The sequence below is a fragment of the Microcoleus sp. FACHB-SPT15 genome, assembly GCF_014849525.1.
GTDB classification, from domain to species: domain Bacteria; phylum Cyanobacteriota; class Cyanobacteriia; order Cyanobacteriales; family Coleofasciculaceae; genus Symplocastrum; species Symplocastrum torsivum.
On the sequence record NZ_JACJNU010000068.1, the window covers coordinates 1 to 57,671 of the forward strand.

Genomic DNA, 57,671 nt, shown 5'->3' on the forward strand with positions numbered 1-57,671 from the left:
TATCAAAAGCTATAGTTCTATTCATGAAGGAAAACAAAAGCTTATTGAGTTGTCGGCTTGAATAACTCATCAATCCTTCTGTGGGTCTTCCATTAATTATTCAGCAAACCCTAAATAAACTCAATACCAATTAAGCTTATAAATTCGTCGAATGTTTAGTCAACAAGGATTGTAACTTCATAACCATTGTCAGTTTATTTACAGCACCTACTTAATGCACAATGCCTTATACGCTCTGGTAAGCAGCCGCTACTTTACACGGTAAGCCATGGTTAGAATTTACCTAAGGATAGTTTTACTTGTATCCACTTCTTAAAAAACCATCTCATGAGGCTCTGAGCATAATCGTCTAATAAAATTGGTGGATGTAGACGAATTGCTTTCCACAGCTTCTGACCTGCTTGATTGATTCCGTGAAGGTCAGTACTGTATTGTAAATATTGTTGTGTGCAATATTCATAAAGCCAAGCTAAGCTCTGATTTTTCAGATACTGGTATTCGGATGGAGCTGTTTGAAAAGCCTTTTCAAACATCGCTAGCATTTGTCGTTCTATCCCCTCAACTTTAGAGGTCATTGAGCTAGAAGACTGACGATAATAAATTTGATGCTTGCGAACTACAACAAAAGGCCAGCAGAGAGCTAATCGACGATAAAAGTCCCAATCTGCACAGTGGGGAAAAGTAGAATCAAACTCTCCTACAGACTCAATTGCCTTTCTCCGAATTAAGGGATTCGAGCCATGTGCCAGAAAATTTTCGACCAGTAACTTAGGATAAACGTTTCCTTCAAAGGATACTGGTTTACCAGGAACTACAGAGCCTTCTTGCTCATACATAAAGTAAGTCCAGCTATAAGCAACTCCTGCCTCTGGATGCTCTCTCAATGCTGCTAATTGAAGTTCTAATTTGTCGGGTGTCCACAAATCATCGGCATCAATAAAAGCGATGAACTCGCCAGTTGCATGAGGGAGTCCGCGATTGCGTGCTACACACACACCGCCATTTTCATAGGAAAAAACTTTTAAACGCTCATCTTTAATACTCTGAACTAACTCTACAGTTCGGTCTTTTGAACCATCATCGATAATAATAAGTTCAAAATCTGAGTAGGTTTGCTTTTGCACTGATTCAATAGTTTCTAGAATCGTGCGTTCGGCGTTGTAGGCAGGAGTTATAATAGATACTGTTGGCATACTGAATAAAAAACTCAAAACTACATTTGCGAAATTGCATGACTGTTAAAGGGCAGGATAATCCAGCTTTTAACAAGTCTTCTAATCAGCCCTTGAGTGTATTCCTCTAAAAGAATTTTTGGCTGTATTAAAATAGCTTTTGCTAACTTTACAGTAGCTAATATCAAATTCTTATATTGATATCCACCGTACTTTAAGTATTGTTGTGCTGCGTACTTATAAACCCAAGACAAGCTCTGTTTTTTAAGGAACTGTAGCTCAGTTGGTGCTACTTGAAAAGCTCTTCCTATGACAATAAGAAGATATTTCTCCATTACCTCAACCTTGGAAGTCATTGAACTTAAAGATTGACGGTAAATAATTTGTGATTTGGGGATTAAAACGAAATTCCATTTTGCGGCTAACCTTAGATAAAAGTCCCAATCTTCACAAGATTTAAGGTTAGCATCGAAAAGCCCTATAGATTCAATTGCTTGCTTGCGGATTAAAGGATTCGAGCCGTTGTGCAGAAAGTTTCTGACCAACAAATTAGCATAAACATTCCCTTCAAAAAAGCTGGATTCATCGGCGTATGAATATTCTTTCTCTTCATACTTGAAATACGTCCAGCTATAAGCAACTCCAGCTTCTGGATGCTGCTGTAAGGCAGCTAGTTGTAGTTCTAACTTATCAGGAGTCCATAAATCATCTGCATCGATAAAGGCAATAAATTCTCCATTCGCCTGAGAGATGCCTCGATTGCGAGCTACAGGTAGTCCACCATTTTCATAAGAGAAGATTTTCAGGCGTTCGTCTTGAACATTGTAAAGTAACTCTAGAGTTCGGTCTGTTGAGCCGTCATTAATTACAATTAGCTCAAAATCCGAGAAAGTTTGTTGTTGAACTGATGCAATTGTCTCTAAAATGGTGCGTTCCGCATTGTAGGCGGGGATGACAACGGATATAGTTGGCATAAAACTAACTTCGATGTAATATTACAGTTTTTTCTGTAAGGTCTGGCTCAAGAGAACATCACGCAGTTGTTTACCAATTGCTTCAAGCGAGAAGCACTCCTCTGCGCGAGTGCGGGCACACTTGCCTAACTCACGTCCCCAAGTTTCATCATCTAGAACGCGACCAAGTGCTTGCGCCAGTGCTACAGCATCCTCTCGTGGCACAACCAACCCACCGGAAGCCTTGCCGCCTTCAAAAATGTCTGGCACACCGGGAGCATCAGCAGCTACCACAGGCAGACTACAAGCCATTGCCTCAATCGGCGCAACAGGAAAGCCTTCTTGTCGAGAGGCGAGGGTGTAAACGTCTGCTGCCGATAGATATTGGCGAATCCTAGTGCGATCGCGTACATATTCATCCACCCACATCACACCCCGCAGTTGCATATCTGCAATGCGCTGGCGTAGTTCGTCAGCATCAGTACCAGTTCCCACCAGCAGTAGCCGCAGATCTTTGCCAGGACGCTCGTCACAAACCTGCTTCCAAGCATCTACCAGAACGTCCAGCCCCTTGCGTTCTATTTCAATGCGCCCGTGATACACCGCCACTCTCGCCTCCAGTGGGATGCCAAGGGCTGCCCGTGACTCACTCCGATCAAAAGCACGCCATGTCACTACGTCCATTGGGTTGAAAATACGGGCTATTTTGGTAAGCGGCATCCCATAGCAGGCAAGTACTCGCTCAATCTCAGTTTGGGGGGCGATGATTATGCCTGCGGCTGCCTTTAACGCCAAAGGGCGCAAAGGTTGCTCAATGCGACTTAGCGGTTTATCGCCTCCCTGAAACGTAGCGAACACTGGCATCCCGATTAACTTTCCTAAGAGTACGCAAGCGTCGAAGCGTGGATATTCATACTCCTGACACAAAATGGCATTGCAGCCTTCGCGCTGTAGTTCACGGGCGAACAAACTTAGTGGCGTAGCTAGGTAAGCTCCTAAAGAAGACTTAATACCTGGGAACAGGGCAGAGCGAGTGCTGTAGTGGCGAAAAGCACGGTGAATTCTTGATGCAGGCATTACGCATACTGTAGCGCCAGTGGCTGTGTGCGTAAAGCGTAATGTCGCATCAACACGGGCTGAAACGAAGAATAACACTGTTCGCACGCCAGCGAGCCGCAAAGCATCTATGTAATTGAATAACCAACCGCCCGTCAGTTCATCACGAAAACTTTCCAGCGAGACACCAATTGTGTCGTGAAAGTCCTCGAATAATTCACCCCAACCCAACAAAGCAATGGTTGGTTGAATAGAAGTACTCGTTGAGGCTAGTTTTCCAGGCATGTCATATTCAATTTGCATTTTGATACCTTTACTTAACTTGGAAACGAATTCAAGAGTTCTTGTACAGCAGAGGAGACTTGTGAAGGATTTTTGACAAATCGACAAAATGGAACAGAGTAAGTCCAAGCCTTATAAAATTCTTCATTCTTGTAATAAGAATTAGGCAAGAATACATGAGGAATCTTCATAAGAGTGCAGAGGATATGCCCATGCAAGCGGTTCGTGATAATTAGACGATATTGCTGAAATTGATAAACTCCGTTGTGCATATACCTAAGTGATTGGTAATGCAGTGAAGGATTATGCATAGTATTAAAGGCACGGCTATGTGAAGAGTAATAAATCCATTTCTGCCGAAACATCCACTCCTTGGGAATTACTGTACCTTGCCTCAAGCCTTCCAACGTTCTAGATAAACGCCATGGTTTTGGTATCTTTTTGTAGTACTGATTTTGATAGATGTAAGAAGTCCAATCTTCTACAATCAAATCAGACAAATTCATAGACTCAGGAGAGAATAACTGATTAGACTCTGGGTCTTGCCTACAGTGGTACAAAATAGATTTGTTTGGAACTCTACTGAAGGACACTAGAGGAAGATTCACCATATGAAAAGCCATGTCTGGGGCTTTAATGATCTGACAATTGTCAAAATATTGTTGTGCAATTTCATAACTGTAATTATCGCGAACAAATAGAGTGAGGTTAGGATGCGAGTTGAAGCTCCTTGCTGCCTCTACTAAATTAACCTGATCAGCAAAATAAATGCTTTGTGGCAGAATAATAATTGGACGGTCTTTATGCTGCTCAATAATCCGTTCACGAAATTTTTGAGAGCCTCCATACAGATCACCTAAGTTCCCTCCCCCATGAAATACAATAGGACTTTTGCCAAGACGTTTTTGCATTTCTAAATCAGAGAAATCTTTAGTACTTGCAGCATAGCTAATTTTAGTTTTTAGAACATTGGTTAAGTAAAAGATTTCACCTAGCCAGATAAGATGATCGCCAATATTTGGATGAGCGGGATAATCAAGAAGCACACAATTTTCAAAGGCTTCTAGTATTTCTAAAGACTTATGCAAACTTGCTTTTATTTTTTCTGTCTCTGAGTGACTCGTCATTGTGTTTTTACTCGTCATTTTGTTTTTACTGGTTTAGCTACCCTCAAAATTGGAGAGCGACTCCTGATTATGTAGATGCCAATCAAAACATTACCCTTTGTTTATCAGAAATCCTGTATACCTATCTCTTACAGAAATTCCTTGGTAAAAACCATTTCATTTTCTGTACACTATAAATGAAAAATTAATCATTTATTATTGAATACATACTTAATAGCCCAGATATAATAAATAGATGTCAAAGCTTGATGAATGAGTACTGCTGCTGCCACCCAAAAAATACCCCCTTTCACAGCAACTAGCACAAAACCTGCAAACGTTAAAGTTTGGAAGAAAGCCCAATAGAGATTTAACCAAGTTTTACCAACAGCATTAAGTAGGTGTTTAACAGCAAAACTAATAGGGTATGGCAAAGCTGAAAGGCAGATCATACTTAAAATAGGGATAGCTGGTATCCATTTTTCTCCAAAAACCAATGGCACATAAAGGGGGGCTAAACCTGCCTGTAAAATAATAAGTGGAACCACAACTGTAGAAGTTCTTTTTATGCTACTAAAAAAGCGTTTTTTCACTTCTCTGAAGTCATCACGAGCTTCACAAAGGTAAGGAAATATAGCAGAGCTAAATGAGTTCATAACATTAAAGCTAATTCCTAGTCCGGCATTAAAAGCAAAATAGTATATACCTAATGCCTCGACTCCTAAAAATCTGCCTACTAATAAGTAATCTATGTTCCCTTTAATCCTGTTCAATAAATCTACCCCAAGCAAGCTGCCACCAAAGCTAATAACTTCTCGCCAACGTTCAATATTGAAAGTTTTAGGAGGTCGCCAGGAATGATTTTTCCAGGTAATCAAAATCCATACAGGATTTCCGAGAAGCATCGCCCAAACTATAGCCCATACGCCTACTCCTAGCAGAGCAAGAATAATTGTTATGCTATTAATAACTAATGAACTAATAGCATTACACATCGCTGTAACCTTTAACCGATTTTCTCGCTCAATCAGAGCAGTACTAACCAGAAATAACGGTAGCATTAAATAGGTTAATGCTGCCATACAAAGAGGTAAAGCTAGCTGCTTTTTATCATAAAATTGTGCAATAGGAAAAGCGGCAATACACTGAACAATAAAAATGGCTCCGCATAAAATCCAATTCAGCCAGTAGGAGGTTTCAGCAATAGTTTTGACATCTTTTTCGTCAGCTTGAATGATCTTTGCCCCAATCCCCCCCCGAAGAGTGAAAACACTAGCAAACTCAAAGGTGGTATAAATGATTGACATTAACCCATAATCTTCTGGGCTGAACATCCGAGCTAGAGTGACCGTAGTTCCTAGGCGAAAGACACGATTAACTAACTCTGCTCCGCCTAACCAGCCAACGTTCCGAATAAATTGACCAGACGTTAACTGCTTTAACTTAGTAAGTAACATTTAACTGTACCAAAAGTAGGCAAAAATCGAAGTAGAGGTATTCATACTCCTGACTCAAAATGATGCTGTAACCCTTACGGTATAGTTTGCGAACCAGCAAACTTAGTGGAGTAACCAGGTAAGTGCTTAACGCTCTTCCATCACTCTTGGATAAATTAACGAGTTTGCGAGGATACAGCTAACGGAAAATTAAGGTTTTACCCCAGGCTGACGGAAGAGCATAAGTAGGAATCATGACAGACCACAGTGGACGTGGCGTGTCATCTGAAATCGGTGGAACAGTAGCGCGGTAAGGATGTTGTTCACTCATCTTGGATTGCCTGCTTGATAGTGATTCAAGTCGTAATACGTATGGATTTGTTGAAGGCATCAAGCGATTTTTCTTTAAGCACTATGGCTTAAGAGAACATCACGCAGTTGTTTGCCAATGACCTGCGGTAAAAAGCAACTTTCAGCCCGGCGACGAGCATTTTGGCCCAACTGGTAACTCAATGCTTCATCGTCTAACACTCGACCCAGTGCTAATGCCAATGCCTTTGCATCACCACGAGGGACGACTAGTCCGCCGGAGACTTCACCCTCTTCAAGAATGTCAGGAACACCTGGAGCATCTGCGGCAACTACAGGTAAGCCACACGACATCGCTTCAATTGGCGCGACTGGAAAACCTTCTAAGCGAGATGGGAATGCGTAAATATTAGCTGCTGAGAGATAGCGCTGAATTACCGTGCGATCGCTAACAAATTCATTGAGCCAGAACACACCCCTTAATTGCATCGCCTCAAGGCGCTGGCGCAGTTGTTCAGCCTCGCTACCCGTTCCCACCAATAACAGCCGCAGATCTTTGTCAGGACGTTCAGCGCAGATTTGCTGCCAAGCTTGTAGTAATATATCTAGTCCTTTGCGCTTGATCTCAACTCGTCCATGCCATACGACGACCCTAGCATCCAGGGGAATGTCAAGAGCTTTTCGTGCCTCACTGCGGTCAATTGCTTGCCAGTTTGCTCCATCCAGCGGGTTGAAAATTCGGGCAATCTTGCTAGACGGTATCCTATAGCGATCGCGAACTCGCTGAATCTCGGTTTGCGTAGCAATAATCACACCTGTGCAGGCACGCATTGATAATTGTCGCGGCAGAATTTCTAACCCACTCTCAGTTTTATCACCTCCTTGGAACGTGGCAAACACTGGCAACCTCATCAACTGCCCTAAAACTACGCAGGTATCAAAGCGCGCATATTCATACTCCTGACACAAAATCGCTTGGCAGTTCTCCCGCCTTAGTTCCTGCGCTAACACACTTAGAGGAGTAGAAAGGTAGCTACCAACGCTTTTAGCTAAATCTTTTACAGGTGTAAGTAAAGAACGGCGGATGCTATTACCGTCTTGGATATCCTTAAAAGATTGCTTCTCATTTGCCCCATAAACATGAAGCGACTTGCGCCGAACAGCGCGATAAGCCTGGTAAATTCCAGAAGGAGGTAGTACACAAATCGGGGTATCAGTCGGGACATGAAGAAACCGAGATGGCTTATCTACATGAGCTGAAATACAGAAAAGAACTGTTCTCACGCCAACTTGTTTAAGAGCATTAATGTAGCCGAACGTCCAGCTACCGACAAACTCCTTACAAAACGTCTCAAAGGAAATGTTGATACTGTCTAAAAAGTCATCAATCAGGTCGTAACAGTGGAGCAAGGCGATTGTTAGTTCTGAACTGTGACTCGCCTCAGAGGTTTCCTTCTCCATATCAAGCTGCTCAGCAATCTGTAGAGTTGAGACTTTTTTCATGCTTGTAGCCTCGGATCTTGCATAGCGATTGGTTTTCTCATCAACTGAGTAAAATAACTGGCAACTTGGGGTGGGAAGAATCGTTTCAGTAGAAACTTGATGACTATTTTTTGATTGGTTTTATCCAGTAAAGTTTGAGGATGCAGGCAAATTGCTGACCACAGATGTTGCTGAGCTTGATTCACAGCACTGCGATCGGTACGATGTTGCAAATACAAAGATGCACAATAGGTGTGAAAGTTAGTCAAGGTATGTTTTTTTAGATATTGCAATTCTGGTGGAGCTGCTTCATATGCTCTTTTCATTGCAATAAGGGATGCTTCCTTCATCACCTCAACTTTAGATGACATGGCTCCAGGAGTGCGGCGATAGAGTATTTGGTATTTAGGTACTACAACAAAATGCCAACGAGCCGCCAACCGCAACCAATAGTCCCAATCTTCGCAGGATTTAAGTGTTGGTTCAAACTCTCCGGCTGAATCAATTGCCTCTCGACGAATCATTACATTAGAACCACTCAGAATGAAATCACCCATTAGCAACTGCTTATAAACATTGCCAGAGAAAGAATATTGAGGCGACGGAAGGAATGATATAGGCTGACCTCGTTCATCAACATTCATAAAAGAAGTCCAGCTATAGGCTACACCTGCTTCAGGATTTTTTTTGAGAGCCGCTAGTTGTAGCTCTAGCTTATCTGATGTCCACAAGTCATCAGCATCTATGAATGTAATAAATTCTGCACTAGCTCTAGTTATCCCACGATTGCGAGCACTCGGAAGTCCGCGATTTTCATAGGAGAAAATTTTTATGCGATCATCGTTGATACTTTTAACCACTTCTACAGTTCTATCTGTTGAGCCATCATCAATGACAATTAACTCAAAATCCTGAAAGGTTTGATGCTGAACTGATTGAATCGTTTCTTTGATTGTTCGTTCGCCATTGTAGGCAGGGATAACAACAGTAACTTCGGGCATAGTCTAACCTGTTAAGCTGGTAGTTGTTTTGACACAATAAAACCTCATCTTCCAATCGCTACTGTGTATCGACGTAGAGTGTAAAATAGTGCCAGAAATTTCTTGTAACCCTCAGTCCCAAACCAACGCATTATGGTGATCGCAACGCTCAAGCGGATATATTCTTTAGAGAAGAATATCCAAGGATAATGCACAAAGGCTTGCCGACGAAAATGTATGGCTTTTTTGTAATTTTTTGTGGTACTTTGCAGAGGTTTCCAAGCTAAACAAATATTGGCAAAAGCATAGCATCGTTGCTTTACAGTGAGTAGCTCTGGTGAAGCCCCAGCGAAGGCTTTTTCGATAACCATCTGAAAACTTTGCTCCATTGCTTCCCAATTTTTAGAAGCACTACTTGAATGTTGTCGGTAGTACACTAGAGGTTCCTTTATTACCTTGAACGGGTAACGAGAGGCAATCCGGAGCCACATATCCCAATCTTCAGCAAACGAGCGTAAATTCCGGTCAAAATCTCCACAGGTTTCAAAGCAAGATCGACGCACCATCGCCACACTGCCGCACTCAACCATGTTATGTTCGGTGAGTTTTTCCCATACATCACCCTCTGCCTGATTTTTGAAGACTCTTCCTGTAGGTTGACTTTTTTCATCAATGTAGGCGACCCAAGTGTATACCAGACCAACATCTGGATTCTCTTCGAGAACTTGCACTTGTTTTTCTAGCTTGGTTGGTTCCCAAAGGTCATCGGCATCTAGGAAGGCTAAATATTCACTTTGAGCATGGGCAATGCCAGTATTACGCGCCCCAGCTAAACCTTGATTTTCCTGAGAAACCAATCGAATTCGCGGGTCTGTTAGCTGAGAAGCCCACTGTTCAATCTCATCTGAACTGCCATCATTAACAATGATTACCTCAAAATCATCAAGCGTTTGCTTCAAAACACTTTCGACGGTTTCCGGAAGGTAAACCATTGCATTATAAGCGGGAATAATAATCGAAGTTTTTGGCATGGTTCAAAATTGATTCAGGTTTATCTGTAACTTTATTGGTGATTAATTCCGGATAGCTTGCTTTTGAAATTCAGTAATTGATGGGTTGATGCTAAGTTTAGTGGCTACTGGTAATCTGGCTGTATATTTGATTGAGTTTTGGGAAAGTTGTATAACGATTGTCCTTCTCTAAAGGCAATTCCTAACATTAATAATCCTGGCCAAAATACAAAAACACTGCCGTCGAAATGCTCACTAAATGAAAAAATACCCAAAACCATAATAATTTGTAATCCAAGCTTTGCAGTTTTATAAGTTTGAGATTTAATAAGTAAATCAATAAAACTCCAAATCATGGCTACAGCCAAAGCAACACAACCAACTAATCCATGAGTAAATAAAAGACCCAACCAAGTATGGTGAGTGCCAATCGGCTTGCGTCCCACAGAGAGTGGCCCCGGTTCACTAATTCCATGCCCCCAAATTGGGGCTTCAGTCTGCCAACGATATAAAGCAATGCGCTCCAAACCATCTCGCGCCTCTGAAGAGCCAGCACGAGCTTTCTTAAGGTTGTCTTTGAGGGTTGTTAGAAACTCGATCAGTGATTGTAAGTAGATACTCGCCAGGAAACTAATGCCCCCTGCTATGAACAGTACCCAGGGGCGTAGAAAATTTGTTAAAACCCAACTGGACAGCAGTACAACCGGTAAACAGACCATACCGGCTCTAGATACCGAACCCACAATTGAGGCAATCGTACTAACTATGCCAATCCATCGCAATCTTTTGTTTTGTTCTTGAAGAATTACGAAGAAGTAAATATTACTGGTAAGACCTAGAGCAGGAGCCCATGGTGTAAATAATCGCATACGACTGTTAATTAGAGTGTGAAAAATATCTACTTCATACTGTGGTTGTCCACCATTTAAAGGTAAAGATCTTAGGGGAGAAATATAAGTAATATTGGGGATATTCACAAGACCAGCTAGAGTACCAATAATGATTATAATTAAGCTTTGTAAGCAGAGAATACTAATAGCTCTATAAACTAATTGAGGGCGGATATTGAGATGCCCAGCTAGAGGAAATAAGCCAAAAAGAGCCCACGTTCTAGACCAAGCTGCTAAGGATTCAATAAATCGTTTAAGTCCAAGATCAAGATTGTAGTGGTTGACAACTGTAGCTCCTAATAACACCAATGCTGCCAGAATCCACACCCAAGCGGAAAGGGAAATAGTAATTTTTTCTTCGGGAGGAGTTTCTTCTGTTTGATTCCACCACTGTTGGATTAGATAACAGACTAAGAAAAATCCCAAAAGTTGTGCTAAAAGATACTGTGCGCCTAGATAATAAATTAAATAAGTTCCGACAATGTAATACCAAACCAGAGTTTCTGGAAGGTTTTGTGGCTTGATTTTTGTGGTACTCACGTTTTACCTGAAATAAAAAAGACTGTCAAATCAGCCGATGCTTTCGGTCAATCTGTTTAGCTTGTTGCCTTTTGCGATCGCGTAACCATAACGCTACCGTTCCTGTTGTCATGAAAAAAGAAGCCATAGCAGCTCCCGCTAGCACAAGTTTACGCTTAGGCTTTGTGGGTTCTTCTGGCAAGCTAGGCTTTGTGTAAAGCACGATTGAGGGATAAGAAGCAGAGACTTCTGACTGGCTCAGGTCTAACTTAGTTAAAGTTGATGAAAAAATAGTTTCCGCGATTTGAAGATTCCGTCTTAGAGCCTGTAGCTCAGAATCTTTTTGAGTATAGTTCGCGAGCTTAGATTCTAATATGACAATCTGCCGCTCTAACTCTTGAGCTTGGGATCGAAGTCCTTGCTGTTCTGTCTGATGTGAGATTAATTCTTGAAAGAGATTTGCTCGCTGTGGAGAAGAATTACTCTCATTAAGATTCAGTTGTTTCAGGGTGTCCAGCGTAATGGCTCGTCCTAGTAGTGACTGACCTTGTTGAAGGAGAGCTGCTTGAATTGCCTCCTGATCGCCCTGCTTATAAACCACTGTAGGATTATTTGAGGTATATCTAGACCTTAACTGAGTTAATTCTGCACTAACTCTGCTGTAATAGCTCAAGTACTCTTGAAATAGTTTATCAGATTGCAACGTTAGAGCATCAGCCGCTTGTTGAGCCGATAAGCCTAATTTAGCAGATAGCTCCCTGAACTTTGTGTTCGATCGCTCCATTTCACCTATCACCTCAGCTCGTTGCCGCCGCAAAGACTCAACGTTAACCGATAGCTCTTCTAATTGTTCGGGTGAAGTTAAACCTGAGCGCGCTTGGTAGGCAGAGACACGTTGCTGAGCTGCTTGCAATTTTCTTTCTGAAGAGCCAAGAGTAGTTCCTAATCTCTGGTCTTGCTGAGCAAGTTCTTCCTCCCTGAGCTTATCTATACGCTCTTTTAAAGCGTTGTGAAGAGCAAGCGCCTTGTTCTGAGCCTCTTGGGGGGTACTTCCCTCAATTTCGAGCGACATCAGCGTGGAATTATCTATAATTTTTATCTTAGACCGACCAAATTTCCCCACAGTCATGTGGAGCCGATTAGCTGCTGCCTCTAGAACTTCCATAGTTCCAGCTAGGTATTTGTAGTTTTCTCTGGGATCGGCAACCGCACTCATATAAGGGGAATCACTGCTAGAACTGGCTTGTCCAAGTCCCGGTATATTGACATTTGTAGTTGACTTAACTCCAGGGACAGAGAGCGCCCATTCGGCTTTGTATACGGCAGGACTTACTGTTAGGTAAAGTAAAGCAGCGCTCCAGGGAACTACATTAGTCACTAGCCCTAGGAGTAAATAAAGTGCACAGTTTTTTTGAGACTGGCTCACATTTGAAGGAAACTTAGAAGTTGCTGCAAGCTTAGTCATCATTACATTTTCACCATTTTCACTTTTTATCAGTTAGTTGATTGAGTTCCTGTCGTCTGCTCAACAAAAAAGAGTCAACTTGGAAACCAATTTGTTCTAACATCTGCTGACGCAAGGTTTTTTCTAGGTTTTCTAAATCAGTGAGTTCCTTAATGCTCGTCTCTTCATACAGAAGAGTAGTAAGTTCTTGCAGACAGGCTTGCAGACGCTGAGTTTTCTCAAAACTCATGGTCATTACTTGAGGCTTGAGTGTCTTCTGAGATTCGGTAAGTAAAGGTCTAGTTGCCAAAGTGGGAGGTTCTCTCTCATGCTGCTCGGTTGGAATATAGGTTCGATTTCCTAACACATTAGGCAAGGAGGAAAGTTGTTCGTACAGTTTCAAGTTTTCGGAAACAATGTTGTCCCAGTTATAGTTAGTCCGCACATATATTTGTGCTCTTTTAGCCATCTTAGCCATCTCTAGAGATTGTTGCAGTGCCTGTTCCAAAACTCGAACGCAAGAGTCTAAGTTTCCTGCTTCAAAAAGCAGACCTCGTTCCTCACCAATAAGTTGCTGATGGGGCGGAATGTTGCTAGCTAATACCGGAATTCCCTCTTGCATTGCTTCTAGCATTACCATCGGTAATCCCTCAACGTCAGATGGGAGAACAAATAACCCTGCACCCCGGACAATCTCCGCTAGGCGGTTGCCATAAAGCTCTCCTACGAATAGCACATCTTGATTCTCTGCGGCTAGATTGTAGAGTTTCGCCATGTATTGAGTTGTGTCACTATTACCACCGGCAATGACGAGTTTCCAGCCTTGGGACTTAAGCAATTGGAAGGCTTGGATTAGTAAATCGGGTCGTTTTTCGGGTACTAATCTGCCGAGGAAGAGAAGATAACGCCCCTGTTGTAAACCTAAAGATTTACTGTAAGTAAAGTTGAGGTCTGATTCTCCATAGGTACCCGGAGCGTTGGGAATATACACAGGTTCAATGTCATAGGTATCTTGGAAGTAGGATTTCAGCACTTTTGAGACTACGACTAACTTGTGAGCATAGCGCACCGCAGTAGTTTCCCCTCTACGGATTAACCAGCTAGAACAGTTACCCCACTTAGCGCGTTGCCAGTCCAATCCGTGACAGGTGACCACAACTTTTGAGGAGGAGGCAATTCTGGGGAACCAGCTAAACAGAGCCGGACCTAAGGCGTGGATGTGAATGATATCGTAGCGTTTTCCACTAGCAGCGAGCGCCGCCAAGGCACTGTTGGTAAAAGCGTCTATACCTCTTAAGGGTAAGGAAGGTATGGAGACTACTCGAACACCTCGGAAGTCATGTGAAGAAAACCAGGGAGAGTCACTGTAAGAAGAGCGAGCAAACAGATCCACAGAGTGACCCTGGGCAACCATTCTGGGATAAACTTCTTGACAGTAACGCTCAATACCGCCCTGCTTGACAGGTAATCCTTTGGCACCAATTACAGCAATTTTCATCAAGTCTGTTCTCCATTAATCGAGATAGCATGCATCTGCGATTTACACCCTGAAGAATGAGCCGACTTGCCTAAAGTCAGAGGCAGTCGCTATTGGAAGGTAAATGCTCTAGCTCAAACGGCTAGGCTTGTTGCTCAATAGCGAAAGAGCGCCTCTGCCAACGTTGCATCATTTGGCTGTAGGCATCAGCAATGACAGTACGGGCACTATAGGGCTGAGCAGCGCGTACACAAGCTTCGGCTGGATAATCCTCTGGATGCTGTAGTACCTGGCGTAAGGCATCTGCGATCGCTACTGGTGTTCTTTCTTTGCAAATAACTCCGCTCTTAGCAGAGACAAATTTGGGAGTTTCACCACATAGAGTGGTAACTACTGGCGTACCGCACGAAAGCGCCTCAAGAACAACCAGAGGACCGCTTTCATAGGCACTAGTCAGTACAAAGACGCTACAGACGCGATGCAAGTCCGCAAGTTTTTCCTGGGCAACTGACCCAAGTAGTGTCACTCGCTCAGACAGTCCATGACAGTGAATTTCAGAACGTACCTCATTTGCCAGTTCCCCTTCTCCAACGATGAGCAGATGAACGTTCGGATCGTCGAGAGTCGCCCAAGAACGTATCAGTAAAATGGGATCTTTCTGGGGATGCAAGCGACCCGCGAAAAGCACAAAGCGTGTCTGTTCCGGTAAACCTAGCTGTTGTACAAGAACTCTTCGTCCTTCCTCGCGTTTACCTAAATTCAAGGGGTAAAAAACCTCGTTGTCAACTGGAAATCTGTCGTAATCGACACGCTCAGCAATCGTTGGATAACGTTGCTGGTAAAATTTAGCTGGCTCATTTTGGAACGCAATAATTTGGGTAAATTGTTTGATGAGCAAGCTTTCGAGAGCAAAGTACCCTACCGGAAAACGCTGCCAGAGAATGGCATTCTTGGCAGTTGCAGAATTCATCTGTTTTTGAATGTCATTGTGAACAAACAGCGTTTTATCTCCCTGCCACTTGAGCGCGGCTAGGCTCGGTTCCAGTCTATGAAAGTGCATGAAGTCGGAGGCAAAGGAACGCCCTAGTAGGGCGGCTGTATACTTTATTGTGGTCGGAACCAAGCTCCTGACGTTATCGTCTTGCAATGTCAATAGAGGAAGAAATTGAACGGCTCTCCCCACTAATTCTGCTTCTTGCCACTTACCTAGAGGCTGGGTTGGATCTTTTCCTGTTCCTACAAGCCGTACCTCAAACTCACTAGGAGCGTACTTGATAAAAAGGCTGATGATTGTCTGAATTCCACCTATAGTACTGTGCCAAGGATTGAACTGGTAGAAAATAGTCAGAACAGGTTTACGCATAAACAATGATTCGGGGCAATTTTGTGTAACTACCTATATAAAGTTCCCAGATGCAGCTAATAAAGAAACAATTCAGAGTAAGGCGAAGCCTATCATTTGTGTAGATAGCTTTTAGGCTCTTCCCCACGTTTTTTGCTAAGAATGCTTCACGTTTACTTTCATCAATACCTACGAATATTCTCTGGTGGTATTGACACAACAGAACCAAGCTGTCGTTCATTTAAATTGCATAAATCAAACGGGCATAATGCTTAACCCTCAAGAAATATATTTTCTTGAAGTATGCAATTAGATGATGGTCAGCTTATTAAAACTAACTTCGTAAGTAGCGCTAAGACGTTCAGCTTTATGTAGACGTTTTACCCACACAGAATGAGGCTCATGCGATCGCTAGCAGAACCGTAGCACCCAGTTAGTAGATGACGAAATATCTCAGCTAAAGTTTCAAGGTGTTTTACGACTCAAGAGCGAAGAAAAGACCTTTGAGATTTTTTCCATCTTTGAAAGTGTCAGGCTAGGACATATGAATCAAATACGTGCTGCGTCAAAAACGATACCATGCACCCTCTACCTGCACCCCTACTAGCTTGCTTCAGTAAAAAAATCCTTTACTTTCTGCAAATGTAGTTTTTCTTCATTTAACTATAACGTCCTTAGTACTGAATGATGATAAAGATTTGATAAATACCTCTAATAAAGTCTGCTCCAGAATTTATGTAACCTAGTAGATGAACCCCCATCTCTGATAAATTTTCGCTCTAGTGACTGTTGGGTTGGCTCATGGCAGATGTCAGCACGTTACCAAGTACCTTGATTAATGTTTCATTCTGCTCAGGAGTGCCAATCGTGATGCGTAGCTTATCGTCTAACCGAGGTTGGTTGAAGTATCGGACTAAGATTCCACGTTGCTTAAGGGTTTCGTAGAGGTGTTGGGCATTGCCTGAAGGTGACTGCGCTAAGAGAAAGTTAGCTTGTGAGGGTAAGACATAAAAGCCCAATTTCTCAAGCTCTCTAGCCATCTGGCTTCTGGAAGCCTTAATCTTCTCAGAATTAGCATTTTTGTGACTTTGATCTGCGATCGCAGCTGCTCCAACAGCAGAAGCAACAGCATCCACGTTATAGCTATCTTTAACCTTAATCAATCCTTCCAGCAGCACTGGGTTTGCCACACCGAAACCTAACCTTAATCCAGCCATCGAGTAGCCCTTAGACAAGGTTCTCAAAATGATCACATTGTCGTGCTGTTTTACCAATTCCAGTGCATCTGACTCGGCGAAATCTACATAGGCTTCGTCCACAACCAACACGCCAGATAACTGTCTAGCTAGCTTATCCAGCAGTTCTACTGGCACAATAGTTCCAGATGGACTATTCGGAGAAGCGATAAACGTTACGGCTCCTTGAGCGGCAATTAATTGCTCAACTGGTAAGCTGTAGTCCTCGTGATAGGGGACTTCCACAAATTCTGCTCCTTGAATTTGTGACAAGGTGCGGTATAAGACGTAAGTGGGCATCGGATAAACCACTTGTCGCAGTGGCTCAGTGCAAGCACGAACAATCATCGTCAAAAGGTCATCACTACCATTACCGACAAGAATCCAATCAGCAGGTACTCCCAAGACTTGACTCGCAGCTTGGCAAAACGCTTTCGCCATGGGATCAGGGTAGCGCCGCAGAAGCTCTCCCGGCAATTCCTGTAGTACCTTCAATGCCTCAGGAGAAGGGGGATAGGGATTCTCATTCGTGTTTAACTTGATGACTTTTGCCTCTGGTGGTGGCTGCTCACCAGGCGCGTAACCGGACATATCATTAATATTTGGGCGAAAGTAAGTCATGAGATGACAAGCTAATGGTTGAGGTTTTTACTCAGATTTTGGTTTTACCTCAGAACTTACACCATTCTCGGTAAGTTACCAATCCCGCCCGGAACTTCCCTGGCGGATGATGCGAACGGTGCAAGCTCTCAGTTTACTGACAGGTTAGCGGACTTTACTTTACCCCATCTTGATTAGCGGGACTTAAACAAAAATAAAGATTAAAGCAAGTTATAGTGTTTACGAAGCAAGCACTTCACGCTGAGGTTTCTCCCAATGAAAGAGACAACTCCTGCCGCCATGCCCCCATGCTTTGACAGACGGTGTAAACGCTTTGATGATTTGTTGACGCATCAAGCGCAAAAACGGGAGTTTAGAAACTATATTGGGGGATTATTAGGGGAAAGCGAACGAAAAAACCTATCTCAAATGGCGGATAACGCGGTGGGAGTGACGTACCACCGATTGCACCCTTGGTGCGCCTGAATTCGGAGGAAACATCCGAGACGGCGCATCCGTTTTTTGACGGAAGCGCCCTGGAAGGCTCAAGAGGTAAATGAGCGCCGTTTAGAGGTGATGAAGAGGATATCGACCTGGCATTGTGCTGATTGATGCAGGCTATGGCAATAACATAACGTTTCTGAGCGAACTAGAAAAGAGGAGACTAAAATATCTAGGGGGATTAGCCAAAAACCACAACGTGATAATTGAAATACAGGCAAATAAGCGAGAAGAGATCCGATTAGATGATTTAGCTGAATTATTACATATGGAAGCTTTCACTCCGATTCAACTCAATCTAGATAAACCCAAAACCGTTTGGGTGGCTCCTGTTGAAGTTGAACTCTCACATCTAGAAGGAACGAGAACAATTGCTATCGTCATGAATGCTTGCTCCTTCCAACAAGCCAGTGATCTTGATTATTTTATTACGAATGTTGATGGCTCAACGGCGACAGCCGAATCGATAGTAACCACCTATTCTCAAAGAAACTGGATAGAAGGTTTCTATCGGGAAGCTCTCGTGCTGGTTGGGGCTATCCGAATATCAAAATAGAGACTCTCCGCAGTCTGCTAAGACATTTTATTCTTGTATTTTGTGCTTACACTTTCATTGTATGGCACCCCTTAACAGGAGGATTAAGACGAAGGTGGGCATCCAAACCTTTAAACACTTTTGTTGATGCATGTTTAGGTGTTTCGCACAGCCATGTCTTTCCGTTTTGTTGAGTGGTTGAACCACAATCGTGACATCTTCGCCGCGAACATCGCTTCTTTAGGCTTTGTTTGGTCTTGAAATTTGTTTAAGTCCCGATAACAAACAACAAACGACAAAAAGACCCATGGCTTTACACTTAATCTCTAAACAACACCCTGATGATTTTCGCCGTCGCTTCTTCCGGCTAGCGAGTGTCAATGTCCTCTCCAATCTCATGGTTCCCATCGCGGGTTTAGTGGATGTGGCGTTTCTGGGACACTTGGCAGAAATTCGTCACTTGGCTGGAGTTGCCTTAGCCACTGTTCTGTTCAACTACATCTACTGGACGTTTGGTTTCCTACGCATGGCTACCACTGGGACGACGGCGCAAGCGGTGGGACGTTCTGATGAAGATGCAGTGTTACTGGCTCTTTTGCGTAACGGTGTACTTGCGTTGGGCTTAGGGTTCATCATCCTAGTCTTGCAGTACCCGTTACGAGAACTTGGCTTTGCCTTGTTGAGTGCAACACCAGAAGTCAAGGCTTCGGGAATTGCTTACTACAACGCCTTGGTTTGGGGCGCACCTGCAACGTTGCTCAACTTTGTCTTGATTGGTTGGTTTTTGGGGCGTGAACAAGGTGGTAGGGTTTTGCTGTTGTCGGTAGTCGGGAATGGCACAAATATTGTGCTGGACTACCTGTTTATTGTCCGGTTGGGGTGGGAAAGTGCAGGCGCAGCTATTGGTACAGCGGCGAGTCAGTACTTGATGTTGATTGTTGGGGTAATTCTTATCTATCGGGAACACTGGTTTGGCAAGGCAAGGGCAGTGGTTGGACAAATTCTCGATCCATCTGCTCTGAAAGCTGGCTTTGCTCTCAATGGTGATATCTTAGTGCGTACTTTTGTCCTTGTTTCGACCTTTGCGTTGTTCACCAATCTCAGTTCGGGTTTCGGAACTGTTGTGCTAGCCACCAACACGTTACTTTTACAGGTAGTGACTTTAGCTGCTTACTTTATTGATGGACTAGCTTTTGCGACTGAAAGTTTTGCCGGAATCTTTCGCGGCAAAGGTGCGAGTGAGCAACTAGTTCCTTTAGTACGAATCTCTGGGGGAAGTAGTTTAATCATGGGACTCCTCTTCGCCCTTGTCTTTAACCTATTTCCAATTTCTCTATTTGGGCTTTTGACGAACCATAAAGAGGTAATTGAGCCGATTCGCAATTATGTCGGGTGGTTAGTTCCTATTCTCGGCTTCGGATCGATCGCATATATGTTAGATGGGTACTTCTTGGGCTTAATGGAAGGGCCTATCCTCCGAACTTCAACAGTCATAGCAGCTTTAGTCGGGTTTGCTCCAGTCGCACTGCTGGCTTGGTGGTTCCATAGTAGTCAGTTGTTGTGGTTGGCTCTATCGTTGTTCATGGTAGGAAGAGTCGTTACCCTTGCGGTGAAAGTACCGAGGACGTTCAATAATTAGGTTCAGGAATTAGATCAGGAGGCATCAATGCAGCGAGTTACTGAACCGGAAGTTATGGATACTCAGGAAGAAGCGATCGCCTATGACGCGATGGACTTCACTGAGGTTAATACTGCCTTTGCTAAACGGGCGATTGAACTCGGTTCACTATCAGGCTTAATGCTTGATGCTGGGACTGGGACTGCACGCATTCCTATCCTTATTTGTCAAGAGCGTCCACAATGGCAAATTATCGGCATCGATCTTGCTAAATCTATGCTGCAAGTAGGTAGAAAGAATGTTGAGCAAGCTGGCTTACAAGAACAAATTACCCTAGAATCCGTTGATGCCAAGCATTTGCCTTATGCCGATGCTCACTTTGATATGGTGATTTCCAATAGCTTGATTCATCACCTACCCGATCCATTACCCTTCTTAAAAGAACTGAAGCGTGTTTTGAAACCCAATAGGGGAATCCTCATTCGTGATTTACTTCGACCAATGAATGAGGACATTATGAATGGCTTAGTGGATAGTATCGGGACTGAGTACGATGAGCATCAAAAAATGCTGTTTCGCGATTCTCTCCACGCCGCTTTTACCTTAGATGAAGTGAACCAGCTTGTTTCAGATGCGGGTTTGGAGGGTGCTAAGCTTTATCAATCTTCAGATCGCCACTGGACACTAGAGCGACAGGCAATGGGTTAGGAGATGCGATCGCTCCATCAGGAAAAAAGGTTGAAATTAATTCATGCCATGAATTAATTCGTGAAAACCGAGCAATAAATTATGATTAGGGAAAACATCTAGTTTTTTCTTGATTCCTGAGATTATTCCTAGGTGTAAATATTTAAAACATTCATAACTTCTTACTTCGGGAAATAAGTCTTTGTATCCTACACAATATTTATCGATGAAGGATACTGTTGGCTGGGCATCTCTTGCCAAATGTTTCAGGATTTGTAACTCTACATCCATTACCCTGTCTACAATGCACGAGGTTTACAGTATTTATTTCTTTATTCTAATTCTCGGAGAGTGACATAAGAGGGATACACACAAATTTCTTTGCTTAAGTTCAAGGCTTTTCAGCCCCCTAAATCCCCCAATTCTGGGGAACTTTGAAAAAAAACCTGTTCTCCCCAATTTTGGGGAGCTAGGGGTGGCAAATGCAGCATTTTGAGGTTGATTGAGAGATATGTGTACGCCTTAGCCTACAAGGAGAGGCGAGGCAAATTGCTAAGCAGTGATTTTTATCACTGCTTTTCCAGTTTCTCCTCACTATGACTTAGGATTTCTGTCAGCTTGAAAGGCAAATTAAATCACATATTTATTCAGTTTTTCTCACAAAAATGTTTGCATAATTCTTTGGCTTTAGGGTGTTAAGTCTATAGAAATGAGTGCCTAAACACTTAAGCAAAAATTGAAGGAGTTAATGATGTTGCAAGCTTTAGAAATCCTTGAAAAGTCTTCAGATTTCAATCTTGTAGGGCTAAAAGAACAGCCCCTTGTGGCAACTGAGACAGCGGCTATCAAACCGCAGCAACATCAGAAATTAACATCACAGTGGCAGCTAGTAGAAGGAAAACTAGTGTGCCAGTGGCGAAAAGGGGAAGTCTAAGAAAGCCTCAATGTTGTAGTCAACCTAACGAATCACCTTCTTTTCTTATTAATTACTGAGTCGTAATAATCATGAAAACTCTCAATCAAACCAAAGCAGAAGCGTTCGCACAACGGATGTTGGATATTCTCAATAGTGGCGCACTTGCTTTGATGACTTCTATCGGACACCGCACCGGGTTATTTGATACCTTGGCTAAGCTGCCACCTTCTACGAGTCAGCAAATTGCTGAGGCAGCAGGATTAAACGAGCGATACGTGCAGGAGTGGTTAGGAGCAATGGTAACGGGTCGTTTCGTTGAATATGCTCCTGCTACAGGTACTTACTCCCTACCTGCCGAACATGCAGCTTTTCTGACACGAGACGCCAGTCCTAATAATCTTGCTGTCACCGCACAATTCATTCCACTGCTAGCAACGGTAGAAGATCAGATACTCGACTGCTTCCATAAGGGTGGAGGTGTTCCCTACTCTGCTTACAAGCGCTTCCATCAAGTTATGGCAGAAGATAGCGGGCAAACAGTTGTTGCTGCACTGGAGGAATCTGTTCTTCCCCTGATTCCCCATTTAATGGAAGCTTTGGAAAGGGGAATTGATGTGCTTGATGTGGGTTGTGGTAGTGGGCGTGCGCTCAATGCGATGGCGAAACGGTTCCCTAACAGTCGCTTCAAAGGTTATGACTGCTCTGAAGAAGCGATCGCAACGGCTCAATTAGAAGCGAACAATCGCGGACTCACCAACAGTCAGTTTCAGGTCAAAGATGCTGCCCAACTGAACGAAGTGGAGCAATATGACTTAATTTGCACCTTTGATGCCATTCATGACCAAGCCCAACCGGATGTAGTGCTGCGCGGTATTCACCAGGCATTGCGTTTAGATGGCACCTACTTAATGCAGGACATTCGGGCTTCTAGCCAGGTTCACGGTAATTTAGAGCATCCAGCCGCACCAATGCTCTACACGATTTCTTGCCTACATTGCATGACAGTATCACTCTCTACAGGCGGCATGGGGCTTGGTGCTGTGTGGGGTGAAGAGAAGGCTTTGGAAATGTTGACAGAAGCGGGATTCACTAGCGTAACGATCCAGCAACTCGACCATGATTTCCTAAATAACTACTACATCGTCAAGAAGAACTAGGAGACTAACCATGTGCCAAGTCTGTGCAATAGCATGGCGTTACCAAAGTCTTAACAAAAGTGATTCGCTGTTTCTTGATAGTAGCGCCATCCAGAGTGTTGTTGGATTAAGCGATCGCTTCACCCAATCTACAAAGTTACAAGCGACGAAATCTCGGCAAGTGGTACTCAATCACAAATTGCCCAGACCCCTTAGCACTCATGAATCGTGAGGATAACACTATGATCACTGTATTAGTTCAAAGGTGAGCAATTGTGAGGCGTTTTAGTGAACAAGTGGCATCTATATATACCCCATAGCTAAAGCTAAACGAAACCCTAGACTGGAATAGCTGATTCAGTCTTTGGGTTTCGTTTGACCAAAGCTGAACGCTGATTGCTGAATGCTCTACCTACATTAAACAGGTCGCCGTCCGCCAAAAACGGCAAAGCTAAAATTCTTATACCAGCAATCTACATCCTGAAAACCAGCTTTTTTTAGCCAACCTAGCTGAGTGTTGAGTGGAGCCATGCGATCATATTTCATACGCTCAAACGCCTGGTTTAGCTCCTCCTCTGAGACACCAAGAGTACAGACAGATTCAAGCCAGTGAGTTCGGTAGAGCTTTTCTATCTCAGTTGTAGAGCCTAAAACTTGGTCAGCATTGATAAACATACCACCAGGCTTTAAGGAAGAGTAAATTCGCTCTGTTAGGTGTTCCTTATCCGCATCTTCTAGGTGATGGATCGATAGGGCGGAGATAATCAGATCATAGGAGCCTTCAAAATCAGTTTTGACATAATCACCAACCAGTATCCTCGGTGACTTACCCATTCCAGTAAACCGAGCTTTTGCCTTCTCCAACATCTCAGGAGCTAAATCCATCAGTGTCCAAGAAGCGTTTGGGAAAACTGCACAGATCATGCCTGAATACAAACCTGTACCTGCACCCAGATCAAGAACCGACAGTGGTGCAGTCTTCTCGAAAGGCACAACACGGACAGCCGTATCGTAGAAATCGTCAAAACATGGAATTAGGAGGCGACGCAACTGATCATAATCGGCAGCAGCGATATCAAAGGCTTGTTGAATGTTCACGCTTTACTGACTAAGCTGATGTGCATTTAACTTATAGCAGTTAGCAGTCAGCTATTAGCCCTCAGGTTTTTTGTTTTTTTGACTATGGTGCTAGTTTCACAGCCTTTAACTGTACCTCATGCAAGTTATAGCAAAAGGCAGAAGGTTTATTATTAGTACGCGGTCGTTTCAGCCGTTAGAGCTGTCCTAACCTTTATAGCCACAGCTATAAATACAAGAGTAGGGTACTATTATGCCTTGCCCTCAATCACCAGTCCTCAGCCCCTAATCTCCTTCAACAGCTTTGCTAAACTGACTGCGATGCAGAACCATCTCACCATGTTCTGGAATCCAAACGATCCACTCAGTATCAGAGTGCTTACACAATAGCAGTGCTTCGTCATGACTATAAGGACTGGGATGTTCCTGAAGCTGTACCCAAGTCGAAGCTTGCAAATCTTCAGTCGTGCTGATTTCAGACTTTGTTAACCAATTTAGAGGATGCAGGTATGGTGGTAGGTTAACTACTGAGTTACGGGAATCGAGTTTCATAAGCTTATATTCCTTCAAGCTACCCACTGAGAAAAGCAGATGCTTCAGGGAAAGAAATGCGATCGCTTTACAAAGAAATTGCCTTTACTCACTGAAGAAATGTATATTTTGTCAACGAGTAGTCCCGATTTCAGTGGTGCAAGGTGATCGCTTCTTCCCACTTGGCTGAGCAACGCTGCAAACAGCGGGTAAAATCAATTATTTTCTGTAGCTAATGTTACAGAATTTTGATTTCTTTCTACAAGCAAATGTCTAATAACTTTACCTTCGCCTATCCAAGTCAAGGACACCTGACGCTTCCTTATTTTCAAAAGACTCTTTGTTCAAGAACATCTAACTCAGCTTGACTTAAAACTTTTGGCTTCATTTGACGTAAATCACTGTATACTGATTCAATGTCTTTAAGCTTGAAGTATTCCGTCAGAGTACCAATTTTATAATTAGATTTCTTATATCGATGTTTGAAATACAGCTCCACATTACCTCGATGCTTCCAAGTATCAATTACCTGGATTTCAAACTGCTTAAAGTAAGTAGCCAAATCCCTCTGAACTTCATTTATTCGTTCTTCAATCGGTCGCTTGGTTACACCAATTTTGTGTAATGTTTTCCTTCCAGTTTTGATTTCCAGAAAGTATAAACTCCTCTCTAGGATGCTCTTCAGTTGAGCGCGATAGATTCTCAAATCAGCAACTCTTTCTATTAAGTGCCGGGAATTTATCAGCCTTGCTCGTTCCGCTATTCCTTCTAGCTGCAATAGCTTATCTAGCAATAATGGCTCTTGCACTTCGTCGAAAAGCGCTAACGGTAGCCCTCCAACAGGGATTTTTCCCAAATCTGTAAATTCATAAAATCCTTGGCTATTCAAAGTTAAGAGCTTAGATAAAACTAACCTCAGAGAAGGTTTTATAAAAATACCTTCATTCCTAACTCCATAGTTTTGCCAAAAGACTTTTAATTCTTCCAACTCTTTACCCGACAACTGGATATTGAAATTGTCATAGAGGGGTAGAGATGGGATTTCCCGATTAGCAATACGATTGGCAACAGGACGACACGTCTCTTCCGTGTGTGCAAAGTGATGTTCTTTTACTTTCCCCTTCTTTGCTGTCAGCCCTTCGCCACAATACACACATGTCAACAATGTTTTGCCGCTTGGTACATCTTCAATAGAAACTAGGGCGTTGTCTTGACTAACGCCATACTTCAGCCACATCGATTTTCTCTTCTAATACTTTGGGTTGACGCCTCTTACAGCAGAGACTTTTTGAGGCACCCTCTTCCAGAATAGCTAACGGCTCAATGATTGGCTCTAACTAACAGCCTTCTCCCGCACCACATCCATCCACAAATAAAAAAGGCTTAAGTACAAATACTTAAGCCTTTTTCGCTTGGAGGCGAGTAACTGATATGGATTTGCTGACGAGCTAGTTAGCCATGCTTACGCTAGCAAAACAAACACAGGCTCGCTCTTGGTTTAGTTGAGAGCGCTTAGTAGCGGCGAGAGAAGTTGTTTCCCCGACCACCACCGGACGAACCTCTATCTTCACGAGGCTTCGCCTTGTTCACTTTCAAGTCACGACCCATCCATTCCGCACCGTCAAGTGCATCAATGGCGGCTGTTTCTTCAGCCTCTGTATCCATTTCCACAAAACCAAAGCCACGTAAGCGACCCGTTTCACGATCGGTAGGGAGCTGAACCCGCTTGACCGTACCATATTCTGCAAAAACACCGTTAAGGTCTTCTTGCGTGACTTCGTAGGATAAGTTGCCTACATAAATTGACATAAATTGTCTCCAAAATCAAAGAGGTGAAGAGATTTAGATTTCGGAGAGAAGCCTGTACTGACCAAAAGGAAAATGCCCATCAATACTAGAAACAAACGCTGCAACCGAATTTATTCTCACTTCCTATCTTAGCACGGTGGCTTGAAGGAATGGAGATATGGGGGCAATCTTGTTCAGAAATCATAGCCTGTATACTCAGCGCGTTGAGTTAATTCCCTATGCGGCTTTCTTCAACGGAAGCCAGTCAACTGATATAAGCAGCACCCAATCCTAGTCTCACTGAGTCATCCAGGTGTGTACCCCATCCTCTCTACCCAAGAACTGACTCAACAGTTAAACTAGCGATCGCGTAATTCCAGTGATCTGAGTGACTAATTCTGAAGCAGCACTCAGTAAGGAGGTTTCAATATCAACCTTGTAGTTGGGGCACTGAGCAATTGCACTCACAACCTTCTCCAAATCTGCATTTCCCTTCCTTGCTCCCAATCCATTAATTGAGCATTCAATTTGTTTGGCTCCAGAGGCTAGAGCAGCAAGTGAATTCTCTACGGCTAATCCTAGATCGTCATGACAGTGAACTGCGATCGCAACTTGGTCAATATTGGGAATGCGATTCATAATCATTGCAATCAACCCTGAAAACTCTTCAGGTGAGGATGTACCAAAACTGTCAGGAATTGCCACAGTCGTTGCACCATTTTTGATAGCTGCTTCAACCGCTTTACATAGAAAATCGGGTTCGCTCCTAAAAGCATCAAATGCTGACCATTCGACATCAGCACAGTAGTTTCTGGCAAGACTAACGCTATGTTTTATTATTTCTAGAATCTCTTTTTTACTCAATTCAGATTGATTCTTTAGATTAATCGGAGTAAAAACATTAATTCTCCCTTTAGCAGCAGGCTTGAGAGCTAGAGCAACACTGACAATTTCCTCTTGCTTAGAGCTAGACAGTCCGCAAATTGTAGCTTCTTTGATTTTTTTAGAAATCATTGAGATTTCATCAAAATCCTTCATAAAAGCTCCTGGATATCCTACTTCAATCACATCAACACGCATCTGGTTGAGAAGCTTAGCGATACTCATTTTTTGGTCACCATTCATTTTGACACCGGGCATCATTTCTCCATCCCGCATAGTGGTATCAAAAATAATGACTTTTGACTCTGAAAATTCGTTTTGCATAATACTGCGTCGTTATATCGACAATTCAGCAAGTGCTTCCATTGCAGCGTTCGCCTTTTCTGTAGGCACAAACAAATGATCGTGGTAATAGGCTGCAACTGGGTTGACACTAATGGCATACTCAGCAAGTTTTCCCGTGATTGCGGCTAGAAAACCTACCGCATTCAGATTGGAATGTACAGACAAAGTAATCATCCGAGAGATGTATTCGTACTGCAACCCCAGATTATCTGCTTGTTCTCGTTTCAGAATTAAAGTTAGCCCTTCATCTTCCTGAAACTGACCAATAGGTTGAACAGCCAATTCATTGAAGTGCCCAGGAGATAGGGTACAAAATACAAACTCTCCGTCCCGTAGCACAGGCTTCATAGATTTAAGAAGAACAGCAAGGTTAGTTTCACCCAGCATAAAATTTTCAATCTCTTGAATTGAAATACAATCGAGTTCCTAATCATACTGAGTTGTAGAAGCGGTAAAAATCAAGTAGGGGCACGGTATACCGTGCCCCTATATTGAATTACGACTTCACAAGTTGTCGTTTACCCAATCTATCGAGGGGTAATCACTAAGTTAGAGCCTAATCTGAGGTCTAGGTCTGTGTCAGGTTCAATCGAAATCAGGTCAACGCTGTTGCGTCCGAGGAAGGTAGTAATCAGGTTAAGTACAACACCTGCACCACCACCAATCAAGAGTTCCTCAGTAGCGATCGCCCGGTCACCTGTGACGGCTGCGATCGCCGCCGCCGCCGCAGTACCCAAAGCCGCATTCTTCACAAGATTGCCAACATTAATGCCCTTGCGAACAGTTTCAGTTGTGGTGATCACCTGAGATGTGGCGTTGATTGGCATCTGCTGGCTACCCATCACCAATGTTTGGGCGACAAACTGAGCACCACCTTGGGCAGGACGTAACTCACCAATAACCTCACTTCCGGCAGGAATCAGGACTCTACCATCAGCCGTAGTGATATTAGCATCCACAGTCAGGGTTAGTGGTACAGTTTCCTCGTTTGTGATGAGAATTTTTTCTCTTTCATACTGTACAGGAATAGAAGTCCCGGAAGGAATCGTCACAGGCCCAGTCACTACTGGTGTCTGGTTGACGACATAAGGGGAGTTGATCGCTACCGCTTCCCCTTCTTTGACCAATGCTTGGTAGAGGAAAGCGGCTACTTCTGCACGAGTCGCATTGCGGGTGGGATTCAAAGTCGAGAGGTTGGGATAGTTCACCACCAACTGGTTTTGCGTTGCTGCCGCAATTGGATCACGAGCAAAATTAGAAATCCTAGAAGCGTCGTTGTAGATATTCAGAACAGTGGATGTTGCAGTGCTAGAAGAGTAATCTAGTCCGTTTGCAAGCGCAACTAAGACTTGTTCACGGGGAATATTTTGCTCTGGTCTAAAGACGTTACCGGGGTAACCTGCCATGAATCCGGTGGTGTAGGCGGTTTGAATGGCGGAAGCTGCCCAGTAGTTTGAGCGGACATCAACAAAATTGGTGTTGCCACGAACAGATGGCTGATCGAAGGATTCATTCGCTTTACGCAGCATCGCCGCGAACTGGGCACGGGTTACTGGCGCATCGGGGCGGAATGTGCCATCAGGGAATCCAGCGATAATCTGCCGCTCTGACAGTTCTGAAATGAAATCCTCTGCCCAGTAGTTTGATGAGACATCACTAAAACCGCTTGCTTGTGCAAAAGCAGGGGCAGTTGACACGAGAGGGGCAAGGGTTCCAGTAGTGATTCCGAGCGCTAGGAAAGCGGCGGTTCCTGCTTGCCAGCGAGAGAAGTTAGACATTGAAGGCGTTCTCCAAAAACAATTGCGTTGTTAAGTAATCAGACCTGAGATGGCGTTAAATGTTCCTAGAACTTACTAGCTAAACTTTTTAGTGGCTCACACTGCAAAATGCTCAATTACAGCAGTTTTTACCTAAGTTGTTATGAACAACCTCAAGGTAAAAGACGCTAGTTCCACTTCATTAGTTGCTAAGTAAAAGAAAATAGTTTCCTGAATCAAGGGACTTCACCAAATCATCAAAATTCGAGGCTGGGGGATTGCTGTTGTCATCCCCAATCCAACCCCAATCAGCGGGGATTGGATAAAGGTCTTGGTCTCCGTAGAAGAATTTAAATTGTTAAGCTTGTTTATCTATCCATCGGTGGTAAAGTTTTTGAATCGCTTTGAGGACGTTGTTTTGCCCCGACTTTTGTGCAGTACTCGATGGATCGAGAAGCTGCAAGCGAGTCAAGAGTTTCGCTTCCTCTGTGGCAACATCGCCATCGCTGTAAATTAAAGCGCTGAGGGATTCAATCAGCCGCTCGTAATCTTCCGAACTTGGGCGATCGCCTAAATATTCTTTCACCCAGGTATAACACTCATCAGGGAGAACGGCTCTGAGTTCGTACAACAAGGGCTGAATCTCTGGATCGTCAGCAACGCCTGATTGGGTTGCCACTCGCTTGAGATACTCCCGCTCCTCTGGCTGAACTTTGCCGTCAATCCAAGCGGCACCAATCAGAATTTTGACTAATTGTTTAACACTAGAGTTTGCAACCATGATTTTTCTCTAACTAACTAAGTGCCCCTCTATCTATAACAGAACACTGAAACGGGTTACGGAAATCACAGGTTAAAGTTAGCAAACGTTGATTTCTCAACGCTTAAAATTTTTGATAAGATAGATACCCCGCAAGAGATACAACTGTTAAATATAGAGCTTCTCGTTTGAGTGAAATAAGAGACCTAACCCCCAACTCCTTCCCTTGCAGGGAAGGGGGGTAAGCCTATCTTAAGATCAGGAGAGAGGTTGGAGAGGTCAAAGTGTATTGCCTCCAATTGCAAACCGCTATAAAACTCTCTCTTCCCCACGTTCTAGTTTTAGGCGCACCATGAAGAAGCCATCCATTTGATAGCGGTGAGACCAAACTTTCATCCAGCCTTGGGGTGTTGCAAAATTAGTAAGGGGTGAATCAGCCAGTGGTGGCTCAATTTGCCAGGAGGAGTGACGCTCAAGAAAGCTTTGAATTACCCTTTCATTCTCCTGGGGATGCAGTGTGCAGGTAGCATAAACGAGGATGCCTCCAGGCTTCACCCAGGTTGCTGCTTGTTCTAAGAGTTCTCCTTGCAACACTGAAAGTTCATCGACTGTTGCTGGTGTCACACGCCAACGGATATCAGGACGGCGGTGGAGTGTACCATTACCTGAACAGGGAGCGTCCAGTAAGACAGCATCGGCCGAATTGATGAACTGAGGGAAGTTGCGACTGTCGCCTGTGCAGATTTGAATGGATTGTAGTTGTAGCCGTTGGGCATTTTCTTGCACCTTTTTCAGGCGAGAAGGTTTCGTGTCACATGCCCAAATCTTACCTTCATCTCCCATTAATTCGGCAATATGGGTTGTCTTTCCTCCCGGTGCTGCACAAGCATCAATAACAACATCACCTGCTTTTGGGTTCAGGAGATGGCTTACTAACTGAGCGCTACTATCTTGAATCGTCCACCAACCTTCATTAAATCCAGGTAGCTGTTGGATTGCCCCCGTACCACCAACCACTCGTAAGGCTTGGGGTAGGTGTGGCACACGACGGACATCAACGCCAGCCGATTGCATCGCGGCTTCCACTTCCTCAATTGATACCCGTAGCAGATTAACCCGAAGGTCAATTGTTGGGGATTGGTTCAACCATTCACAAAGCGATTCAGCTTCTTCGATTCCCAGTTGTTCTACCCACAGCTTGATAATCCAGTCAGGAAAACTGTGCAAGATGCCTAAACGTGCCACAGGTTCCTCTGGTAACTGTAGCGGGTCATGTGATTTTGGAGGGTTTGACTCGGCATCGGCTGAAGCTGTTGCGAGACGCTCATACTGTCGTAGTAAGCCATTCACAACACCAGCGAGTCCTTTGAACCCATTTTCTTTCGCCAGTTCAACCGTGGTATTAACGGCTGCTGAGGCGGGGATTCGTGATTGGTAGCGTAGCTGGTATAAGCCGATATGGAGGATTGTGCGGAGATCAGGGGGCTGCTGGTGGGCTTTCTTTTTGCCGAGTTGGTCAATTAAAGCGTCGAGCGATCGCATTCGTCTGACGCTCCCATAAACGAGTTCAGTCACTAGAGAGCGGTCAGCACTGTTTAATTTAGCGGTTCTCAGCACCCGATCAAGGGCGATGTCAGTATAAGCACCTCGTTTTTGGATATCTCGAAGGGCAAGAAATGCCAACTGGCGAGGATTTTGCATAGGAAGCGAGCCTTGTTGGATCAAGAACTTTAAGTTTAGAGTGGCCTATAGACTTAGAGTTGATTGATTCTATCGTCACATCAGATAGATCAAAGTATCAAAACCCTAAGCACCTAAACAAGAGAGACTGGAGTGGCTACAGAAGGATGTGGAACTGGGGATTTAGTGATATTCTTTTGCACAATGTGAACCGAGAACAGCAAGCAGTTATAGAAACCTTCGGAGAGAAAGTTCTACCAGCGCTAGGTCAAGACTAAAGTAGGAGCCGTTTATAATCATCCTTTCGATTGTTCATGTTCAATTCCACCAAGAGATTGCGGAATGCCTAAAAGATGGTAACAGTTGTGGTGGTTCTTAATGTATTGATCTCGCTGCTGTGCTTCTATGCGGCTTGGCAAGTGTGGAATTTGCGGCGGACACTAGTGGTTGTCACAGCTATTTTGATCAATGTTGAGCGCAGTGCTTATCTTGTGTTACACGGTGCCCCAAATGCAATTTCGCAGGGACAACTCGGTGTCAACGGATTGAGAGAGAGCTATCAACAACTGGATATTCAACTGCAAAAAGTTCAGCAAGTTCTAACCCTCATCGGTTTGCTACAACGTGCTTGGCGGTCGGTTAGGCGTAGTAATTTGCGATCGCCCTCAAAACGATTACGGCGTCCACGGCGCTACAAGCAGCGATAGTGAGAGTTGCAGCCATTTAACAGTGTGGCTTGTCTCAAACAAAACAGGATTACGCTAAGGTTGCTCTAGACATCTATCCAGTATATCTGGCTGTTCAGTAGCGAGAATGAGTGGATAATGACTAGCATATTCACAACAAAGCAGAGGACTCAGAGGTTAAGTTCAATTTCTAAAGAGCAAATCTGCATAAAATTGGTGTAGGGATAGGAACCAGAAAATGTCAAAGAAAAGTGCTGGATCATTTATTGGTGGCTTGCTCTTAGGTAGTGCCATCGGAACCGTGACTGGTTTACTGATTGCCCCGCGCACGGGTCGAGATACGCGGCAACTCTTGAAGAAATCCGCAGACGCTTTGCCGGAGTTAGCCGAAGATCTATCGAGTAGCGTACAGCTACAAGCCGATCGCCTTTCTGAATCGGCACTGCGTAATTGGGATGGCACACTTGCTCGACTGCGAGAAGCGATCGCCGCAGGTATTGAAGCTTCTCAACGAGAGAATCTAGAACTCAGACAGTCCAAGGCGGAAGTGGTCACTGAGACTCAGCCGTCGGTTCCTGACCATAAGCTGTAGGCGAACCGTTGGTGATTGACCCTCTATTTTGGCTAGGATTGTCTATTTTGTTGGTGGCTGTCAGCTTGACTGCTGTCTTAGTTGCCGCACTGCCCGCTTTGCAGGAGTTAGCACGGGCAGCCCGTAGTGCTGAAAAGTTATTTGATACCCTCCGGCGAGAATTGCCCCCTACCTTAGAGGCAATTCGTCTCACAGGCTTAGAAATCAGTGATTTGACTGATGATGTCAGTGAGGGGGTTAAAAGCGCTGGTCAAGTGGTTAAACAAGTTGATCAAAGTCTTAGTGGCGCAAAAAACCAGGCGAAGAAGGTACAGGTCAATACTCGTGGCGTTGTCGCAGGTGTCAAAGCGGCTTGGAAAACCTGGAACCGTCCCTCAACAGGGCGTAAGTCAGTTGACCGTCTCCCACCCAGCCAAAGAAAGGCTTTAGATCTACATGAGTCTGAAACCTCTGCCTCGATCACATCAGCCGACAATGTGTATCGAGAGCTTGATGCTGATCTCGATGATACCGACCAGAACACTTCTGAAACCTTCTATAAAGACATCAAGGATTCTCTTCCACAAAGGCAATACGAAGACGTGGAGCAGCCGGATGAAAGCTCAGACTATTAATCGTCAGCACGGATGCGCTCAACCATCACGAGAATTGATAGCACAATTATCAAGTCAAATCACTGCCAGAGAACGCTACAGGCTCCAACACCCCGCCCCTACTCTAATTCGCAATATCGCCCATCTGTCAAGGGTAAGTTAGGTTTTCAGGTTATCGGTGTATCCATGAAAGTTATAGCAATTCTCGGCGAGAGCGAGGTAAGCCTTAGGGGCTTTGGCATTCGTGCCTCTACATGGCTAGAGCAATAATTTATTCATCAGCTAAAAAATTTGGGAATCTGCACTACCTTAAACTTCTCCAACTTCGGGTGCAGTTTCTGCATCTACCTGTTCAAGGTTTACCTTATTATAGATATCTGCCAGAGAAACTTCAAAGGATACTGAAGCTAGCGCGATCGCATCATCTGATTCATCATATTCGCAAAACGACCATCGCTTCTTATCCGTCTTAGAAAAATGTTCGATATATATCCGAGTTTGGTCGAGTAACAAATATTCCTGAAATTTGGGAATCGTGCGGTATGCCTCAAACTTTTTGCTGCGATCGTATCCCTTGGTTGACGGTGACAAAACTTCGATAATCACGCTGGGATCGGTAATCGTATCTGTGCGGTTATTGTAATACTCCGGCTCTCCCGCCACGATCATCACATCGGGATAGGTATAGATGCGCCGCTGGGGTAACCACAACCGTACATCACTCATAAACACTCGATAGTCGAGTTTTTTGAAGGCAAAACTCAGTTCGGCATAGAAATTGCCAGCTATCTGATTGTGATTAGTAGAACCACCCGCCATAGGAACGATTTCACCATCAATGTATTCGCTTTTGTAGTCAGCCGCCTCCTCTAGTGCTAGATATTCCTCTGGAGAGTAGGATCGCTTGTCAGTAACTTGCATGGTTCGATGGGGAGCAGGGGCGCATTTGACCTCGATTTACGCCTACGCTAGCGCTTTTGGGTAAGCGTTGCCTGTTCTCGACGTTATTTATATTCTTTAACAGACAACTCTCGCGGCGGACGGAATGACCCTCCCCTTCCTACCGCTTTCTGTGAAAATTTACGCGATCGCCTTACAAGCCACAAGTGCCAAAGCAATCCGTCAGCTTTTCTTCGATGCCCCAGGAACACCACACTCTCTATCGGGTTAGTTAGTGTCTTCTGTTTCACTACTTTGGGCATCCACCAACGTCTCTTTGGATGAGTCTACATCTTTTGAACGAGCGACTCGCTTACCTAGAGCCGTCTTCAACTTTGCCTTTGGGGTTTCTCCTTCCAGGCGAATCTGAATTTTTGGGCCAGAACTGGCTAGACGAATGATCATTCCGTCTACAACCGGGATTTGGGTAATGCGCTTCCCATCTATATAAGTTCCATTGGCACCTAAGCTAACAATTTCCCATTCCGAACCTTTACGCCTTAGCTCGACATGATGACGGGAAACTACGGCGCTGTAGAGAATGACTTCGTTATCAGTTGACCGCCCAATCCGAATCAATGATTCAGTTTCAAAAGGCCAACTTTGAACAGGCACAGACTGGAGAGGATGCAGGAGGGTCAGAGTAATCACCGATGTTACATCTTTCAAAGACTTTCGTCTCACGGTCTGAGACTCTTGACACTTCCCCCACCAACTGGTAGGGGATTCTTTTTCTTGGTTAACTGACGCTGTTTCTAGACTAAGTTTAAGTGGATGCAATCTCAACGTGTGAGAGTTTACCCAACTCTAATTACACAGCTACATAAAACACCTTTTTCAACCTTGATAGGCTGACAGATGTGCCTCTTCTAGAGAACATGCTTTCAGCTCCACTGACTAGACTACAACCAAGACTGCTGATACTTCGGATTGGCTTGTTGGTTCAAGCTAAACCGACTAAGGCACTCTTGAATAACTGACTGAACAGCCTTAGCTGCTCCTTGTTCAGTGACTTGAATGCTTCGACAGTGGCTTGAGATCTGAGAACTAAAGCACTCATTACCTCCTTGCCCCTCGACAGCTTAGGACGAGAGAACAGGAGTAAGGGTGTAAGGTTCACAGTCTTCATGATTGAATTATCCAATATGTCAGGAGGTGCTGCCAGATAATCTTTGTTTTTAATACTTACTTGATAGTTACCACTTCTGCCTAGGAGACAATTACCCTAAACCTTAAGCATTGTTCCGATGCTCATTCGGTTGGTAAAAATTAGCAACTGAATAGAAACGCCAATAATAGCTTGATTTTTAAACCAAAGCTACCTTTTAAAAACCAAGTCGGCAATTAGGTCTGACCCCTCATCCGAAGGTGTTGGGTGAGCGTCAACAGGTGTGTCGTTCACCCAACTCGTCGCCAAAGCATCAAGAACCTTGGAACAAAAATGTCACTTGGTCACCTTTACCTAAGCTAATGCGATCGCCTGTTCGCAAACGGTGCCGATTGCCCCTCGGTAGGGGGGTGTGATTGACGTAAGTACCATTAGAACTGCCAACATCTTCAAGGAAGTAGGCATCTCCCTCAACCCGGATATCCGCATGAATACGGGAAACAATCTCTGAGTTTGGAAAACCCGAAACGTCAATATCAGGTGGAATCTGGTCATTGGTCTTACCGATATGAATCACTGAGAGATTCAAGGGCAACTCAATCCGTGTATTCGTTTGGAGGTGTAAGAGGTGAGCCGACTGTACTTGTAGCTGAGTTTTGCCTAGACCTGTCGAGGTAACAGGAGGTAGGTTACTTACAGGAGGTGGTATCGGTGGCATAGGGGCACTACTACTCGTTGCCGCAGGTGATGCCTCTGATTCGTTGCTAACAGGAAGAGGAGGGGGAGGGAGTGTACCTAAGTCAGGAGAACTTGGAGTTCCAACTTCTGGGTTGGCTGGTTGACTGACAACAGTAGCTGGAAGTGGGAAGCCAGGGTCAGGAGTTGGTGGATTTGTCGAAATCGGCTCCGGATCGGGAAATTGAGAGCTAACAGACATAGGTTCAGGTTCAACAAGCGGGTCAGGAGCTACTAAGTCTGGCACATTAGGAAGTGGGGTTGGGGGAGCTGTATTCCCTCCTCCCGTTGAACCACTGACATTTAAATTAAAGCCACACTGACCGCAGAAGCTCGCGTCTGTCTGAACAGTTGCACCACAGTTAGGACAACTCGTGGTTGCGGGTAAAGGGGTATAACAAGCTTCACATTGGTTAGCACCGTCCGGATTTTGGTGATTGCAGTTAGGGCAGACAATCATAGAACCTCCTTGCAGCCAGAATTCATCCTCCCTATAAAAGCACAACAGACAGTTAGATTTTTAGGCATTAGTCAACGCAAAGGTAGTTTAGTGTTTTAGGTCAAGACCCGCTGAGTCATCCAAGAGCCACAAAAGCTCACCTTGGGGCTGGATTAACCGGGATGGGTAAGTCTGGGCATCAGCATCAGGGGCAAATATCTGAGCCAGAGCAGGTCGTTTACTAGCACCAGCAACAAGAAAAATCACACAGTGGGCATGATTAATCAGGGGCGCAGTAAAGGTGATGCGGGGTTGACCATCTTTGTTGCCTACAGTGACAAGCCGATCTTGCACTTGTAGAGCGTCAGTATGAGGAAAAAGTGAAGCGGTATGGGCATCATCCCCGATTCCCAACAAAATTATATCTAAAGCAGGAAACTCCCCCACAGATGTACCAAAGAACTCCCGCAACTCGGCTTCATGCTTCTCGGCATCCGCCGATGGCGATTCCCCAGTTGTGGGCATGGGATGAATGTTGGTAGCGGGTATGTCAACTTTGTTTAACCAAGCACTCCGTGCCATTCCCTCATTGCTATCCGGGTGGTTAGCTGGCACATAGCGTTCATCGCCCCAAAATACATGAATCTTATCCCAAGGGAGGTTTTGGTTGGCGATCGCTTCGTACAAGGGCTTTGGTGTGCCACCCCCAGCAAGCGCGATCGTACACCGACCTCTTTCCTGAATCGCTGATTGTATCTTTGAGAGGACGACTTCAAGCGATCTCGCAATCAGTGCCTCTTTATCCGGTAGAACTTCAACAACTTTGTTCATAAAACCTTTTACCCCATTTCTAATGTCTATAACCTATACAAGGCTCTATATTGTCCAAGTTTATTAATCACTACAGAAGCTAGTTTGTCGCTTTTTGTAAGTAGTCACTGGTCACGAGTTCAGTTGCAACAGACAATGAACAACGGACAAAAAACCACGTCTACTAGACCCAGCCAATAACCGGACTTAAAATGACTAGCTCGACTGAAACTTAAACCCTAATTAAGCATCATACTTGCCGTATCTATCAACAAACGCCAAGTGATGAGCATCTTTTAGCGGCTTGTTGCTCCAAGTCGCGATCGCTCTAACTCATTACCGAGTGCGAGAGTGCTGATTAGCCTAATTGCTCTCCCCTCCTTCTCCAATCCCTAGATGCACCCAATCTCGCCCCAAGGCATGAGGTACATCATCATCTATTAAGCTAGCTGTACCAGTCTTGGCGACGAGTAAGGGAGTTCGCACAGTAAAGTTGGAGATGGATCATCACATTCCTCAGAGGCATAACCCATGAAAAGTAGTGCTATATATTCTCCGTACACAGCTCTGACTCTCAAGACGGTCGGGGTGGTTATGATCGTGTCTTCTCTCTTAGACTTCATCATTTTGGCGATTCCCTTTAACCCACTAAGGACAGATTGGCAAATCGGCTTTGTCACCCAACTGGTTGACCGGGGCATCATCCCGATGGTCGGTATTGCACTTTTAGTTGTGGGGCATTGGATTGCTAATGCTAGCGGAGCTTCACCAGCAGAGCCTAGGTCTGCGGTTCAAGACTTACGATTTTGGGCGTTTATACTTGCTAGCCTGCTTGGGTTAATTTTCCTGGTACTTGTGCCGTTGCACTTCAACAATATTCGGATGCAGAGCAATCAGGCGCTTGAGCAGATCAGCAAGAAAGCGAGTACGCTTGAAACTCAATTGGACAATCAAAGTAAGCAAGTTGATGCTCTTGTCAAAGACCCTCAGAAGCTTTCAGAGCTAGACAAAGCAATTGCGAGTGGTCAAGTTCAAGGAGAGCAACTCGCTCGGCTACAGGCACTCAAGCAGCAATTACAGTCGTTTAAGCAAGACCCACAAACTCTCAATCAACAAGTTGAGCAGGCGCAGACTAAAATCCGAAGTGAGAGGTTAGCCGCTGAAAAACAAACCAGAACTGGGGCGTTGAAGTTAGGTTTAAGAACAGGCTTGAATAGCTTGCTCTTAGCGATTGGTTACATTGTCATTGGCTGGACAGGATTCCGTAGCTTGGGGAACAGCCGCTAAGTACAGGGTCCCAGAAGTTTTTACGAAGTTCCTCGCACCTTGACTATTTGTTTTTCTCGATTTTCCTGGTGCCACCAGCACCACTCAGCGCTGTGATGAGTTCTCTTTGTGAGGAAGCATCTTAAACCGGACTCAATCGTTAATATGACCTACCTGAGATGTTCTCGATTTATATCCTGACCTACAACGAAGAACTCGATATTGCAGCTTGTATCGAGTCGGCGCAGCTTTCAGATGATGTTATTGTCGTAGATTCCATTAGTCGCGATCGCACTGTAGAAATTGCCGATCGCTACCCTGTACGAATCGTACAACACGCTTTTGAAAGTCACGGGCGACAGCGCACCTGGATGATCAAAGAAGTTCCGACAAAGTATGAGTGGGTGTACATTCTCGAAGCCGATGAACGGATGACCCCAGAATTGTTTGCTGAATGTCTGGAAGCCATACAGACATTGGAGTCCGTGGGCTATTATGTCGCTGAGCGCGTCATGTTTATGAATCGGTGGATTCGCTACTGCACTCAATATCCCCGTTACCAGCTACGCCTGTTTCACAAGGATAAAGTCTGGTTCAGTGATTATGGTCATACCGAACGAGAAGTTTGTGATGGACAAACTGGTTTTCTGAAGGAAACCTATCCTCACTACACCTGTAGTAAGGGCTTGACACGCTGGATTGAAAAGCACAACCGCTACTCTACTGATGAAGCCGTAGAAACACTGCACCAGCTACAAGCAGGAACAGTCAACTGGCAAAACTTATTTTGGGGTCGCTCAGAAGTCGAAAGACGCCGCGCTCTTAAAGATTTGTCACTGCGCTTACCTGGACGACCGCTCGTGCGCTTTATCTATATGTACCTCTTACTGGGCGGATTCCTTGATGGCAAAGCCGGATTTACCTGGTGTACTCTACAGGCGTTTTATGAATATCTCATCTTGCTCAAGGTTTGGGAGCTAAAGCAATCCACTAAATTACCCCCAACCGATGGATCGATGCCCGCTCGTGAATTGAGAGAAATTAGTACACCATCGTAAGCTTAGAAAAATAAAAGAAATATAACAAAAACTCAGTATCTGACTTGACCAAACGTATCTGTAGGGAAATCGGCAGTGGGCGTAAGGCTCTCTGTTAAACTGTAAATTGCTATACCAGTTGTCTTTATAAGATAATTCTGCTTACTCTCGGTGTCTGGTTGGCGGCACCGATGCCTGTTATATGGGTCATGTTTGAAGAAAAAGTACAAAAATTGAAGAGAGCCGAACATCTACAGGGATATCACCACTTGCAACATTTCTTTACAAGCCTTAAAAATAGGAATGGAGTCCTCTACCACGAACACAGCTTCACTGGAGCAAGTACGTGTGGCTTAGATGAGAACTCACCTCCAATCAACGGCGGGTTGTCCTCCTGTGCTTAGGGGTTGCTAGGGTAAGGTTTATAAGCTTGTTTTATGCTTTTCTCAGCCAGTGATTGAGATGGCAATAGCAAAATTTTAAGAGCCATTGTTAAGGAGAGTCGGTGCTCTGTGATCCAACGCTTAAAGCAGGACTTCAAAAATGACCTGATTGCAGGTCTTCTCGTAGTGATTCCTCTCGCTACGACAATCTGGCTGACGATTACGATCGCTAGTTGGGTGATCAATTTTCTAACCCGTATTCCCAAGCAAATCAATCCCTACGATAACCTCCACCCAATTTTGGTCAATCTCCTAAATTTGGTGGTAGGGCTAACAGTGCCACTAATATGTATTCTGCTCATCGGCTTGATGGCACGTAATATTGCAGGGCGGTGGTTGCTAGATTTTGGAGAGCGGGTTTTGCAGGCAATTCCCTTAGCGGGTTCCGTCTATAAGACTCTCAAGCAACTGTTGGAGACGATTTTAAAGGACTCTAATGGTAAGTTTCGTCGGGTGATCTTGGTAGAGTATCCGCGCCGAGGGATTTGGGCGATCGCATTTGTCACAGGCGTGATGAGTGCGGAGATTCAATCTCAGATGTCTCGCCCAATGTTAAGCATTTTTATTCCGACAACACCAAATCCAACGACTGGCTGGTATGCAATTGTTCCGGAAGACGAAGTTGTTAACCTATCAATGTCCATAGAAGATGCCTTTAAGGTAGTGATTTCGGGTGGAATTGTTAGCCCGACAGGTTCATCTCTCCCAATTCCCCTTCAGGCACCTTATAGTAAGAAACCACTAGAGCAACCTCTGCCTGAGATGAGACGTCAGGTTCTACCAACGGAAGAAAGCTGAGAGTCATTAGCTACTCTTCCAATGACGGATGGCAGAACATCCTTTAAATCCTTAAACTGTGCTATTTATCCTAGACGTACCATGCAACCCCGCAGAATTGCTCGTGAACTGACTCTTTTGAGCCTATCTCAGATGCCTAACGCCCCTGAACGGCTGGAGACGCAGCAGCTAACTAATTTAGTATTGGCAGCCGTTCGTACTCTTACAGGTGAAATTCAAGAAGCTTTAGAGACGGCAGCAGCAGAACTCAGACGGGGAAGCGATCGCTTGCTGACTAGCGAAACTCGTGCTGTTGATGTCAACAGTTCCAAAGCGATGGTAGCCGATGCGATCGAGCTAACCGAGAAAGCGATTAACCGTCTTGGCAGTGCTGTAGAAATGCCAGAAGTGATTCAACTGTCTAATCAGCAAGAAGTTCGTACCTACGCCTTAGAGCTTCTGAAAACTATCAACCGGAGACAACAAGAGATCGATGAAATTTTGACCCAAGCACTCCAAGATTGGCAACTTCATCGTCTACCTCGAATTGATCGAGACATCTTGCGGATTGCGGTGGTAGAGATTTCATTTCTGGGTGTACCCGATCGCGTTGCGATCAACGAAGCTGTAGAACTTGCCAAACGCTACAGCGATGACGAAGGGCACCGATTTATCAATGGTGTCCTGCGCCGTGTTACCGATCGCATTAAAGCGGAAGCCCGCCTACAATAGAGAATTTAGATATCTATATAAAGAAAAATAAATTGACGCGGGTAGTCAAGTAGGTGCAATGGTTTTTAATTGGTTCCGCCGACAGATTGGTAAAGAGGGTGAGAAGTCTTCAGAGGAAACTCCCCAGGTTGAACAGGAAAAACAGGCTTTAGAGCAACCAGACGTAAAACCTGCTGAGTCAACCGAAGGGCAGACTCCGGCCGTTGCTGAAGATTACCTGAGTTGGGCAAAAGCGGCATACAAAAACATCCAGAAGCAGCAACAGTCTGTAGAACCTGAGACAACGGCGACAGAACCACCTGCCAGCGAAACGGTAGAGGAGCAAGCCCCAGAAGCTGCAATAGAGACTTCTGTTCCCTCTACAGATGTGACAGATACCCCACATGTAGAAGAAACCACTAAGGAGAGCGCCCCAACAGAGACGGCACAACCAACTGAAGCGGCAACACCTGAAACTGCAGCAATCCTTTCAGAACCTGAACTAGATGCTGCCGTGGCAGAAGACACGGCTTCAATAGAACCTGTGGTTACTGAAGCTGAACTAGAGGCAACGGCTACAGTAGAAGCACCAGAAATCTCAGCAGATAGCGAATCCGCTGAATCTCAAGACAATTTAGTCGTACCCTCTGAAGAGAGTGTAGAAACCCCAACTGCTGAAGCTCCAGTTCTAGAGGAAGAGACAGCGACATCTGAAGCCGGAACGGACTCTGGTGATCAGTCAGTGGCACTGCCATCAGAAGAACCTGTCGTTCCCACAGGTATGGATTCAGAAGCCGAGCCAGTTGTAGAGGCACCTCTAGCGGCGGAGTCAGAGGCAGAATCCTCTTCTGCTTCTATCCCAATCTGGGCGCGTCAGTCTAATGCAGAACGACAAGCACGACTAGAACGCCTCAAGGCAACTGCAATTGAGATACCAGAACCTGAGCCTGTTAGGGCAGTTGTACAGCAAGCTGAACCCGCAGCAACGACGAGTGTTGAAGCCGGGGAAGTACCTGGACTTGCCTTTGATGAAGGGTTCCTCTGGTCAGCTGAGGTGTTGGCAGCACAAGGCCGTCGTCCTGAAGATGTCTCCCTTGAAGAGATTAGCTGGCTCAAGCGGCTGCGTCAGGGACTAGATAAAACCCGTCGTAGTTTAGTTAACCAACTCAAGGCGATTGTTGGTCAAGGCCCGTTGAATCAAGACGCCGTGATGGAGATCGAGGCGCTGCTGTTACAGGCAGACGTGGGTGTCGAGGCAACGGATTATATTATCAATACCCTGCAACAGAGATTGCGGGAGGAAGTGCTGCCACCGGAACAAGCGATCGCTTATCTTAAACAAATTCTCCGAGACTTGCTGGATCGACCTTGCCAAGAGTCTTACAGCCCTAATTTTGCGCCAGAAAAAGACACACTAAATATTTGGCTGATTACAGGCGTTAATGGCGCAGGAAAGACAACGACGATTGGAAAACTGGCTCACCTAGGGCAAAAATCGGGCTACCATTGCTTAATTGGGGCAGCCGATACCTTCCGGGCGGCGGCTGTGGAACAGGTGAAGGTTTGGGGACAGCGTAGTGGTACCGAGGTGATTGCGAATCCTGGTAAGAATACCGATCCTGCGGCTGTGGTATTTGATGCGATCGCGGCAGCTCAATCTCGTAACGTAGAGTTGCTCCTGGTAGATACAGCAGGACGTCTGCAAAATAAGAAAAACCTGATGGAAGAACTCGCGAAAATTCGGCGGATTGTGGACAAAAAAGCTCCCAACGCCAAGGTTGAATCCCTCCTAGTTTTGGATGCCACACTAGGACAAAATGGTCTACGTCAGGCACAAGTCTTCTCAGAAGCAGCAAAACTTAGTGGTGTCGTTTTAACCAAACTCGATGGTACGGCAAAAGGCGGTGTTGCTCTTGCTGTTGTGCAGGAATTGGGTTTGCCCATCCGGTTTATTGGGGCTGGGGAAGGCATCGAAGATTTGCGTCCCTTCTCTAGCTACGAGTTTGTTGAAGCCTTACTCAACGGTTGAGGTTATCCGGTGAAGAGACTCGCCTTCTCTCAATGCCTTTGCTCACCCTGGCAACGTTTATACACGGCTGAAAGCTGAACGCTGACCCCTACTTGCTTACTAACCGAGCAAGAGTTGCCTCCATTACTGCTGTTGTTTGTCCAGAGACAGTAAAGACCAACGCCTCGCGATAGACTCGTTGTGCTGCATGGTGTTTGTAGTTAGCAGCACCACTGGAAACTGTCACCGCCGCGTTTGCACATCGTACCGCCAGGTTGATTGCCCAAGCCCGAAGTTGCAGTCGTTCTTCCCAAGGCTGGGAGTCTGGAGACAAAGCCAGCATCATCGCTTCATCGCAGTGAGTAACTTCTGCGTGAAGAGACTCAAACGCTTGTTTGAGAAAGGGAAGCGGCTTCTTAGAGTAAGTTGTTTCTAAGATATCCAGTCCTGCTCTGGCACACCCCAAAGCAAAAAAACCATGATGAATAACGTTCCTCTTGTCGTTCTCATGAATTGCGCCTGCTGACTTGACAAAAACTACACGTTCTTGGGGTAAAAACCATCGAGTCAGAGTAGCCGTGACGGTATTTGTTGATGCCATTGCAGCGAGTTGCATTGGTTCAGAGTAGCTAATTGCCCCACCAGTATCTTGGAGCGTTTCAACAAATGGCATCAGCCCGTAGACTGCCCGACCATCCGGTAGTGCTGCGCCAACGATAAAATCTTGAAAGAAGCCAAAACCTGTTACCCAAGGCACCTCTCCCTCTAACTGATAGCCACCTTCTACGGGAATTGCTTTTACAAGTGGGTCACCTGTTCGACGCAGTTGGGAGAAGCCGACACCTACTAGCTTCTGTCCATAGCCCATATAGGGGAGGTACTGCCGCTTTAAAGATTCATTTTCACTGCTGGTAAGTAGTTCAGCAGCACTCTGATGTTGAGTTTGCAGGAATGCCAAAGCGCCTGAATATCGTGGCACCAACTGCTGAAAGCGGCGGTAAGTTGCTTCACTAACTTGTGTCCCTCCCCAAGATGTAGGAACCCGTAGCGCCAGTAAAATGCGATCGCCCATACCTCGCAGGGCATCTTTCAAAAGCGCTGAATCACTATCAATCTCTGATGCCAAGGGCACTACTGACTCTCGCAGAAAAGATTCAGCGAGGTCTAGTAGTGCTTGTTGGTCATCCTTATGAGACACGGAAGACAATCATCTGAAGCGTTGATTACATCGGTTGACCAGATGCCACATTAGTGAATGCATTAAGGTGCAAGCAGTGGTTTTGGTTCTTCTTGCCAGAAGACAATTGAATCATTGAGTGGTTGAATTTGAGTTCCGGGATAGTAGAAACTGAGGATTTTTGCTCCCGACCAACCAAGATTGGCTAAGTTGTAAGAACCGTATTGGCTCATGCCAACACCATGACCAAAGCCACCACCAACGAAGGTATAGCCTTTGAGGATTTTATTATCTCCGTAGATTGGCTCTAAGTAAAACAGAGTACTCCGAGGCGGGCCAAAGGCACTGCGAACTTCATTTTTGTTGATTTCAATAACGCCCTTGTCCGTTTGTACAGTGAGTTTAAGAATTCGCCCTGATGGAGAGCGTTCCACTACCTGCATCTGCACAATTGTGGTGAAGTTGGCAAGGGGGTGTTTGGATCTTTCAAGATAGCGTCTTAAATCCTTGGCTATCTGTTCTAGTGTGTTTCCCCTACTCCATCGGAAGGCATCTCTGCCAGTTTCATTAAAACCCTGCTTTAAGTTAATGAATTCCCGAAAATTTCGTTCATCAGCTAAGGGCTTTTGCGCTAGATTCCAGACTAAGTTAGGTGAGTCTATGACGGCTTTTAGATAGGGGCGTTCTGAGCCATTCCAGACATCACTGAAAGGAGCGGTGACACCCCCAGTGGTTGAAGAATAAAGGGCATCTACTAGCTCGTTGTTGTACGTTAGCACCAATCCTTTTGTGGCTGCGATCGCTTGGTCAGTAATCGGTGCTGTACCCGTTAATCCTCTATAAACCTGGCAGTGGACATCTGCACACAGTTCGTAACCATCAGCGACAAATCGGCGTAGGTTGCGTAAGGCATAGGTTCGCGCAAGAATAGTTTGAGCTTCCACGGCAGCATAGGGGGCACCCGCTCCAATTTCATGAGGCACTACACCCCGCAGATAGGTTTCGACAGGAACCTGATTCACCAGGGTGTAAGTCCCGTAGGCGTTGGGTTGAATTCGCAAACTACCACTGTAGAGACGTGGGTTTTGGTCATCCTTCCCAACACCAACCTGAATAAGATTCTTTTCTGAAGAAATCTCCAACTGCCGACGAGTGTAGCGGTAACCATTGGCAACAAAGGATACTCGTGGCACTCGTTGTAGAATTTCTGTTTCAATTTGAGCCGTTGTATCGCCTTTGGCTTGAAGTGCAGAAAGCAGCAACCGTCGCAGTAAGGGGGTTTGATAAACATTCCGTTTTGCCCAAACTTGCCAGCGTTCAGGTTGAGTAATCTCAACCTCAATACCGTACTGTCGCCACTGATTAGCATTGTCTTCTGCTGTTTCAAAGGTGGCGTGGTTGCTGAGTACGAGACGCTCTTCCACCACTGGTTCTGGAATCTTTTGCATCAAAGTTTCCAGATTGACGCTTTCCACTTGCAGCGTTTGCGGTTGCATATCGCCTGACAAAAAGCGTAAGGTAAGGCGATCGCCTGAAGTCGCTTTCAAGGTTAGCTGGTCAGTTGGTTCGTCTCCGAATCGCTGCACGACTCCTACTTTAAGCTCTACGTCCTTGGCTTTTGCAGGTGGTTGGAATATCCCTGTCAGTCCCCATAGGGATACTGTCATCAGGACAGTGCTTAAGCTTTGACTAACTCGTTTTTTCGTCAGGGTCTGCTGTCTCAAAATCTTCCTCAAGACACAAAGAAGTTACACTGATCAACTCTCCCAGGATAGAACATATATTCTGGAAGCTGACCTTTATAGCAAAAGGCAAAAGGCAGAAGGGAAAAGGTGCAACTTTTCCCTTTCACCTAATCTAACCTTTCCCCCAACCGTTCAAGCATTACTACTGCTGCCAAAGAGAACTTCTCCTTTGATCATTCGCTGTGCTGCCTCAAGCAGTACTTCTTCCAGATAAGGCTTGGTGAAGTAGCCGCTAGCTCCTAGCTGAGAAGCCATTTGCCGATGTCGGTCAGCACCGCGAGAGGTGAGCATGGCGATTGGTAGATGCTGGAGATTTTCGTCTTTCTGAAGCCGAGATAGCAACTCTAGACCGTCCATTCTTGGCATTTCAATGTCACAGAAGACAATATCGCACGGTAGACCGGAGCGGAGTTTATCCCAAGCTTCCTGACCATCACGGGCTTGTTCAACCCGATAACCCGCTTTGGTAAAGGTCATAGATAGAAGTTCACGCACTGTAATGGAGTCATCAACAATCAGAACCATTGGCTCTGCCTTGACAGGAGGCACATCTTCTGGCGGTTGAGCAGAGGATTCATCTCTCGACCAGAGAGTAGTAACTCCATCTTTGCGAATGCGACCCATCGAGAGGTCAATCAGTTCCAAAACATCAGCAATTGGCATAATCCGACCATCCCCTAAGACAGTCGCTCCAGCAATTCCTATTGGCTTAGGTGCAGGTCCTTCGAGTTGCTTAATTACGATCTCCTGTTCGCCCAACACCTGATCGACTTGGATAGCGATGAAGTTACTAGAACTACGCAACACGACTATGGAAATCATGTCGTCTTCTCGCTTGCCGCCGTATACAGTAGCCCGATTGATTTGGCGATTGTAGCTTAGCAGTTCAGAGAGGGGCTGGAACGCCAGCAATGTATCACGCCATTGGATACAGGTTTGACCTTCTGCATTCGTTTGGATGCGATCGCACGGCACATCCAACATATCTTCTACCCCGTCCATTGGGAAGGCGAGACGAGCGTGAGCGCTTAGACAGCAAAGCGCCTTACAGATACTCAACGTTAAAGGCAGACGAATCGTAAAGGTTGTTCCCTTACCTAATGCCGAATCAATGTGAATTGCGCCCCGAATCTCACTCAAACTTGTTCGCACGACATCCATGCCAACCCCTCGACCCGCGTACTCATCCTCTTTATCTTTGGTCGTAAAGCCGGGATGGAAGAGGAAGTCGTACAAATCTAAGTTAGTAAGGTTTTTGGCATTGGCTCGACTGATGAGTTTTTGCTCAACTGCCTTTCTTCTTACTAGTTCTGGATCAATACCTGCGCCATCATCGGAGACAGAAATCACGGTTTGGTTACCCTGCTGGGAAGCCCTCAGGGTAATTTGACCAGCCGTTGGCTTACCGGCGGCTTTGCGTACTTCGGGTGGTTCAATGCCATGAGTCAGGGCGTTGTTGACTAGGTGAACCATCGGGTCAGAGAGGTGTTCGAGAATCATTTTGTCGATTAATGTTTCTCGACCCTCAACGTGTAATTGAGCTTCCTTATTGAGTTTTAGGGAAATTTCACGGACAGCTCGGAATAAGCGGTCAGCCGTCTGGGCAAACGGCACCATCCGTCCGCGTGTCAGTCCTTCCTGCAACTGGGTAGTGACCTGCCGCAGCATCCGAGCCACCTGGTCTGTTTCATCGACCAGAAACTCGATGTCAGATGCCGACTCCCTTACCCGAACAATCAGCTCAATCATCTCTTGGGAGAGCAAATGGAACCCGGTGAAACGATCCATTTCCAGGGGATCGTACTCCATACCAGAAGAGTTGTTGTTGGGGGCGCGGTCTGAATGGAAAGAGGAACGTTGACCTGGGCGGCTAGACAGCAGCGAGGTTTCCAGGAGGCTACGTTCATACAAATCCTGCATCCTCGCCCCTACATCACTAAGGGCTAAGACTTGGTGCGATAAATTATCCAAAAACTGCCGTAAACGTTCTTGGTCTTGCTCCAAGCTGTTGCGGTTTACTACCAGTTCCCCCACTAAGTTGCTGAGACTGTCCAGGTGTTTTACAGGCACCCGCATTGTCTGCTCAAAGAGCCTAGCACCATTACGCGGTCGGATAACCGAGCGAGCCTGTCGCTGGTCAGCGATCGCTTTTTGTGGCCCACCCATCGTCTGATCTGCCTGCTCTAGCAGTTTCTCCAAGTCGCCAAATTCATCATCAAGGCTGTCTGTCTCAGGAGCCTTACTCGTTACAGGCGCTGACGATTGCTCAGCGGTATTGATGTCCTCCAAGAGGAGTTCAAGGTCATCAAATGCATCCAGATTGGATGATGCCAATGCTGGAGCCGGAAGCGCTTCCTCCGTTAGCAGTGCCTCTAAATCGTCAAACTCCGACTCTAGGGAACTTGTTACCTCGCTAGCGCTCTCGAAGCTATCGAACTCAGCTGTCAGAGACGGGTCTTCTTCTTGTTCATTTAAGAAAGCGAAATCATCGAGTTGGGCTTCTCCTTCACTCCCTTCTCCCAGGAGACTATCCAAATCCGCCCAGCCATCAGCACTAGTTTCAGTAGCTAGCACCTCTGGTAGTGCTGGGGTTTGTGCAGCTTCCGGTCGTTCATCGCTCTCTGCCGTTTCCCACTCCAATCCCAAAGCCGTGTTCAGGTCTTCCTCTGTCTCCACATCCCAAAGTTCTAATGAACCTTGATCTGTGTCCATCTCCTCCCAGTCTTCGGGAACGGTGAGATTATCTGCCTCAACACCCAAGAAGTCTTCTAGATTTTCAGTTGTCTCAACGGCGTCTGTTCCTTGCCAATCTAGGAAATCATCAATAGCTTCTTCTTCAACTGGCGCAAGCTCCCAGTCAGAAGCTGCTTCCGTCTCAAATAAGCCCTCCTCTAAAACATTAAGGGCATCTGCCTCTTCCGATTCCCCAGTTCCCAGTAGTGCTTCTAACTCCGAGACGGGCGAAGTTGCAAAGGATTCACTATCAACAGCTTCAGTTGTTTCAGCCGTTTCCCATTCAAACATCGCCGCTTGAGGCTCTACTATCTCCTCGGCTTCTACATCGAAGTTCAATTCTTGTGCCGAAGCTTCAGTTCCCAAATCTTCTTCAAAATTGAGCGCCTCCAAATCGGCTGAAGCAAAATCTAATGCCTCGCTATCTGCTGGTGCCTCATCAAAGCTAAATCCTTCTGCCGAGACTTCACTACCAAAGTCTCCTTCCAGATTGAAAGGTTCTAAATCAGCTGAGGCAAAATCTAATGCCTCGCTATCTGCTAGTACCTCATCAAAGCTAAATCCCTCGGATGAGGCTTCGCTACCAAAATCTTCGTCCAGATTGAAAGGTTCTAAATCAGCTGAGGCAAAATCTAAAGCATCGATATCTGCTGGTGCCTCCTCAAAGCTAAATCCCTCTGCCGAGGCTTCAGTAGCGAAATCTCCTTCCAGATTGAAAGGCTCTAAATCAGCTGAGGCAAAGTCTAATGCCTCGCTATCTGCTGGTACCTCATCAAAGCTAAATCCCTCGGCTGAGGCTTCGCTACCAAAATCTTCGTCCAGATTGAAAGGTTCTACATCAGCTGAAGCAAAGTCTAAAGCATCGATATCTGCTGGTACCTCATCAAAGCTAAATCCTTCTGCCGAGGCTTCAGTAGCGAAATCTCCTTCCAGATTGAAAGGTTCTACATCAGCTGAAGCAAAGTCTAAAGCATCGATATCTGCTGGTACCTCATCAAAGCTAAATCCTTCTGCCGAGGCTTCAGTAGCGAAATCTCCTTCCAGATTGAAAGGTTCTAAATCAGCTGAGGCAAAATCTAATGCCTCGCTATCTGCTGGTGCCTCCTCAAAGTTTAATTCTTCTGTAGAGGCTTCGCTACCAAAATCTTCTTCCAGATTCAGAGCCATATCAGCTGAGGCAAAATCTAATGCCTCGCTATCTCCTAGTGCCTCATCAAAGCTTAATTCTTGTGCCGATGCCTCAGTTCCCAAATCTTCTTCAAAATTGAGCGCCTCCAAATCGGCTGAAGCAAAATCTAATGCCTTGTTATCTCCTGGCATCTCCTCGAAGCTAAATCCTTCTGCCGAGACTTCACTACCAAAGTCTCCTTCCAGATTGAAAGGCTCTAAATCAGCTGAGGCAAAATCTAATGCCTCGCTATCTGCTGGTACCTCATCAAAGCTGAATCCTTCTGTAGAGGCTTCGCTACCAAAATCTTCTTCCAGATTCAGAGCCATATCAGCTGAGGCAAAATCTAATGCCTCGCTATCTCCTGACATCTCCTCGAAGCTAAATCCTTCTGCCGAGACTTCACTACCAAAGTCTCCTTCCAGATTGAAAGGCTCTAAATCAGCTGAGGCAAAATCTAAGGCTTCGCTATCTGCTGACATCTCCTCGAAGCTAAATCCTTCTGCCGAGACTTCACTGCCAAAGTCTCCTTCCAGATTGAAAGGCTCTAAATCAGCTGAGGCAAAATCTAATGCCTCGCTATCTGCTGGTGCCTCCTCAAAGTTTAATTCTTCTGTAGAGGCTTCGCTACCAAACTCTTCTTCCAGATTCAGAGCCATATCAGCTGAGGCAAAATCTAATGCCTCGCTATCTCCCGGTATCTCCTCGAAGCGAAATCCTTCTGCTGAAGTTGTACTACCGAAATCTTCTTCCAGATTAAGAGAATCTACATCAACTGAGGCAAAGTCCAAAGCATCGATATCTTCCAGTGCATCTTCTGGTGCCTCCTCGAAGCGAAATCCTTCTGCCGAGGCTTCAGTAGCGAAATCTTCTTCCAGATTGAAAAGCTCTAAATCAGCTGAGGCGAAATCTAATGCCTCGCTATCTCCCGGCATCTCCTCGAAGCGAAATCCTTCTGCTGAAGTTGTACTAACGAAATCTTCTTCCAGATTGAGAGAATCTACATCAACTGAGGCAAAGTCTAAAGGCTCGATATCTTCTGATGCTTCGTCACCTAGTAGCGAGTCTATGTCTGACTCTTGCCAGTTGAGGGAGATATCGCTGTCGGTGACTTGATTCGTTTCCGTGGTCTCTTGTTCAAAGAGTTCCTCATCATTGAATTCTGAGATATCAGCAAAATTGTCTATAAAGGACATTATGGAAGCTTCTTCAAGTTCGCTATCCCAGCTATCAGTTGTTGCTGATGCTTCAGTAGAAGAAAAGTCTTCAAACTCCAAGATGTTATTAGCTGCCGAAGTCTCAGTCGCTTCTGGATCGGTATCAAATAAGTCATCGAGACTATTAAAGCTAGGATTGGCATCTAGCTCCTCTAATGAAGAAAGGTTAAACTCTTCGAGTCCTAATGCTTCTGTCTCAGTTGTTTGAGACTCTAGCCAATCCTCTGAGGTCTCTAATGAGTCAAAAGCCTCATTCTCTGATGCCTCAGCAACTAAAGGAGCTTCAGTTCCAAACCAATTATCCAAATCTCCCTCACTTGTTTCATCTAGGTTGAGGGCGTTGGCTGGTGTCTCATCTAAGTCGAAATCGATGAAGTCGGCATTCATCCCAGCTGTACTCAGCTCATCCAGGGTAAATTCCGGCTCGTCTACATCCAACAGTGACTCTTCAAGTAAACTTTCCGCTTGCGGAGTTGACAATTCGTCTATTGTAGGAGTGTCCCAAAGACTTTCATCAAGTGACAAATCTGGCTGCTGTGCTGATGGATTAGCTGATATATCGCTCTGTGTGTCAAATCCACCTAAGTCGAAGTCTTCATCAGCCGACAAATTAAAGTTATTGGCAGATTCGTCAAAAGCCAATTCATCGAAATCGAAAGGCTCCTCGAAACTGCCTAAAGTTGTTTCTTCCGGAGTGGTTTCAAAGAGGCTGTCGCTTTGTTCGTCGTCAATTACCAGTTCTTCCCCAAAGCCTAAATCATTCTCAGAAAGATTGGCTGCTTCCCGTTCAGAGCTTTCCAGCCAGTCGCCTAGGTCAAGCTCTGACTCAGTAAATGACACTTCATCCAACTGGAGTTCGTCGTTACCAATGTCTTCTAGTTCCCAGGCTGAGTCTTCAAAAGTAAGAGCGTTATCCTCATCCCCGATAAACGCTTCACTCAAGAATTCCTCATCATCTACTGATAAGAGTCCTGCATCTTCCAGTCCAAGAGCATCTGCCTCATCGAACCCCTCTACCGCTGGCATGGCAAAGAAGTCATCATCCTGTGGCTGTCTTTCAGTCATTGCTTCAGCGTCAAAAACAAACTCTTCTGGGTTCTGTGAAACAGGCGCGTTTTCTTCAAAGAAACTGTCACCAAACAAACTGTTTAAGTCGTCTGATGAGGTGCTTGATGTTGCTAGCAGATCTGAGCTATCCGCCTCAAATAGTAGGTCTGAAAAGTCATCCGTTGCGCTTAATGAGCTTTCTGAGTAATCGTTGCTCAATGGTGCTAAATCTTCTTGTAAGGTTACCTCAACACTTGCATCGTCACCCAACCAATCTCTCAAATCTTCATGAGTGGATGCCTCAGTTGTTGAGAGTTCCAAGTCATTTAGGTCACCCATCAAGTCTGCAAAATCGTTGCCTTCCGAAGGAATCTCGTAAGGATTATCGTCCCAAGTGAAAGAGCTGTCTTGAGCGGGTCTGGGTTGCCTGTCATTAAAGCTGATGATTTCCTCTTCTTGCCAGGTTTGATCTAAATCAGGAGTTTGACCTTCAAAGATATCCGCTAGGCTATTAAGTTCTGCCATTCCGACTTCAGGATCGCTAGGTTCACCCGGACTAGAAGTGGTACTAGTCGTGCGGAATGAAAAATTTGCTCCGCTGCGAGATTGAGGACTAGAGCTTGAGGTAAACCAGGAGTCTTGTTGGATTTCAGGCAAGCTTTCGTATTGGTTGGCTGAAGTGTCCTCTGCTTCTATAAAGTTGTGTTGTTCTTGGATAGGACTATCTAGGTCATCAAATAGGCTAGTCGCTGACAAATCGCTATCCAATGTTGTCTCGACAGAAGCGGCTGGGACAAGTGCTTGCAGTTGTTCACTGGGGGCAATCTCAACCGAACGACCTGCCATGACTAATTCTTGAGCCTGTTTGATTTCTTTGATCACAAGACTCGCTAGTAGGCGGAAAGAATTATCTTCACAAGCGATCGCATTTTGTGATGACTCTAATAGCTCACTCCAACCCGGCAAATCTAGTTGCTCTCCAAGATGCGCTAAGAATCGGCAGTGTTCTTGCAATGCTTCACGGCACTCAGGCAAGTCTGCTTGCTTAAACAACTGCAACATTTCTCGAAGTTCGACCAAGACGTCTCGTCTGAAGCTTTCTGGTACCACCTCTATAGGGTCTTGACTGAACGAAGCATTTGCCACTAGCGGTGCGTGGTGTACGGCAGCGCTAGTATGAACTTCCACTGGCAATGAAGTCTCAGCCGTGGCAAAGGAAGTACTATCCTCAGCTTTCTTGACCAACTGCCCTAGGTAATTATTGAGTTCCTCAAAAACTGGCTCAGCCTCCGCCATGATCGTGTTAGCGGCTTCATCGGTTAGCCCAAATGGTCCTTGGAGTTGCTCGACAAGTGCCTGCAGGGTATCAAATACTTGTAAAAATAAGGATTCTAGTTGATGATCAGCCTTCACAGGTGATTCTTTGAGGACTTTGAAGCAGTCTTCCAATCGATGAGCGGTTTTCTGAATGCTGTTGAATCCCAACATTGCCGCTCCGCCTTTGACAGAATGGGCTGCACGAAAGACCTCGTTTACCATTTCGGTGTCTTCCATGGTGCTTTGCAGATTGAGCAAACCTTGCTCAATCGTATTGAGGTGGTCTTTTGCCTCCTCAATGAAGTAGCCCATGATTCGCTGTTGTTGTTCCGGCTGCATAGCAATGTCCCTCAAAGAATTTTGAGTAATATCTGGGCATCCGCCCCCCCCTGCCCGTCCTGAGTACTGGAACCTAAAGATTACTCCCAAGACTCATGACTCATCTCTTATCACTTTTTTTGTATCTATAGATAGCTCTCAATGTAGCCAATATCTCCAGAATCGACATAGATTTTTATACCGATGAGCTAATTTTTGAGAAGCAATCAAAACTCTTAGGACTCGCGAAAAAATAAGTTATCCGTGTTGAGCCGGGGAAAGGATATAGGGAGAAAGGAAAAGCTTGATGTGGAAGCATTGCCCCTTTAACCTTTTCCCTAGCCCAAAAGTTTGGTTATTTCTGTGCGACTTCTTAGATGTTTCCCCTATTAATTAAGGGTTCTAGCCTTAATTTAAGCTAGAACCCTTAATTTAGGTTTTCCTAGGTATGGAGCTAAGCGGATTCGAACCGCTGACCCCCTCAATGCCATTGAGGTGCTCTACCAACTGAGCTATAACCCCGTGCAGTGCGTTTTTTATGATGCCGTAATAACTAGGTTTCGTCAAGTCTAGGGAAGCGGTTGGCGTTGGTTTCAGTAGAACGAACTTGAGGATTGAGCCATCTGGGTCAGATAGCCAACATAACTACCCATCAGGAAGTAGACGACTAACATGGCAGCGGCTGACATGGCGACTAGAGTGCCAGCTAGCATCAGGGAAAACTGTTGGCTGTCGAAGGCTTCCTGCATCAGGTGCAGCGACCAAGCCACTAAAGCAACATCAAATATTAAAATAGCAATCAACATAAGTTAACGAAATTTAACACTTTGTCCATTCTAGCAGCCGCTCAGATGGCTGAACACAACGCACAGTGTTGTGATACACAACAATATTTAATAGTTTCGGAAAGAATTGCTTAGATGTATTACAGAAGTCTTACAGGGACTTGGTGTTCTGCGAGATAATTTTTGATTTCTGAAACAGTGAGTTCTCCGTAATGCAGTAGGGAAGCGAGAAGCGCGGCTTCGGCTTTCCCTGTGGTGAGTGCTTCATGAATATGAGCGCAGTTGCCTGCACCACCGGAAGCAATGACGGGAATTTCCACTTGTTCGGCAATGGTGCGAGTCAGTTCTAAGTCATAGCCTGCCTTGGTTCCATCAGCGTCCATGCTGGTGACTAGTAGTTCTCCCGCACCCCGTTGCTCAACTTCTTTTGCCCAAAGGATGGCATCTATCCCTGTGTTTTCTCGTCCACCTCGGACGTAGACATCCCAGCCAGGGTTGTTAGGGTCTTGGCGTTGTCGAGCATCAATAGCGACGACAATACACTGATTGCCAAAGCGATCGCTTGCCTGGTTAACAAAGTCTGGATTGCGTACCGCTGCTGAATTAATGCTGACTTTATCCGCTCCGGCTCTTAACAATAATTTAATGCTTTCTAAGGATTGAATACCGCCACCGACAGTCAAGGGGATAAATACTTGTTCTGCCGTGCGGTACACCACATCAAGTATAGTGTCCCGGTCTTCATGGGTAGCCGTGATATCTAGAAACACCAGTTCATCAGCACCCGCATCGTTATAAGCTTGTGCTAATTCCACTGGATCACCCGCATCTTGCAGATTAACGAAGTTGACACCTTTGACAACTCGTCCAGCTTTCACATCCAGGCAAGGTAAGATTCGTTTAGCTAGCATTGCTCTGTATCCTAAGTCGAATAACACTGACTTAAGGGAAAAATAGCGGCTTACTGGAAGAACCCGGACTTGGGGGGAAGACCCCCCAAACCCCCCTCTGGGGGACGAAGTGCCTCCCCCAGACCCCCTGCACAAGGGATTTTTGGTAGGTAATTCGGTGGGTAATGGCAAGTAAACTGTTCACTGATTGTTTTTAAGTCAGTGCCATTTATCCTAAGTCAATGATCGTTAGTCATTGTTAATTAGACAAGATTTTGGGGACTCGAAGACAAAACTCTTCCATTCCCCAGTCCCTACTCTCCACTCCCTATCATGGCGATAACTTCCTTCAGACAACAGTCACAAGAACCCGAACGGCAACCTCAGGCAGGTAAGAAAACCAAGAGTCGCCGTAAAAATTTTACTAAGGAACAGTCAGAAGAAGACCTTTTGCTAGCCACGGCAATGGCTGACGAAACGGGTAACCAGGAAGAAGGCATCCGACCGCAACGCTTGGCTGACTACATCGGGCAAAAGGAATTAAAAGGAGTCTTGGAAATTGCGATTGAAGCAGCAAAAGCCAGAAATGAGTCAATGGATCACCTGCTTTTGTACGGGCCGCCAGGATTGGGAAAAACAACAATGTCGCTGATTTTGGCGACGGAGATGGGAGTCAACTGCAAAATTACTGCCGCACCCGCTTTGGAACGTCCGCGAGATATTGCGGGAATCTTGACAAATCTGAAACCAGGGGATGTGTTGTTTATTGACGAAATCCATCGGCTATCGCGGATGACTGAAGAACTTCTGTATCCAGCGATGGAGGACTATCGGTTGGATATCACGATTGGTAAGGGTCAGACTGCTCGTATCCGTAGTATCCCACTACCGAGGTTTACATTGGTGGGGGCAACGACTCGTGTCGGTTCACTGACTTCGCCATTACGCGATCGCTTTGGCTTGATTCAACGACTGCGCTTCTATGAACCCGATGAACTGACTCTGATCGTCCAAAGGACAGCAGAACTTCTTAAAACACCTGTAACGCAGGATGGTGCTGAAGAAATTGCTCGTCGTTCCCGTGGAACGCCTCGAATTGCTAACCGATTGCTCAAGCGAGTACGAGACTACGCTCAGGTCAAAAAATATGCACCGATTAACAAAGAAGTAGCCGCAGAAGCACTCGAAGTATTTAATGTAGACCCCAGTGGTTTGGACTGGACAGACCGATTGGTATTAAGTGTAATGATTGAACAATTTAATGGTGGACCTGTGGGTTTGGAAGCCGTTGCTTCAGCCACTGGAGAAGATGCTCAAACCATTGAGGAAGTCTATGAACCATATCTGTTGCAGATTGGCTACTTGCACCGAACACCTCGTGGTCGTGTAGCTACAGCCGCTGCTCGGAAGCACTTAGGGTATGAGTAGAAACACTGTATTCTGAAGAATAAGAATTTATAGCGGTTTCCTGGAGAGATGAGGTACAGCTCAGGTATGTCAAACAAGAGACAGAGCAAGGAAAACCAAAAAGCTGATAGCTGATGGCTGATAGCTGACGGCTTTGCGCTATATAAGCTTAACTCTTGAAGCCTTCAACGAGTGGGTGCAAACTACAAGGATGAGC

49 protein-coding genes, 1 tRNA gene and 2 pseudogenes are annotated in these 57,671 nt (G+C 45.3%); 16 read left to right on the plus strand and 36 right to left on the minus strand.

Going from position 1 to position 57,671, the window contains the following annotated elements:
- Positions 1–272: 272 nt before the first annotated feature.
- From H6F98_RS29715 to hisC, 14 genes are all read right to left on the minus strand, one after another.
- Complete coding sequence (locus H6F98_RS29715; protein ID WP_192222346.1) at positions 273–1,193, minus strand: glycosyltransferase; 921 nt, start codon at positions 1,191–1,193, stop codon at positions 273–275.
- A gap of 20 nt (positions 1,194–1,213) precedes the next feature.
- Entirely contained in the window at positions 1,214–2,146 is a 933-nt protein-coding gene (locus H6F98_RS29720) for a glycosyltransferase (RefSeq protein ID WP_192222347.1), read from the minus strand.
- Positions 2,147–2,167: 21 nt separating this feature from the next.
- Positions 2,168–3,484: a glycosyltransferase family 4 protein gene (locus tag H6F98_RS29725; RefSeq protein ID WP_242058766.1), complete on the minus strand. Its 1,317-nt coding sequence runs from the start codon at positions 3,482–3,484 to the stop codon at positions 2,168–2,170.
- A gap of 14 nt (positions 3,485–3,498) precedes the next feature.
- Complete coding sequence (locus H6F98_RS29730) at positions 3,499–4,590, minus strand: polysaccharide pyruvyl transferase family protein (protein WP_192222348.1); 1,092 nt, start codon at positions 4,588–4,590, stop codon at positions 3,499–3,501.
- A gap of 188 nt (positions 4,591–4,778) precedes the next feature.
- Complete coding sequence (locus H6F98_RS29735) at positions 4,779–6,026, minus strand: lipopolysaccharide biosynthesis protein (protein ID WP_192222349.1); 1,248 nt, start codon at positions 6,024–6,026, stop codon at positions 4,779–4,781.
- Positions 6,027–6,204: 178 nt separating this feature from the next.
- Positions 6,205–6,336, minus strand: a complete 132-nt coding sequence (locus H6F98_RS34270) for a hypothetical protein (RefSeq protein ID WP_277927626.1) — start codon at positions 6,334–6,336, stop codon at positions 6,205–6,207.
- 74 nt (positions 6,337–6,410) lie between these two features.
- Complete coding sequence (locus H6F98_RS29740) at positions 6,411–7,817, minus strand: glycosyltransferase family 4 protein (RefSeq protein ID WP_192222350.1); 1,407 nt, start codon at positions 7,815–7,817, stop codon at positions 6,411–6,413.
- On the minus strand, positions 7,814–8,797 hold the full coding sequence (locus H6F98_RS29745; protein ID WP_192222351.1) for a glycosyltransferase family A protein: 984 nt from the start codon (positions 8,795–8,797) through the stop codon (positions 7,814–7,816). Before H6F98_RS29745 ends, H6F98_RS29740 begins: the two co-directional genes overlap by 4 nt.
- A gap of 44 nt (positions 8,798–8,841) precedes the next feature.
- Positions 8,842–9,807 carry a glycosyltransferase family A protein gene (locus H6F98_RS29750; RefSeq protein WP_192222352.1) on the minus strand — a complete coding sequence of 322 codons (966 nt, stop codon included), beginning with the start codon at positions 9,805–9,807 and terminating at the stop codon, positions 8,842–8,844.
- Between the two features lie 104 nt (positions 9,808–9,911).
- Complete coding sequence (locus H6F98_RS34545) at positions 9,912–11,216, minus strand: O-antigen ligase family protein (protein WP_192222353.1); 1,305 nt, start codon at positions 11,214–11,216, stop codon at positions 9,912–9,914.
- Between the two features lie 25 nt (positions 11,217–11,241).
- Complete coding sequence (locus H6F98_RS29760; protein WP_192222354.1) at positions 11,242–12,573, minus strand: hypothetical protein; 1,332 nt, start codon at positions 12,571–12,573, stop codon at positions 11,242–11,244.
- A 106-nt stretch (positions 12,574–12,679) separates the two neighbouring features.
- Positions 12,680–14,137 carry a glycosyltransferase family 4 protein gene (locus H6F98_RS29765; RefSeq protein ID WP_192222355.1) on the minus strand — a complete coding sequence of 486 codons (1,458 nt, stop codon included), beginning with the start codon at positions 14,135–14,137 and terminating at the stop codon, positions 12,680–12,682.
- Between the two features lie 121 nt (positions 14,138–14,258).
- The gene (locus tag H6F98_RS29770; protein ID WP_192222356.1) at positions 14,259–15,479 is read right to left on the minus strand and encodes a glycosyltransferase; all 1,221 of its coding nucleotides are present in this window, start codon (positions 15,477–15,479) and stop codon (positions 14,259–14,261) included.
- Between the two features lie 758 nt (positions 15,480–16,237).
- On the minus strand, positions 16,238–17,314 hold the full coding sequence (hisC, locus tag H6F98_RS29775) for a histidinol-phosphate transaminase (protein ID WP_192222357.1): 1,077 nt from the start codon (positions 17,312–17,314) through the stop codon (positions 16,238–16,240).
- Between the two features lie 255 nt (positions 17,315–17,569).
- Between hisC and H6F98_RS29780 the strand changes: the two are divergent.
- The 3 genes and pseudogenes from H6F98_RS29780 to H6F98_RS29790 all read left to right on the plus strand — a co-directional run bounded on the left by H6F98_RS29780 (position 17,570) and on the right by H6F98_RS29790 (position 20,655).
- Positions 17,570–18,590: pseudogene (locus tag H6F98_RS29780) on the plus strand (transposase).
- 46 nt (positions 18,591–18,636) lie between these two features.
- Positions 18,637–19,968 carry a guanitoxin biosynthesis MATE family efflux transporter GntT gene (gene gntT / locus H6F98_RS29785; protein WP_199349097.1) on the plus strand — a complete coding sequence of 444 codons (1,332 nt, stop codon included), beginning with the start codon at positions 18,637–18,639 and terminating at the stop codon, positions 19,966–19,968.
- Between the two features lie 27 nt (positions 19,969–19,995).
- The gene (locus H6F98_RS29790) at positions 19,996–20,655 is read left to right on the plus strand and encodes a class I SAM-dependent methyltransferase (protein ID WP_192222358.1); all 660 of its coding nucleotides are present in this window, start codon (positions 19,996–19,998) and stop codon (positions 20,653–20,655) included.
- Between the two features lie 102 nt (positions 20,656–20,757).
- Here H6F98_RS29790 and H6F98_RS29795 read toward each other — a convergent pair.
- Positions 20,758–20,925 (minus strand): annotated as a pseudogene (locus tag H6F98_RS29795) (IS701 family transposase); the annotation flags it as partial.
- A gap of 457 nt (positions 20,926–21,382) precedes the next feature.
- Between H6F98_RS29795 and H6F98_RS29800 the strand changes: the two are divergent.
- The 3 genes from H6F98_RS29800 (at position 21,383) to H6F98_RS29810 (ending at position 22,918) form a co-directional block, all read left to right on the plus strand.
- Positions 21,383–21,568, plus strand: coding sequence for a hypothetical protein (locus H6F98_RS29800; RefSeq protein ID WP_192222359.1), 186 nt, complete (start codon positions 21,383–21,385; stop codon positions 21,566–21,568).
- A gap of 71 nt (positions 21,569–21,639) precedes the next feature.
- A complete protein-coding gene (locus H6F98_RS29805; RefSeq protein ID WP_192222360.1) occupies positions 21,640–22,707 on the plus strand; it encodes a class I SAM-dependent methyltransferase in 1,068 nt (355 codons plus the stop codon).
- Between the two features lie 10 nt (positions 22,708–22,717).
- Entirely contained in the window at positions 22,718–22,918 is a 201-nt protein-coding gene (locus tag H6F98_RS29810) for a hypothetical protein (RefSeq protein ID WP_192222361.1), read from the plus strand.
- 185 nt (positions 22,919–23,103) lie between these two features.
- On the opposite strand, the gene H6F98_RS29815 is transcribed toward H6F98_RS29810, so the two are convergent.
- From H6F98_RS29815 to H6F98_RS29855, 9 genes are all read right to left on the minus strand, one after another.
- Positions 23,104–23,784, minus strand: a complete 681-nt coding sequence (locus tag H6F98_RS29815) for a class I SAM-dependent methyltransferase (protein ID WP_192222362.1) — start codon at positions 23,782–23,784, stop codon at positions 23,104–23,106.
- Between the two features lie 264 nt (positions 23,785–24,048).
- Complete coding sequence (locus H6F98_RS29820) at positions 24,049–24,315, minus strand: hypothetical protein (RefSeq protein ID WP_192222363.1); 267 nt, start codon at positions 24,313–24,315, stop codon at positions 24,049–24,051.
- A gap of 307 nt (positions 24,316–24,622) precedes the next feature.
- Positions 24,623–25,531 carry a GIY-YIG nuclease family protein gene (locus tag H6F98_RS29825; protein WP_192222364.1) on the minus strand — a complete coding sequence of 303 codons (909 nt, stop codon included), beginning with the start codon at positions 25,529–25,531 and terminating at the stop codon, positions 24,623–24,625.
- Positions 25,532–25,806: 275 nt separating this feature from the next.
- Entirely contained in the window at positions 25,807–26,103 is a 297-nt protein-coding gene (locus tag H6F98_RS29830) for an RNA-binding protein (protein WP_192222365.1), read from the minus strand.
- Positions 26,104–26,436: 333 nt separating this feature from the next.
- Entirely contained in the window at positions 26,437–27,288 is an 852-nt protein-coding gene (locus H6F98_RS29835; RefSeq protein WP_192222366.1) for a 2-isopropylmalate synthase, read from the minus strand.
- 12 nt (positions 27,289–27,300) lie between these two features.
- Positions 27,301–27,696 carry an ACT domain-containing protein gene (locus H6F98_RS29840; protein WP_192222367.1) on the minus strand — a complete coding sequence of 132 codons (396 nt, stop codon included), beginning with the start codon at positions 27,694–27,696 and terminating at the stop codon, positions 27,301–27,303.
- Positions 27,697–27,836: 140 nt separating this feature from the next.
- On the minus strand, positions 27,837–29,087 hold the full coding sequence (locus H6F98_RS29845) for an S-layer homology domain-containing protein (protein ID WP_192222368.1): 1,251 nt from the start codon (positions 29,085–29,087) through the stop codon (positions 27,837–27,839).
- A 337-nt stretch (positions 29,088–29,424) separates the two neighbouring features.
- Positions 29,425–29,847, minus strand: a complete 423-nt coding sequence (locus tag H6F98_RS29850; protein WP_192222369.1) for a TerB family tellurite resistance protein — start codon at positions 29,845–29,847, stop codon at positions 29,425–29,427.
- 288 nt (positions 29,848–30,135) lie between these two features.
- Positions 30,136–31,527 (minus strand): 16S rRNA (cytosine(967)-C(5))-methyltransferase, encoded by a 1,392-nt coding sequence (locus H6F98_RS29855; RefSeq protein ID WP_192222370.1) that lies wholly within the window; start codon positions 31,525–31,527, stop codon positions 30,136–30,138.
- A gap of 332 nt (positions 31,528–31,859) precedes the next feature.
- Here H6F98_RS29855 and H6F98_RS29860 point away from each other — a divergent pair, with 332 nt between their 5' ends.
- The 3 genes from H6F98_RS29860 (at position 31,860) to H6F98_RS29870 (ending at position 33,398) form a co-directional block, all read left to right on the plus strand.
- Positions 31,860–32,213, plus strand: a complete 354-nt coding sequence (locus H6F98_RS29860; protein ID WP_192222371.1) for a hypothetical protein — start codon at positions 31,860–31,862, stop codon at positions 32,211–32,213.
- Between the two features lie 217 nt (positions 32,214–32,430).
- Positions 32,431–32,784 carry a YtxH domain-containing protein gene (locus H6F98_RS29865; protein WP_192222372.1) on the plus strand — a complete coding sequence of 118 codons (354 nt, stop codon included), beginning with the start codon at positions 32,431–32,433 and terminating at the stop codon, positions 32,782–32,784.
- Between the two features lie 11 nt (positions 32,785–32,795).
- Complete coding sequence (locus H6F98_RS29870) at positions 32,796–33,398, plus strand: DUF948 domain-containing protein (RefSeq protein WP_192222373.1); 603 nt, start codon at positions 32,796–32,798, stop codon at positions 33,396–33,398.
- Between the two features lie 288 nt (positions 33,399–33,686).
- Here the strand turns inward: H6F98_RS29870 and H6F98_RS29875 are convergent, their stop codons facing one another.
- A complete protein-coding gene (locus H6F98_RS29875; protein ID WP_192222374.1) occupies positions 33,687–34,298 on the minus strand; it encodes a Uma2 family endonuclease in 612 nt (203 codons plus the stop codon).
- A gap of 124 nt (positions 34,299–34,422) precedes the next feature.
- On the opposite strand from H6F98_RS29875, the gene H6F98_RS34275 reads away from it, so the two are divergent.
- A complete protein-coding gene (locus tag H6F98_RS34275; RefSeq protein WP_277927627.1) occupies positions 34,423–34,548 on the plus strand; it encodes a hypothetical protein in 126 nt (41 codons plus the stop codon).
- Here the strand turns inward: H6F98_RS34275 and H6F98_RS29880 are convergent.
- From H6F98_RS29880 to H6F98_RS34280, 5 genes are all read right to left on the minus strand, one after another.
- Positions 34,545–34,967 carry an FHA domain-containing protein gene (locus H6F98_RS29880; protein WP_192222438.1) on the minus strand — a complete coding sequence of 141 codons (423 nt, stop codon included), beginning with the start codon at positions 34,965–34,967 and terminating at the stop codon, positions 34,545–34,547. The genes H6F98_RS34275 and H6F98_RS29880 overlap by 4 nt on opposite strands.
- Positions 34,968–35,259: 292 nt before the next feature.
- Positions 35,260–35,445 carry a hypothetical protein gene (locus H6F98_RS33160; RefSeq protein ID WP_206759690.1) on the minus strand — a complete coding sequence of 62 codons (186 nt, stop codon included), beginning with the start codon at positions 35,443–35,445 and terminating at the stop codon, positions 35,260–35,262.
- 292 nt (positions 35,446–35,737) lie between these two features.
- Positions 35,738–36,619: an FHA domain-containing protein gene (locus tag H6F98_RS29885; protein WP_192222375.1), complete on the minus strand. Its 882-nt coding sequence runs from the start codon at positions 36,617–36,619 to the stop codon at positions 35,738–35,740.
- A gap of 87 nt (positions 36,620–36,706) precedes the next feature.
- A complete protein-coding gene (pgl, locus tag H6F98_RS29890; protein WP_192222376.1) occupies positions 36,707–37,429 on the minus strand; it encodes a 6-phosphogluconolactonase in 723 nt (240 codons plus the stop codon).
- Positions 37,430–37,771: 342 nt separating this feature from the next.
- Positions 37,772–37,894: a hypothetical protein gene (locus H6F98_RS34280; RefSeq protein WP_277927628.1), complete on the minus strand. Its 123-nt coding sequence runs from the start codon at positions 37,892–37,894 to the stop codon at positions 37,772–37,774.
- A gap of 45 nt (positions 37,895–37,939) precedes the next feature.
- Here H6F98_RS34280 and H6F98_RS29895 point away from each other — a divergent pair, with 45 nt between their 5' ends.
- The 5 genes from H6F98_RS29895 (at position 37,940) to ftsY (ending at position 43,671) form a co-directional block, all read left to right on the plus strand.
- Positions 37,940–38,695: an HpsJ family protein gene (locus tag H6F98_RS29895; protein ID WP_192222377.1), complete on the plus strand. Its 756-nt coding sequence runs from the start codon at positions 37,940–37,942 to the stop codon at positions 38,693–38,695.
- Between the two features lie 158 nt (positions 38,696–38,853).
- Positions 38,854–39,732 carry a glycosyltransferase family 2 protein gene (locus H6F98_RS29900; RefSeq protein ID WP_192222378.1) on the plus strand — a complete coding sequence of 293 codons (879 nt, stop codon included), beginning with the start codon at positions 38,854–38,856 and terminating at the stop codon, positions 39,730–39,732.
- Positions 39,733–40,223: 491 nt separating this feature from the next.
- On the plus strand, positions 40,224–40,952 hold the full coding sequence (locus tag H6F98_RS29905; protein WP_192222379.1) for a DUF502 domain-containing protein: 729 nt from the start codon (positions 40,224–40,226) through the stop codon (positions 40,950–40,952).
- 81 nt (positions 40,953–41,033) lie between these two features.
- Entirely contained in the window at positions 41,034–41,663 is a 630-nt protein-coding gene (gene nusB, locus H6F98_RS29910) for a transcription antitermination factor NusB (RefSeq protein ID WP_192222380.1), read from the plus strand.
- Positions 41,664–41,721: 58 nt separating this feature from the next.
- Positions 41,722–43,671, plus strand: coding sequence for a signal recognition particle-docking protein FtsY (gene ftsY / locus H6F98_RS29915; protein WP_192222381.1), 1,950 nt, complete (start codon positions 41,722–41,724; stop codon positions 43,669–43,671).
- Positions 43,672–43,759: 88 nt separating this feature from the next.
- Here ftsY and H6F98_RS29920 read toward each other — a convergent pair whose 3' ends face one another.
- From H6F98_RS29920 to hisF, 6 genes are all read right to left on the minus strand, one after another.
- Entirely contained in the window at positions 43,760–44,848 is a 1,089-nt protein-coding gene (locus tag H6F98_RS29920) for an acyl-CoA dehydrogenase family protein (protein ID WP_313929970.1), read from the minus strand.
- Between the two features lie 62 nt (positions 44,849–44,910).
- Complete coding sequence (locus H6F98_RS29925) at positions 44,911–46,494, minus strand: SpoIID/LytB domain-containing protein (RefSeq protein ID WP_192222383.1); 1,584 nt, start codon at positions 46,492–46,494, stop codon at positions 44,911–44,913.
- A 210-nt stretch (positions 46,495–46,704) separates the two neighbouring features.
- Positions 46,705–54,393 (minus strand): response regulator, encoded by a 7,689-nt coding sequence (locus H6F98_RS33825; protein ID WP_192222384.1) that lies wholly within the window; start codon positions 54,391–54,393, stop codon positions 46,705–46,707.
- Between the two features lie 428 nt (positions 54,394–54,821).
- Positions 54,822–54,894, minus strand: a tRNA-Ala gene (locus H6F98_RS29935).
- Between the two features lie 71 nt (positions 54,895–54,965).
- Positions 54,966–55,178 carry a hypothetical protein gene (locus H6F98_RS29940; protein ID WP_192222385.1) on the minus strand — a complete coding sequence of 71 codons (213 nt, stop codon included), beginning with the start codon at positions 55,176–55,178 and terminating at the stop codon, positions 54,966–54,968.
- 119 nt (positions 55,179–55,297) lie between these two features.
- Complete coding sequence (gene hisF / locus H6F98_RS29945) at positions 55,298–56,068, minus strand: imidazole glycerol phosphate synthase subunit HisF (protein ID WP_192222386.1); 771 nt, start codon at positions 56,066–56,068, stop codon at positions 55,298–55,300.
- Positions 56,069–56,380: 312 nt separating this feature from the next.
- Here hisF and ruvB point away from each other — a divergent pair, with 312 nt between their 5' ends.
- Positions 56,381–57,475 (plus strand): Holliday junction branch migration DNA helicase RuvB, encoded by a 1,095-nt coding sequence (ruvB, locus tag H6F98_RS29950; RefSeq protein ID WP_192222387.1) that lies wholly within the window; start codon positions 56,381–56,383, stop codon positions 57,473–57,475.
- The last annotated feature ends 196 nt before the right edge of the window (positions 57,476–57,671 follow it).

Bases quoted from the DNA above. Each gene is read 5' to 3' on its own strand.
- H6F98_RS29715 (WP_192222346.1), bottom strand. From the start codon at position 1,193: ATGCCAACAGTATCTATTATAACTCCTGCCTACAACGCCGAACGCACG.
- H6F98_RS29720 (WP_192222347.1), bottom strand. From the start codon at position 2,146: ATGCCAACTATATCCGTTGTCATCCCCGCCTACAATGCGGAACGCACC.
- H6F98_RS29725 (WP_242058766.1), bottom strand. From the start codon at position 3,484: ATGCAAATTGAATATGACATGCCTGGAAAACTAGCCTCAACGAGTACT.
- H6F98_RS29730 (WP_192222348.1), bottom strand. From the start codon at position 4,590: ATGACGAGTCACTCAGAGACAGAAAAAATAAAAGCAAGTTTGCATAAG.
- H6F98_RS29735 (WP_192222349.1), bottom strand. From the start codon at position 6,026: ATGTTACTTACTAAGTTAAAGCAGTTAACGTCTGGTCAATTTATTCGG.
- H6F98_RS34270 (WP_277927626.1), bottom strand. From the start codon at position 6,336: ATGAGTGAACAACATCCTTACCGCGCTACTGTTCCACCGATTTCAGAT.
- H6F98_RS29740 (WP_192222350.1), bottom strand. From the start codon at position 7,817: ATGAAAAAAGTCTCAACTCTACAGATTGCTGAGCAGCTTGATATGGAG.
- H6F98_RS29745 (WP_192222351.1), bottom strand. From the start codon at position 8,797: ATGCCCGAAGTTACTGTTGTTATCCCTGCCTACAATGGCGAACGAACA.
- H6F98_RS29750 (WP_192222352.1), bottom strand. From the start codon at position 9,807: ATGCCAAAAACTTCGATTATTATTCCCGCTTATAATGCAATGGTTTAC.
- H6F98_RS29765 (WP_192222355.1), bottom strand. From the start codon at position 14,137: ATGAAAATTGCTGTAATTGGTGCCAAAGGATTACCTGTCAAGCAGGGC.
- H6F98_RS29770 (WP_192222356.1), bottom strand. From the start codon at position 15,479: ATGCGTAAACCTGTTCTGACTATTTTCTACCAGTTCAATCCTTGGCAC.
- hisC (WP_192222357.1), bottom strand. From the start codon at position 17,314: ATGACTTACTTTCGCCCAAATATTAATGATATGTCCGGTTACGCGCCT.
- gntT (WP_199349097.1), top strand. From the start codon at position 18,637: ATGGCTTTACACTTAATCTCTAAACAACACCCTGATGATTTTCGCCGT.
- H6F98_RS29790 (WP_192222358.1), top strand. From the start codon at position 19,996: ATGCAGCGAGTTACTGAACCGGAAGTTATGGATACTCAGGAAGAAGCG.
- H6F98_RS29800 (WP_192222359.1), top strand. From the start codon at position 21,383: ATGATGTTGCAAGCTTTAGAAATCCTTGAAAAGTCTTCAGATTTCAAT.
- H6F98_RS29805 (WP_192222360.1), top strand. From the start codon at position 21,640: ATGAAAACTCTCAATCAAACCAAAGCAGAAGCGTTCGCACAACGGATG.
- H6F98_RS29810 (WP_192222361.1), top strand. From the start codon at position 22,718: ATGTGCCAAGTCTGTGCAATAGCATGGCGTTACCAAAGTCTTAACAAA.
- H6F98_RS29820 (WP_192222363.1), bottom strand. From the start codon at position 24,315: ATGAAACTCGATTCCCGTAACTCAGTAGTTAACCTACCACCATACCTG.
- H6F98_RS29825 (WP_192222364.1), bottom strand. From the start codon at position 25,531: ATGTGGCTGAAGTATGGCGTTAGTCAAGACAACGCCCTAGTTTCTATT.
- H6F98_RS29830 (WP_192222365.1), bottom strand. From the start codon at position 26,103: ATGTCAATTTATGTAGGCAACTTATCCTACGAAGTCACGCAAGAAGAC.
- H6F98_RS29835 (WP_192222366.1), bottom strand. From the start codon at position 27,288: ATGCAAAACGAATTTTCAGAGTCAAAAGTCATTATTTTTGATACCACT.
- H6F98_RS29840 (WP_192222367.1), bottom strand. From the start codon at position 27,696: ATGCTGGGTGAAACTAACCTTGCTGTTCTTCTTAAATCTATGAAGCCT.
- H6F98_RS29845 (WP_192222368.1), bottom strand. From the start codon at position 29,087: ATGTCTAACTTCTCTCGCTGGCAAGCAGGAACCGCCGCTTTCCTAGCG.
- H6F98_RS29850 (WP_192222369.1), bottom strand. From the start codon at position 29,847: ATGGTTGCAAACTCTAGTGTTAAACAATTAGTCAAAATTCTGATTGGT.
- H6F98_RS29855 (WP_192222370.1), bottom strand. From the start codon at position 31,527: ATGCAAAATCCTCGCCAGTTGGCATTTCTTGCCCTTCGAGATATCCAA.
- H6F98_RS29860 (WP_192222371.1), top strand. From the start codon at position 31,860: ATGGTAACAGTTGTGGTGGTTCTTAATGTATTGATCTCGCTGCTGTGC.
- H6F98_RS29865 (WP_192222372.1), top strand. From the start codon at position 32,431: ATGTCAAAGAAAAGTGCTGGATCATTTATTGGTGGCTTGCTCTTAGGT.
- H6F98_RS29875 (WP_192222374.1), bottom strand. From the start codon at position 34,298: ATGCAAGTTACTGACAAGCGATCCTACTCTCCAGAGGAATATCTAGCA.
- H6F98_RS34275 (WP_277927627.1), top strand. From the start codon at position 34,423: ATGACCCTCCCCTTCCTACCGCTTTCTGTGAAAATTTACGCGATCGCC.
- H6F98_RS33160 (WP_206759690.1), bottom strand. From the start codon at position 35,445: ATGAAGACTGTGAACCTTACACCCTTACTCCTGTTCTCTCGTCCTAAG.
- H6F98_RS29885 (WP_192222375.1), bottom strand. From the start codon at position 36,619: ATGATTGTCTGCCCTAACTGCAATCACCAAAATCCGGACGGTGCTAAC.
- pgl (WP_192222376.1), bottom strand. From the start codon at position 37,429: ATGAACAAAGTTGTTGAAGTTCTACCGGATAAAGAGGCACTGATTGCG.
- H6F98_RS29895 (WP_192222377.1), top strand. From the start codon at position 37,940: ATGAAAAGTAGTGCTATATATTCTCCGTACACAGCTCTGACTCTCAAG.
- H6F98_RS29900 (WP_192222378.1), top strand. From the start codon at position 38,854: ATGTTCTCGATTTATATCCTGACCTACAACGAAGAACTCGATATTGCA.
- nusB (WP_192222380.1), top strand. From the start codon at position 41,034: ATGCAACCCCGCAGAATTGCTCGTGAACTGACTCTTTTGAGCCTATCT.
- ftsY (WP_192222381.1), top strand. From the start codon at position 41,722: ATGGTTTTTAATTGGTTCCGCCGACAGATTGGTAAAGAGGGTGAGAAG.
- H6F98_RS29925 (WP_192222383.1), bottom strand. From the start codon at position 46,494: ATGACAGTATCCCTATGGGGACTGACAGGGATATTCCAACCACCTGCA.
- H6F98_RS33825 (WP_192222384.1), bottom strand. From the start codon at position 54,393: ATGCAGCCGGAACAACAACAGCGAATCATGGGCTACTTCATTGAGGAG.
- H6F98_RS29940 (WP_192222385.1), bottom strand. From the start codon at position 55,178: ATGTTGATTGCTATTTTAATATTTGATGTTGCTTTAGTGGCTTGGTCG.
- hisF (WP_192222386.1), bottom strand. From the start codon at position 56,068: ATGCTAGCTAAACGAATCTTACCTTGCCTGGATGTGAAAGCTGGACGA.
- ruvB (WP_192222387.1), top strand. From the start codon at position 56,381: ATGGCGATAACTTCCTTCAGACAACAGTCACAAGAACCCGAACGGCAA.